Origin of the sequence: Pantoea sp. E2023-21, from assembly GCF_051302795.1 — a bacterium.
In the GTDB taxonomy this organism is placed as follows: Bacteria; Pseudomonadota; Gammaproteobacteria; order Enterobacterales; family Enterobacteriaceae; genus Pantoea; species Pantoea ludwigii_A.
Window position 1 is genome coordinate 1,830,177 of the sequence record NZ_CP195344.1, and the last position, 57,671, is coordinate 1,887,847.

Below are 57,671 nucleotides of genomic sequence, written 5' to 3' on the forward strand. Positions count from 1 at the left end.
GATGGGCGCTGAGGCTGAAAACACCGCAGTGATTGCCAAGATGCTGCGTGTGATGATGCTGGCACCGTTTTTACTGATTCTCGGCAGCTGGCTGAAACGTCAGCGTAGTCACCGCGCGGCACCACAACAATCTGTCAGTTTCCCATGGTTCGCCCTGCTGTTTATTGGGGTGGCACTGTTTAACTCGCTGCATCTACTGCCTGACAATGTGGTCGCCACACTGAATCAGCTGGCGAATTTGCTGCTGGCGATGGCGATGGCCGCGCTGGGTTTGACCACCCGCTTCAGCGCCCTGAGACAAGCCGGCTTTAAACCGTTGCTGCTCGGATTAATGATGTTTGGCTGGTTGATTCTGGGCGGCGGAGCACTCAATGTGCTGGTGCAACATTTCATGGCGTAACGGCATCCGCTATGATGGACAGCTTTGCAGCAGCAATCGCCCAACCAGGAGAGCGGCATGAAATATATCGGCGCACACGTCAGTGCATCAGGCGGCGTAGACCAGGCAGTCATCCGTGCCCACGAACTCGAAGCCACAGCCTTTGCGCTGTTCACCAAAAACCAGCGCCAATGGCGCGCGGCGCCGCTTTCAGCAGAAGTCATTGATGCTTTCAAGACCGCCTGCGACCAGTACAAATTCTCTTCCGCACAGATTCTGCCGCACGATAGTTATCTGATAAATCTCGGCCATCCGGTGATGGAAGCGCTGGAAAAATCGCGTGATGCGTTTCTCGATGAAATGCAGCGTGCCGAACAGCTGGGTTTGACCTTGCTGAATTTCCATCCGGGGAGTCATCTTAAGCAGATTGAAGAAGAAGCCTGTCTCAAGCGCATCGCCGAATCGATCAACATTGCGCTGGATAAAACCAGCAGCGTGGTGGCGGTGATTGAAAACACCGCTGGCCAGGGTAGCAACCTCGGTTTCCGCTTCGAGCATCTCGCCACCATTATTGAACACGTGGAAGATAAGTCACGCGTTGGCGTGTGCATTGATACCTGCCACGCGTTTGCTGGCGGTTACGATCTGCGTAGCGAAGAAGCCTGCGTGGAGACGTTCAGCGAGTTCGAGCGCATTGTTGGCTTCCAGTATCTGCGCGGCATGCACCTCAATGATGCCAAGAGTACGCTGGGCAGCCGCGTCGATCGCCACCACAGTTTGGGTGAAGGCAATATCGGTAAAACGGCGTTTAGCTGGCTGATGAAGGATAAGCGTTTCGACGGCATTCCAATGATTCTGGAAACCATTAATCCGGATATCTGGAAGGATGAAATTGCGTGGCTGAAGTCGGAGCAGCAGGGCTAAACATCACATAACGAAAAGGGAGCCGAGGCTCCCTTTTTTTACGTTTCCGGTCTTAAGCCGCTGCTTTCGCCAACTCTTCTTCCGGACGTTTCAGAATCGCGTAGCCGAGACCCGCAATCGCCGTACCAATCACAATCGCCATCAGGTAACCCAGTACCGGCGTTATTGCGCCTGGAATCAACAGTACGAACAGACCACCGTGTGGTGCCATCAGTTTGGCGCCAATCGCCATGGAAATTGCGCCCGTTACCGCGCCGCCAACGATACAGCACGGCAGTACACGCATTGGGTCACGCGCTGCAAACGGAATCGCACCTTCCGAAATGAAGCACAAACCAAGCACCAACGCGGCTTTACCCCCTTCCTGCTGACCTTTGTTGAACTTACGACGCGCAACCAGCGTCGCCAGGCCCATCGCCAGCGGTGGCACCATACCGGCCGCCATAATCGCCGCCATCGGTGCGTAGGTTTGTGAACTCAGCAGGCCAACACCAAACGCATAGGCCACTTTATTCACCGGCCCCCCCATATCGGTACACATCATGCCACCGAGGATCGCTCCCAGCAGAACGGCGTTAGCTGTACCCATGTTGGCCAGCCAGGTTGTCAGGCCAGTCATGATGCCGGCAACGGGCTTACCCACCACGTAAATCATCAGCAAACCGGTAATCAAGCTCGCCACCAACGGAATGATCAGTATCGGCTTCAACGCTTCCATACTCTGCGGCAGCTTCACTTTGCTGCTGAGCATCTTCGCGGCGTAACCGGCGATGAAACCGGCGATGATGCCTCCCAGAAAACCGGCGTTGATACTGGTTGCGATCATGCCGCCAATCAGGCCAGGCGTCAGGCCCGGACGGTCAGCAATCGAGAAGGCAATGAAGCCCGCCAGCACCGGAACCATCAGGGCGAAGGCGCTGCCACCCCCAATCTGCATTAACGCAGCGGCTAAGGTGCCTGGCTCTTTAAAGGCGGTGATACCAAAGGCGAATGACAGCGCAATGCTCAGACCGCCAGCGACCACCATCGGCAGCATGTATGACACGCCGGTCAGCAGGTGACGATACGCACCGGCTTTCTCTTTGCTGTCGCCCTGCGCGCTGGCGGCCTGATTGCCGCCTGGCTGATAGGTTTTCGCTTCTGCTTGTGCTTTATCCAGTTCCTGGGCGGTTTTCTTTAGTGCCAGACTGGTTGAGGTGCGATACATCGGCTTGCCGGCAAATTTCGCCAGATCCACATCAATGTCCGCCGCAACGATCACCAGATCGGCTGCCGCCACTTCTTCAGGCGTAATCGCGTTGCCTGCGCCTACAGAACCGCGGGTTTCCACTTTCACCCACCAGCCACGTTTGGTGGCTTCGGCCTGAATAGCTTCTGCGGCCATAAAGGTGTGGGCAACGCCCGTTGGACAGGCCGTAACCGCCACAATGCGTTTCTGCCCGCCGCTCTGCGCTGCCGCAGGTGCAGAGACGGTTGCTGCAGCCGGCTGCCAGGTTTTAGCATTCGCCTTGGCTTGATTAATGGCCGCCAGCGGATCACGCAGCGCCTGCTGCACATCGACCAGCGCGACAGATTTACCGGCCAGCTGCGCGTCGTTAGGCACGTTATGGCCGGCAACCAGCACCAATTCAGCCTCGGCGGCATTGTCGGTCAACGTCAGGCCGGCTTGCGCCGCCGTTGCGCGTAGACGTTCCAGCGCCAGATGTCCTGATGCCAGTCCCAGTGAAGAATCTTTTATCAGCAGCGTTTTCATTATCGCTCTCCTGCTGTTAGTTAACGGGTTGTAAGTCGACGCGCGCCATCATCGCGGCCAACTGGGTACGATCTTTAACGCCAACGTTGCTTTGGCTGACGGCCATCGCCGCCACTGCCGTCGCCAGACGCAGCGTGTGCTCGCTGGATTCACGCATCAGCAAACCGTAAATCAGGCCGCCGACCATGGAATCTCCAGCACCCACGGTGCTAACGACTTCACAGGCGGGCGGTTTGGCGATCCATTCGCCGGAAGCATTCACCCACAGCGCACCTTCCGCGCCGAGAGAAATCACCACATGCGCAATACCTTGCTCGCGCAGTTCATGCGCGGCACCAATCACGTCCTGCAGCGCAGGCAGTTTGCGACCGGCCCAAATTTCCAGCTCGCGGCGATTCGGTTTAACCAACCACGGCGCGGCTTTCAAACCGGCGACCAGCGCTTCACGGCTGCTGTCAAAGATGATGCACGGGCATAACGTGCGCAGATCGCTCATCCATTTGGTGAACGCTTCCGGTGCAACTCCGGCTGGCAGGCTGCCGCTGACGCATACCATGTCGAACTGGCCAAGCCAGGTAAGCGAGTCTGCAGTAAAGCGATCCCAATCCTGCGCGGTGACGTCAAAGCCTGAGAAGTTGAGATCGGTTACATCGCCGTCTTTTTCGGTCAGCTTAACGTTGATGCGCGTGCGGCCCTGCACCACCTGAAAGCGGTTAGCAATGCCGAGTTCGCTGAACAACTGCTGGAAGCCGTCCTGATTCTCTTTACCGAGGAAACCACCAACGGTGACATCGATACCCAAATCCTTCAGCACTTTGGCAACGTTAATGCCTTTACCCGCCGCATGCAGGCCGGTGGTTTTCACCAGGTTCACTTCGCCACGCTCGATCTCTGGCGTATATCCCACCAGATCGTAAGCCGGATTTAATGTAATTGTTGCGACACGACGGCTCATGCAACCCCCTCGCCTAAACCAGAATTGATCGCTTCTTCAATCGCGTTCAGCGCTTGCTGTGCATCTTCGCCACTGGCGGTAAAGCGCAGGCGATGGCCCTTTTTCACGCCCAGCGCGACGACTTTCATCAGGCTACGGCCGTTAGCGGGTTTACCGCTGCCGTCGAGATTGGTCACGGTGATATCGCTGTTGAACTGTTTGATCACGGTAACCAGCGCCGTGCCCGGACGTGCATGCAAACCGTGTTCGTTGCGGATGGTGAATTCTGCGGTCAGCAGTTCGGCGGCCTCATCGACTTCGCTGGTCAGCAGCGCCAGAATACCGGCCGCATCGGCCTTCAGCAGGCGTTCAGCTTTATTGGTCAGCAGCAGGTTGCTGAGATAGCCCAGCACTTCCAGCGGACGCTGATCGTTAGCCGCAACAGTCAACAGCAGCGCGACGTTTTCGCCCTGATGCTGGAATGGCGCAGCCGCGCGGCTTACTGCCACAGCGCTGCCGAGATTGCCGTTGACGCTATCGCTCAGCCAGATTCCCTGACCCAGGCTCAGCGGTGCGCGGGAAATTACGTCAGCAATAAAAGAGGCATCCACTGCACCTGCGGCTTGCAGGCGACCGGCGTTCAATGCTTGTAAGGTGATTAAGTCGCTGGCTGCCACATCTACCGCAATCAGCGAGGTATCGAATTTGAATTCTGCCGCCTGATTTTCGCCCATCAGCAGCGCGCGCAGATCCTCCGCCGAGGCGGTTTTCAGCTGTTCAGCAATGCTGTCATCGCTTAATACGTGAGTTAGTTGACGCAGCAATGCGAGGTGTTCATCCGATTTGGCGGCAATACCGATAGCAACATACGCCGTTTGCCCATCGCCCCAATCTACGCCCTGCGGGAACTGATAAACCTGTACGCCGGTTTTCAGCACCAGGTCGCGGGTGTCAGTGGTCCCGTGCGGAATGGCAATACCGTTACCCAGGAAGGTGGTGGTTTGCTGTTCGCGCGCGAGCATGCCGTTAACGTAACCTTCAGCCACATTGCCCGCAGCGGTTAATGCAGCGGCAACCTGGCGAATGGCCTCTTCTTTATTCTGTGCGTTAGCACCAGTATGAATGGCCTGAACTTCGAGCTGGAACATATCTCTCCTCGCTTGCTGTGTTGAATCGTTTCAGCTATAAAACAAAAAATGACGCTATGCAGCGTGGACTGGGCCGGAATAACAACGCTGAAACGTTTCAGGGAATATGGTACAGACCTGTGTAGCAGGCAAGAAAATGCGCGATCTGAATGGCAGATTTTTGATGTTCCGCACACTTCATGCTGGATTTAAGATTTTTACTGGCTGGCAGGCTGATGCTTTTGCTGTAAAGAAAAAAGACATTACGCCAAATTCTTCAGCCTCGCGTCAGCTAACGGTTAAGGCGCGGTATCGGCTTCCAGTTTCAGCAAAAAAGTCATGGCGCTTTCACGGCTGTTACCGCACATTTCCGCACTGGGCTGTAAGCCAGCACACACCGAAGGACGCAGCGGTGAACCAAAGATTTTACAGCGTTGTTGATCGTCTAACTGCACGCAGCGCGTATTAGCGGGCTTGCCGTGCGGCATGCCAGGAATGGGAGAAGAGATTGAGGGGGCTGTGCAACAGGCACCGCACTGGTCACGACAAAACATCATGCGCTCCTGTAGAGAATTCGCGGCGACAATAACAGCCTGACGCCGCGAATGCCATGCATCGGCAACAATTTTACGCGACCTCACTTGCCAGTTTTTCGCCGCGCGAGTAACGTGACGCGCATTAACCTTCTGTCAGTGAGAAAACCAATATGCCTAAGGCAAACGAGATCAAAAAAGGGATGGCAGTCACCTGGAACGGCAAACTGTTGCTGGTGAAAGACATTGATGTGCAGAGTCCAAGTGCGCGCGGTGCCGCGACGCTCTATAAGATGCGTTTTACCGATGTCCGCACCGGCTTAAAAGTGGAAGAGCGCTTCAAAGGCGATGATATCATTGATGCCATTTCACTCAGCCGCCGTGCCGTCACCTTCTCTTATATTGATGGTGATGAGTATGTGTTTATGGATGATGAAGACTACACGCCTTACAACTTCAAGAAAGACCAAATTGAAGAAGAGCTGCTGTTTATTCCTGAAGGTGGCATTCCCGGTATTCAGGTCCTGACGATGGATGGCCAGGTATTGGCGCTGGAACTGCCCCAAACTGTCGATATGGAAATCGTTGATACCTCGCCAGGCATTAAAGGCGCATCCGCCAGCGCCCGTTCTAAACCTGCCGGCATGAGTACCGGATTATCCATTCAGGTGCCAGAATATCTCAGCAATGGCGATCGCATCCGCATCCATATTGCGGAACGTCGCTATATGGGCCGCGCTGACTAATTACATGCTTCCGTCCGGCGGCCGGTGATTGTTATAGTATAACAAGGCCGTGCGCGCCGGATATGCCCCATCCGCGCGCAATTTATTCTCTTTTCCTGGGAGCCCTTTTGTGACGCGCGTAAACCTCATCACCGGATTTCTTGGCAGCGGTAAAACCACCACTCTGCTGCATCTGTTAGCCAATAAACCCGCCGACGAAAACTGGGCGATTCTGGTCAACGAGTTTGGCGAGATTGGCATCGACGGCGCATTGCTTGCCGATCGTGGTGCAACGCTGAAAGAGATTCCCGGCGGTTGCATGTGCTGCGTTAACGGTTTGCCGCTGCAGGTTGGGCTGAATATGCTGCTGAAGCAAGCCAAACCCGATCGCCTGATTATCGAACCCACCGGCCTTGGCCATCCTAAACAACTGCTGAACATGCTGCGCGCTGCCGTCTATCAGCCCTGGATTCAGGTGGATGCAACCTTAACACTGCTCGATCCACGTCAGCTCGCCGATGCGCGCGTAGTAGAGAATGAGAACTTCCGCGATCAACTGGTGGCGGCCGATATCATTGTGGCGAACAAAAGCGATCGCTGGAATGAAGACGATCGTCAGCGTTTACAGGATTGGCAGCAGCAATTTTTGGGCGATCGCCAACTGGTGGAAGCGGCATGGGGAGAGATCGATCCCGCTCTGCTGACCCAAGCCGCCTTGGCGGATCGTGCGGTTCCCGATGCTGCACATCACCACCCTACTTCACGTCCACAAGGCTTAGCTGCACTGAAACTGGATGGCCAGGCGCGCTGGCGTCGGGCGCTAAATGAAGGTCAGGGCTATGCTTCATGCGGCTGGATTTTCGATGAGGAAACCGTGTTTGATACGATCAAAGCGCTAGAGTGGGCAAGGCATGCGCCCGTGGATCGCGTTAAAGGTGTGTTGCGCACTGCCGATGGTTTAGTGAATATCAATCGTCAGGGCGACGATCTCTTTATTGAAACCCGCCCCACCACACCACCGGATAGCCGCATCGAATTGATTCATCATCAGCCTGCTGACTGGAACCTTTTGCAGACGGAGTTGTTGAAGATTCGTTTAAATTAGATGCGTTAGGTTGCCACCGTTATTTTCACTTTGAGTCTATTTTCTATGCGCGCTTCTCGATTAGTCACCATCCTGCTGCTGAATGCGCTGGGCGTGATGCTATTTCTTACATGGTACCTGCCGCCCGATCACGGGTTTTGGTTTGGTATCGATAAAGCCATCTTTTATGGCTTCAATGACCAGATGGTTGACCATCATGGTTTCGCGGTGTTAGTGGCAATCACTAACTTTCGCGGTTTCGATCTGGTTTCGCTGCTGGCAATGGGTTTGCTCTATCTGTGGTTCTGGCGTCGCGAAACACCACAACATCGCCGTCGCATGCTTGCCATTGGTATTACGATGCTGCTGACTGCGGTAGTACTGAATCAACTGGGCCATTTATTACCCGTAAAGCACTCCAGTCCAACGCTGTTCTTTGAGAATGTGCATCGCGTAAGTGAACTGACTGGCATTCCAGCCAAAGATGCTTCTAAAGATAGCTTCCCCGGCGACCACGGCATGATGCTGATTATCTTTACCTGCTTTATGTGGCGTTATTTCGGCTTCCGTGCGTTTCTGGTGGGCCTGGTGATTACCATCGTGTTCGCTATGCCGCGCGTGATGGCCGGTGCGCACTGGTTCACGGATATTGCTGTTGGCTCATTATCGGTCGTGCTGGTTGGCCTGAGCTGGTGTTTATTAACCCCATTAAGCGACATACTGGTGAATTGGCTAAACCGTTCATTGCCCGGCAAATATAAGCCGCGAACGTAATAGTTAAGCGCGAGTGATCTTAGAACAAAAAGTCGATCGCTCGCGCTTATTGAAAACGCCAATAAATTATTAGCAAACTAACAATGTTTTGATAAAAGAAAACATTATGGTGCCGAACCCGCAACAATAGCCTTATTCCTAAGTTGTCCACCCAGAACCCTCTCAAAATCGGCCTTATCGTCAGAACACCCCCCTTATTGCACCGCTATTTGGCTACTAAATCGCTGCCAATTGTTGATAAACTAGCCATTGTGTTACAGATTGATTTCACATCGAAAAAACCTTTGAATATTTATATAAAAGCACTCGCCACGCGGTCTGTAATCGGTTAACCTCAAATCCGATTAGTAAGCAACAGCATAAAATGCGGTGCCTAAAGCGACAAAAATGTGTTCATTAACACAATTTTGTAATTAAGGAATTGTCTTAGACGGTCGTACTTATTAATCTCAACCCGCTTTGTCATCTGGCTGACGACATTCTGTCGTAAAGGAACTCGAAGGAAAACACGTACAATGGTCAAGTCTCAACCAATTCTGAGATACCTCAGGCGGATCATTCCCGCAGTAGCATTAGCAACACTTTTATCAGCATGTAGCAGTAGCCATAACGGTCAGAACGCGAATAACGAGAATCATGAAGTTAACAACCAGAATGGTTTTTTACTTCAAGCGTCTCAGGACGAATTTGAACAAATGGTGCAGAATGTGGACGTTAAGTCCCGCATCATGGAACAGTACAGTGACTGGAAAGGTGTGCGTTACCGCTTAGGCGGCGACACCAAACGCGGCATTGATTGTTCTGCTTTTGTTCAGCGCACCTTTCGCGAGCAGTTCGGTTTAGATTTGCCACGCTCAACGTCTGAACAGCAAGACACCGGCAAAGAGATTTCACGTAATAAATTGCGCGCAGGTGACTTAGTGTTGTTCCGCGCCGGTTCGACTGGCCGACACGTGGGTATTTATCTTGGCAACGATAATTTTGTTCATGCGTCCACCAGTAGCGGCGTTATGATTTCCAATTTAAACGACAGTTATTGGAAAACACGTTACCGCGAAGGACGTCGGGTTTTAGCTAAAAACCCCAGCTAACGTATTTGCTTTGAAGATCCTCTCAGCCAGAGAATCAGAAAACGCTGCCCCGGCAGCGTTTTTTTTCGCCCCTGTTTTTTTAACTCAAATCCAGCCAATAAAAACTAATTGAGAATCAAAAATATAAGGAGACAATCTTCGCGCTCTCGTTATATTCTCGTTGACTTCCTGATACCCCTATATCGCAATGCAGCCAGCGTGGCTGCGGCCTGAAAGTGGGTAGAGACCAAACGATAAACATAATAAAAAATGGCAAGACAAGGGGAATGCACTCCATGCCACTGTCGGGAACATTAAAAGGTCATGCGAGCTATGCGCGCCGCATTGCCTGGAGTAGCGCGATCATCGGCGCGGTATTCTTTCTGCTTTTTGTCACCGTTCTGTTAACACTGACCTGGCAAAAACGCTTACACCAACATGAACAGCTATTGACGCATAGCCGCGACGATTTACAACAGGTGCTCACCAACCTGGTCGATACACTTTATCCATTACAGCAGTACACCCAATTAGCGTGCAGTAGCGTCAGCCGTGAACTCACATCTCGCGCCGCCTTCGCCGGCAACCTTCGTGCCATTCTCCTGGTACGTAACGGTGATGCATACTGCTCTTCTGCCACCGGCGCTTTCCTGATGGCGGCTAACGATATCTCTCCCGAATCTGAACTGGAACGCGATCGTGATATGCGCTTGCTGGAAGGCACACCCTTGCTGCCAACTAAACCGGCACTGGCGTTGTGGGTAAAAAATCCAGGATCCGCAGAAACGGGTATTCTCGCCACCATGAACATCAGCCTGACTCCCTATCAATTGCTGGCCTCTTATCATCCAGAAATCACCGGGATGGCGCTGGTGATTGGCAATAAGGCGCTACTGAGCGGCAGCAATCAGGTCGTTAACGTCAGTGATTTACCTGCGCCGCTGCACGAAATGGCGTTCGAAGATGGCGCCCTGCACTTTATGTTGTTTGGTCGCACCTTAGCGTCGCGGGATTATTCGCTGACGCTGCTGACCGGCTTACTCTTCGCCCTGCTGGTTTCCGCTGTAAGCTGGCTATTGCTCACCCGACAGCAGCGCCCTGGCAAAGAGATTATGCAAGCCATCAAGCGCGGCCATTTCCATGTTGAGTATCAACCCTTGGTTACCGCGCATGATGGTCAACCGTACGGCGTAGAAGCGCTGCTGCGCTGGACACATCCCACAGAAGGCATGATCCCGCCCGATGTGTTTATCGGCTATGCCGAGGCGCAGAATCTGATTATTCCGCTTACCCGCCATCTGTTTACGCTGGTGGCGCGCGATGCACAATTTCTCTGTAAACAACTGCCGCACGGCACACGCCTGAGCCTCAATCTTTCGCCATTGCACCTTGCCTCGGACAGTTTCCGCCATGACGTGCAAGAATGGATTAACGCCATGCCCGCCAACCATTTTAACTATGTGTTTGAAATTACTGAACGCACTATGGTGGGTGAAAAAAATGCGGGAGAAGTGTTTGCCTGGCTACACGCGCACAATTTTAAGATTGCGATTGATGATTTTGGCACCGGCCACAGTGCGCTGATCTACCTGGAAAAATATCCGTTCGACTACCTGAAGATTGATCGTGGTTTTGTGCAAAGTATTGGCACGGAAACCGTGACTTCGCCGGTTTTGGATGCGGTACTGCTGCTGGCAAAGAAGCTCAACCTAAAAACCGTGGCCGAAGGCGTAGAGACCGGCGATCAGGCGGCGTGGCTGGTCAATCGCGGCGTGACGCATTTACAGGGCTATCTGTTCAGTCGGCCGCTGCGACCAGAAAATCTCGTTAGCTATTACCAACGCCAGCGCGCGTTGAGTTAACATCACGCGAACCCCATGAAACTGCTACCATAACGTGCGGAATACCACAGGAGATCGCCCCACTTATGCTGCTGCGCCTTGTCACAGCGTTGTTCGTATGTAGCGCCCTTGCGCCGCTGCATGCCGCAACCATCAACGAAAGCTATGCCTTCGCTAAGTTGGGCGAGCCGAAGTATGCGGTGAATTTTACGCATTACGATTATGCCAATCCCGCCGCGCCTAAAGGCGGCAAAATAACTCTGGCGGTGGTCGGTACCTACGACAACTTTAATCGCTTCGCCTCGCGTGGCAATCCCGGCATTGGCTCCGACACACTGTACGACGGCTTGTTTACCACCTCCGATGATGAGCCCGGCAGTTACTATCCACTGATCGCTGAATCCGCGCGCTATCCAGATGACTATCGCTGGATGGAGGTCTCGATCAATCCCCATGCGCAGTTTCAGGACGGTACAGCCATCACCGCGCAGGATGTGGCTTTCACCTTCCAGAAATTTATGACCGAAGGTGTGCCGCAGTTCCGCGTGGCATTTCGCGATGTGCAAGTCAAAGCGCTTAACCGCCTAACCGTGCGCATCGACATGCCGAAGCCGGATAAAGACCGCGTCCTTAGCTGGCTAACGCTGCCGGTCATCCCTGAAAAATTCTGGCAAAACAAAAAATTTAATGAGCCGATTGGTTATCCGCCGCTCGCCAGCGGGCCTTATCGCGTGACCGCGTATAAATCGGGTCAGTTTATCCAATACAGTCGGGTGAAAGATTATTGGGCTGCCAATCTACCGGTGAATCGCGGACGCTTTAACTTCGACACGATTCGTTATGATTATTACCTCGATGACAACGTGGCGTTCGAAGCCTTCAAAGCAGGTGCTTACGATTTACGTGAAGAGAGCTCGGCGAAGAAATGGGCCACGCAATATCGCGGCCGCAACTTTGATAGCCACGCCATCGTCAAATCGACCATTCCCAATACGGTTTCCACCGACGCGCGCTGGCTGGCGTTCAATAATGAAAAACCGTTATTCGCCGATCGTCGCGTGCGCGAAGCCATTACGCTGGCGTTCGATTTCGAGTGGATGAATAAAGCGCTTTTTTATGGCGCTTACAAACGCACCAACAGCTATTTCCAGAACACCGAATATGCAGCGCAAGGTTATCCCAAAGCCGAGCAGTTGATTCTACTGGCGCCTTACAAAGCGCAGTTGCCGCCTGAAGTATTTAACAACGAGTATGCGCCGCCACGTTCTGACGGCAGCGGTTTCGATCGTGGCAACTTGTTAAAAGCCCGAAATCTGCTGAAAGAAGCAGGCTGGGAGATTAAAAATCAGCAACTGGTGAACGTCAAAACCGGCCAGCCGTTTCGTTTCGAATTGCTGATGCGCAGCGGCACGCAAAATGACTGGGCGCTGCCGTTTCAGCACAGCCTCGAACGGCTGGGTATTCAGGTCTCGCTGCGCCAGATTGACAGCTCGCAATATTTACGCCGTTTACGCGAAGGTGACTACGATATGATCCCGTCGCTCTACTACGCGATGCCTTGGCCTTCTACCAGCTTGCGGACGATCTGGCAGTCTGAATTTATTGATTCATCGTGGAATACGCCGCGCGTGAAAGATCCGATCGTCGACCACTTTGTACAGCAAATCGTTGAGCATCAGGGCGATGAAAAAGCGCTGCTGCCGCTCGGCCAGGCGCTGGATCGCATCCTGCTGTGGAATGCCTACATGATTCCCATGTGGTACAGCGCTGAAGATCGCATGGCTTACTGGGACAAGTTTTCCCATCCCGAGATTAAACCTGCGTTTGCTACCGGGTTGGAAAACTGGTGGTACGATGTGAACAAAGCCGGGCGATTACCGGCCGATCGACGCTGAGGAGCACGGTTTGGCAGCCTATTTTCTACGCAGGTTACTGCTGATCATTCCCACGCTGTGGGCGATCATCACTCTGAACTTCTTTATTGTGCAAATCGCGCCGGGCGGCCCGGTGGATCAGGCGTTAGCGAATGTGCAGTTTGGCCACAGCACCGGCATCCCCGGCTCGGGCGGCAGCGACAGCGGCGCGCGAGGTACGCTGATGCGTGATAATCCCGGCGACAGCCAATATCGCGGCGCACGCGGCCTTGATCCAGAAGTGATCGCCGAGATTAAGCATCGTTACGGCTTCGATAAACCGCTACTGCAGCGTTACGGCGAAATGCTGTGGAATTACATTCGGTTTGATTTCGGCGACAGCCTGTTCCGTAGCGCATCGGTGTTGCAGTTAATCAAAGAGAGCTTACCGGTCTCTATCAGCCTTGGATTGTGGAGTACCTTGATCATTTATCTGGTGTCGATTCCGCTTGGCATCAAAAAAGCGGTGCGTAACGGCAGCGCTTTTGATATCTGGAGCAGCACCTTTATCATCATTGGCTATTCAATCCCGGCTTTTTTGTTCGGCATCATGCTGATCGTACTGTTCGCAGGCGGCAGCTACTTCGACTGGTTCCCGCTGCGCGGCCTGACATCACCGCAGTTTGATTCGCTGCCGTGGTTCAGCAAAATTACCGATTACCTGTGGCACATTACGCTGCCGGTACTGGCCACGGTGATTGGCGGTTTCGCTACCCTAACCATGCTGACTAAAAACTCGTTTCTTGATGAGATCCGTAAACAGTATGTGGTCACCGCGCGTGCCAAAGGGCTGGATGAGAAGCGCGTACTGTACGGCCACGTGTTCCGTAATGCCATGCTGCTGGTGATCGCCGGTTTCCCCGCCACCTTTATCAGCATGTTTTTCACCAGTTCGGTGTTGATAGAGGTGATGTTCTCACTCAATGGTATGGGCCTGCTCGGCTACGATGCCACCATTCAACGCGACTATCCGGTGATGTTCGGCACGCTCTACATCTTCACCCTGATTGGCCTGCTGATGAACATTCTCAGCGATCTGACCTACACGCTGGTCGATCCGCGTATCGATTTTGAGGGACGCTGATGCGCTTATCTCCTGTTAATCAGCAGCGTTGGCAGCGTTTTCGCCATAACCGTCGCGGTTACTGGTCGCTGTGGATTTTCCTGATCATTTTTGTCCTGTCACTGGGTGCCGAGTTGCTGGCCAATGACAAACCGCTGCTGGTGCATTATCAGCAGCGCTGGTACATGCCGCTGCTGTTCAATTACAGCGAAAGTGATTATGGCGGCGATTTCTCTACGCCCGCTGATTATCAGGATCCGTGGCTAAAACAGCGCATCGATCAGCAAGGTTGGGCGATCTGGGCACCCATTCGTTTTAGCGACAGCACCATCAACTTCGCTACTGATGTGCCCTTCCCTTCTCCGCCTTCGGCACAAAACTGGCTCGGCACCGATGCTAACGGTGGCGATGTACTGGCGCGTTTATTGTATGGCACGCGTATCTCATTGCTGTTCGGCATCATGTTGACACTGTTCTCCAGCGTGATTGGCATCGTGGTGGGTGCGCTACAAGGCTATTTTGGTGGACTCATTGATCTCATCGGTCAACGTCTGATTGAGGTGTGGTCCGGCATGCCTTCACTGTTCCTGCTGATTCTGCTCTCCAGCGTGATTCAGCCCGGTTTCTGGTGGTTGCTGCTGGTTACGGTGGTGTTTGGCTGGATGAGTCTGGTGAGCGTGGTGCGCGCTGAATTCCTGCGCGCACGCAATTATGATTATATCCGCGCGGCCCGTGCGCTCGGCGTTAGCGACAGCCGCATTATGATGCGCCATATGCTGCCAAACGCCATGGTCGCCACCTTGACGTTTCTGCCCTTTATTCTTTGCGGTTCCATCACTACGCTGACCTCGCTGGACTTCCTCGGTTTTGGTTTGCCGGTCGGATCACCTTCACTGGGTGAGCTGCTGTTACAAGGCAAAAACAATTTACAGGCGCCGTGGCTGGGACTGGCGGGCTTCTTTGCCCTCGCCTTGCTGCTGTCGCTGCTGATCTTTATCGGCGAAGCGGTACGCGATGCCTTTGACCCGAGCCGAGGACGTTAAATGAGCCTGTTAACGGTGAATCATCTGGCGGTGGCCTTTCAGGATCGCCGCGTGGTGGAGGACATTTCGCTGCAGATCGATGCCGGCGAAACGCTGGCGCTGGTGGGGGAATCTGGCTCCGGTAAGAGCGTGACTGCGCTGTCGATCATGCGCTTATTGCCGCAGCCGCCGGTTAATTATCCGCACGGCGAAATCCTGTTTAACGGCGAGAATATTTTGCAGGCCAGCGAACGCACGATGCGCGGGCTGCGTGGCAATCAGATGGCGATGATTTTTCAGGAGCCGATGGTGTCGCTTAATCCGCTGCATAACGTGGAAAAGCAGCTGTATGAAGTGCTGTCGGTGCATCGCGGTATGCGGCGTGAAGCCGCGCGTGGCGAAATGTTGAGCTGCCTTGATCGCGTCGGCATTCGCAATGCAGCGTCGCGTCTGCAGGATTTCCCGCATCAGCTTTCTGGCGGCGAGCGGCAACGCGTGATGATCGCCATGGCGCTGCTGACGCAGCCGACGCTGCTTATCGCCGATGAACCGACCACCGCGCTGGATGTGACGGTGCAGGCGCAGATTCTACAACTGCTGCGCGAGCTGCAGCGTGAGCTAAACATGGGCATGCTGTTCATCACCCACAACCTGAATATTGTGCGTCAGCTCGCGCATAGCGTTACGGTGATGCGTAATGGTCGCGGTGTGGAACACAATCGTTGCGATTTGCTGTTTAGCCAGCCGCAACAACCTTATACGCGCGAACTGATTGCCGCCGAGCCGGATGGCCAACCGGTGCCGCTGCTGGATGCGAAGCCGCTGTTGCAAGTGAAAAACCTGCAGGTTGGTTTCCCAATCAGGCGTGGATTACTGCGACGTACCGTGGCAGAGAAGATAGCGCTTAAGGATCTCAGCTTTACCCTGCGTCGCGGTGAAAGTCTCGGGTTAGTCGGTGAATCAGGATCGGGCAAAAGCACCACTGGCTTGGCGCTGCTGCGCTTAATCGCTGCGCGCGGTGAGATCTGGTTTGAGGACCAGCCGTTGCATCAGCTTTCGCCAAAACAATTACTGCCGCTGCGCCAACGCATTCAGGTGGTGTTTCAGGATCCTAATTCTTCGCTCAATCCACGGATGACGGTGCAACAGGTGATCGCGGAAGGTTTAGCCGTGCATCGTCCAGAATTAAGCGATGCCGAGCAGGAAGCGAAGGTGATTGCGGTGATGCAGGAAGTAGGGCTCGATGCCGACAGCCGTTCGCGCTATCCGGCGGAGTTTTCAGGTGGCCAGCGCCAGCGCATCGCTATCGCCCGTGCGTTGATACTTGAGCCGCAGCTGATTGTACTGGATGAACCTACCTCGTCGCTGGACCGCTCAGTGCAGAAGCAAATTCTGACCTTACTGCGTCGTTTACAGCAACAGCATCAGCTTGCCTATCTATTTATCAGTCATGATTTGCAGGTGGTGCGCGCGCTCTGTCATCAGCTGATTGTGCTGCGCCAGGGCGAGGTTGTTGAGCAAGGTGATTGTGAGGTGTTGTTCAACGCACCGACAGCCGACTACACGCGTCAGCTATTGGCGTCCGCGCAGGGGAAAGATCTTAGTCAGTGACCATCAAAGGTTTCGGCGATGGCAACACCCTGATTTTTCAGACAGCAGTTAGCTGCGCTTTCGTCATCGCGCTGAATCAGCAGACAGGGTTGCCCTTCACACTGGGCGATTTTGCATTCGACCTGAATGTGCGCCAGCATTTCTTTTAGCTGATGCAAAATTTCCAGCGCCGGATGACCATCGTGACTCAACAGGCGCAGCACGACTAAATCTTCGGCATGAACGCCATTCGCAGTTTCCTGACGCTCAATTTCACCCGCATGTTCAAGCGACCAGCGGTAATGTTGTGGCAAGCGATGCACAACAGAAAGTTGCAGCATAGTTATACGGCCCCCAGAGACGTTAACTTTATTCACAACGACGGCATAACGCGGTGAATCCCAACCTGGTTAGCTCAGAATATGGACGTGGTTTGCCTTCTCGTTTTAAGCAAAAAATAGGTAGCCTCTTTATAAATTGCGAGGCTTCTCACATTTATGCCTATGTTTACCGTGTTCGGCGGCTGTTAACAATCATTTTAGACGCATTATTGTTACTTTTTTATCTCTAAATTTTCACATAATGGAAACATTAAGCATAACGAATGAATCGAGATTCGCGAGCGGCGGGGTGGAATTTGTCATGGGTGAGGTCGCCAGGAATGGCGACCCTGCGGAAAAATGTGGGATTTCATGCATGTAGGGTCGCCATTCATGGCGACCTGGTCCGCTTAAACCGAATGATGGGGTCTTGACGCGTAGGTGAAGAGTACGATAGATATCGTGGCGCACAGCGCAATCGTGGCAACCATGGGCCAGGCGCTGTTAATGCTGACTAATGAGAGCAGCGCGCCCACCAACGCGCCCACCCCAAAGCGCAGCGTTCCGGCCAGCGAGGAAGCCGTGCCAGCCATATGCGGGAACTCATCAAGAATCACCGCCATCGCATTCGACGACACCGTTGAAACGCAGCCAATAAACATCGCCACGCCAAACACCAGCGACAGGAAGCCAAAATCCAGCGCGCTGGAGATCAGCATCCAAACACCCATCGCAAACTGAATCACCAATCCCATGCGGAACATCTTCACCGGACCAAAGCGACGCACTGCGCGGCTGTTGATCAGCGTCATCACAAACAGGAACACCACATTCAGGCCAAAATAGTAACCGAAGTTTTGCGGTGAAACGTGGTTCACTTCAATGTAAACGAACGGACCGGCGTTGAGGAATGTAAACAAGCCAGCGAAGGAGAAGCCGCTCGCCAGCATGTAACTAAACGCGCGCTTGTGGCGTACCAAGGCCACGAAGTTGCCCAGTGTGGTACGCAGATGAAAGCGCTGACGCTGCTCGGGCTTGAGCGTTTCACGGATTTGTGTCATCACCAGCACCGTGGTGATCAGCGCGGCACCCGCCAGCGTCCAAAAGATGGCGTGCCAGTTCCACAGTAGCAGCAACCAGCCACCGATAATCGGTGCCAGCAGCGGCGCAATGGTCGTCACCAGCATCACGAAGGACATCATGCGCGAGAAGTCCTCTTTGGAGTAGGTATCGCGCATTAAGGCGTTGATCACTACGCTGGCAGCGGCGGCAGATAAGCCGTGCAGGAAGCGCATAAAGATCAGTTGATCGATGGTTTGTGACAGTGCACAAGCCGCAGCGGCGCAGGCAAAGATCAGCGTTCCCAGCACAATCACCGGTTTACGTCCGTAACTGTCCGCCAAAGGACCATAGACTAACTGGCCAATGGCAAAACCGAGGATGTAAAGGTTTAACGTCATCTGCACGCTGCCCGCCGAAACCGCAAACTCGTGAGCGATTTGCGGCATAGCCGGCAGATACATATCAATAGAAAGCGGCATCAGCATCGCCAGCAATCCGAGGATGACCACTAAACCGACCGGTGAATTCTTTTCCTTGCGCACCGCGTTCTCCCGCTATTTGCGTTGTTTAAGTTCTTCTGGCAGGCCGATGCTGTCGACCTCTTGCTGGGTCAATTCACGATATTCACCTTCACCGAGATCGTCATCCAGCTCGATGTCACCAATACGTTCACGATGCAGCGCTGAAACATGGTTCCCCATGGCGGCAAACATGCGCTTAACCTGATGATAGCGCCCTTCGCTGATCGTCAGACGTGCCGCCTTCTCATCAAGAATTTCCAGCACCGCCGGTTTGGTGAGCTCTTTTTCGTTGTGCAGCTGTACACCCGCAGCGAACTTCTCAACCAGCGCAGGATCAATCGGCTCCTCCACTTCCACCAGATAGGTTTTTTCCAGATGGTGTTTGGGTGAAGTAATGCGGTGCGACCATTGACCATCGTCAGTGAGTAGCACTAAGCCGGTAGTATCGATATCCAGACGACCTGCCGCATGCAGCTTGAACGCCGCAGGTTCTTCAATAAAGAACAGCACGGTAGGATGATCGGGATCGTCGGTGGAGCAGACGTAGCCCTGCGGCTTGTTCAGCATGAAATAGCGCGGGCCTTGCTGCACCACCAGCGGATTACCGTCGTATTCGACTTCATCGTGTGGCAATACTTTGTAAGCCGCATCGCGCACGACTTCGCCGTTGATGGTGACTTTTTTGGCGCGGATTTCGCGTCCGGCGATAGCACGGCTAACTTCCAGTTGCTGAGATATGAATTTTTCGAGTCGCATGAATTCGCTTTGCCTGTTACTGCGGGGGAAACTGAAACGGTGTTTTTGTCCGTTAAGAAAGTGTGGGCAGTATAGCGGGAACCAATGAACGCTAACAGAGCCGATCCTGCGTTTCAGGCGCTTTCATGCCATAATGCGCCTCCGTTCCAGAAAAAAGTTTGCCCCGATGTCATTCACCCTGCGCCCATATCAACAAGAGGCGGTTGACGCCACCCTCAACCACTTTCGCCGCCATGCTACGCCTGCGGTCATTGTGCTGCCGACCGGTGCAGGTAAGAGTTTGGTGATTGCTGAACTGGCACGGTTAGCACGCGGACGGGTATTAGTGCTGGCCCACGTTAAAGAGTTGGTGGAGCAGAATCACAGCAAATATCAGGCCTACGGCCTTGAGGCAGATATCTTCGCCGCGGGTCTGCAGCGCAAACAGAGCGAAAGCAAAGTGGTGTTTGGCAGCGTGCAGTCGGTCGCGCGCAATCTCGATCGCTTCGACAGCGCGTTTTCACTGGTGATTGTCGATGAGTGTCATCGCATCAGCGATAACGAGGAGAGCCAGTATCAGCTCCTGTTCGCCCACCTGCGGCAACACAATCCACAGTTACGCTTATTGGGTTTGACCGCCACGCCGTTCCGTCTCGGCAAAGGCTGGATTTATCAGTTCCACTATCACGGTATGGTGCGCGGGGATGAGAAAGCGCTGTTCCGCGACTGTATTTATGAGCTGCCGCTGCGCTATATGATCAAACACGGCTTTCTGGTGCCGCCTGAGCGGTTAGATATGCCGGTGGTGCAGTACGATTTTAGCCGCCTGATCCCGCAAAATAATGGGTTGTTTAGCGAAGCCGACCTCAACCGCGAACTGAAACAACAGCATCGCGTGACGCCGCATATTATCCGGCAGATCGTTGAGTTTGCTGAAGATCGACGTGGCGTAATGGTGTTCGCCTCCACCGTGGAACATGCGCGTGAGATCCTCACGCTGCTGCCTGAAAATAGCGCGCTGGTCTCGGCGGAAACGGCGGTGAAAGATCGTGACCGCTTGATTGGTGAATTTAAAGCCCAGCAGTTGAAGTTTTTAGTCAACGTCGCGGTGCTTACCACAGGCTTTGACGCGCCCCATGTTGATTTAATCGCCATTCTGCGCCCTACCGAATCCGTCAGCCTGTATCAGCAGATTGTGGGTCGCGGCTTACGTCTTGCGCCGGGCAAAACCGATTGTCTGGTGCTTGATTACGCAGGGAACCCGCACGATCTTTTCACGCCCGAAGTGGGTGCGCCAAAAGGAGCCAGCGATAATCAGCCGGTGCAGGTTTTCTGTCCTGCCTGCGGATTTGCCAACACGTTCTGGGGCAAAGCAACCGAAGATGGTCACATCATCGAGCATTTTGGTCGCCGCTGTCAGGGCGTGCTGGAAGATGATGAAGGCGAGCGTGAACAGTGTGATTACCGCTTCCGCTTTAAAAGCTGCCCGGATTGCGGTGCCGAGAATGATATTGCCGCGCGGCGCTGCAATGAATGCGACAAAATTCTGGTCGATGCGGATGACATGCTGAAAGCCGCGCTGAAACTGAAAGATGCGCGCGTGTTACGTTGCGCAGGCATGACGCTGGAACAAGGACGCGATGATAAAGGCGAATGGCTGAAAGCCACCTATTTTGATGAAGATGGCACCAGCGTTAGCGAGCGTTTTCGCCTGCAAACGCCGGCGCAACGTAAAGCTTTCGAACAGGTGTTTATGCGTCCGCACCAGCGCGCGCCGGGCGTGGAACTGGGTTGGCAAACCGCTGCGGATGTGATCGCCCTGCAGCCGTTATTGCGCCATCCGGACTTCGTGGTGGCGCGCGCTAAAGGCCATTTTTGGCAGATCCGCGAAAAAATGTTTGATTATCAAGGTCGTTATCGTCGCGCCAATGAGCTGCGTTGAGTGGCGGAATCATTTGCCCCTGCGACCCCATTGGGGCTATAATGCCGCCCGCTTTTGCATCCGTAAAAGCAGTTTGAATAACCGTCCTGTTGCTGGGTCGCCTGTAGCAGGAACTATTGAAGAGATACCAAATGTTCACTATTAACGCTGAAGTACGTAAAGACCAGGGTAAGGGTGCGAGCCGCCGCCTGCGTGTAGCAAACAAATTCCCAGCCATCATCTATGGCGGAAATGAAGCACCCGTTGCTATCGAACTCGATCACGACGCAGTAATGAACGTGCAGGTTAAACCTGAGTTCTACACTGAAGTGCTGACCATCGCTGTTGATGGTAAAGAGATCAAAGTTAAAGCTCAGGCGGTACAGCGTCATCCGTTCAAGCCAAAACTGCACCACATCGACTTCGTTCGCGCATAATCGCTGAATGAGTTGAAAGTAAAAGGGCCGGTTGCGAAACCGGCCCTTTTATTTTGCCTGTTGTTTACTCCCCTCACACTTCTGCTCTCTTTTCCGCTCTTTATCGCCAGTCCAGACTGATTAAATAATTTAAGACCGTTCTGCACCGGCTTCTGCCGTCGTTCCTGAAATCATCGCGGCTTATTTCCTGCTTTGCCCAGGATCTCAGCTAAAAGGAACGTGTGTGAAAATAGCCCCTACCCTCTTCTACGGGACATTTTTTTATTGTCTCGCCTCCCACGCCGGAATTATGCGGCACGATATTGATGTGCAGGATTATCGTGATTTTGCCGAGAATCTGGGTAAATACCGCATTGGTGAAGCGAATATCCCAATTTATAAAAAAAATGGTGATTTTGAGGCATTTCTTAATTTCCCAATGCCGGATATGAGCAGTATTGCTCGCCGCGGTTTTTCTGCCCTTACTGGATCATCTTATATTTTAGGCGCTCGGCATGAGCAAAGCTTGAATCCTGCTTATGGTGGACCGTCTGAGTTTTCAAAGAAGTATGCAATTATCAACCATAATCCGGTTGATAAATCTATCGACCAGGATTTTAAAGCGTCTCGTCTGATAAAAGTCGTGACGGAGGCAGCCCCAGTCGATCGCGTTGAAACGAGTGAACTTAAGGCAGGCCATAAAGAACGTTATGTTGCCTACGTTCGTGCTGGAGCAGGTTATCAACGGCAAATTAGTGATGATCTTACCTCATTGATACCGGTCGGAAGTGCTTATGACTTCTTGACTGGTGGAACTATCAATATCGACGCCATCGAGTTTACCAAAAACTATTTCTATTTTATTCAATATGCACCCGGTCATCGTCTCTCTTCCCCGTTATCAATGTCGACTATGTCAGGTGATAGTGGTAGCCCTTATTACGTCTATGACCAAATAGATGAAAAATGGAAATTAGCAGGCGTGCATTCGGCTGGCTCCCCTTCCCAAATTCCTTATGATAAACAAGCAAGAGGAGCATTAATTCCCGATGGTTTCTACGACAGTATTGTAGCGGCTAATACCTCCCCAGATGTGATTGATGAGATAAACCAAGGGCAAATTGACTGGTTCACTGGAAGCATTCAACAAGGTAGCAAATCCTGGGGCTGGCAGGGACTTGAGGAAAAATATCGTCATCTGGCTCCTTCTGCTGCCACGTTTGATGAACTGGATGCCAGCAAAGATCTCCGCTTTAACGGTGCCGGCGGCGATATTGTCTTGAACGATGCGGTTAATCTTGGTGCAGGCAAACTGCAGTTCTCCAATAACTACACGCTGAAGTCGGCTGAAGGTATCGACGCCACCTGGGTTGGCGGCGGCATCGAGGTAGATAACGGCAAGCGAGTGCTTTGGCAAGTTAATGGCTTAGCAGATGATGACCTGCATAAAATTGGTGCTGGAACGCTGCACGTTAATGCTAAGGGCAACAATGCCGGTGGCCTCAATGTGGGTGACGGTACGGTAATTCTTGATCAGCAAGCTGACGATAGCGGTAATCAGCGTGCTTTTTCAAAACTGTACATTACTAGCGGACGTCCAACCGTGGTGCTTCAGGGCAAAAATCAGATCGATGGCGATCAAGTTTTCTTTGGATATCGTGGTGGGAAGCTCGACCTGCACGGCAATGATATACAAATGAAGCTCATCAACCATACCGATGGTGGTGCTCACATAGTTAATGAAGATGCTGACAAATCCGTTAACCTGACTGTCACTGGATATGTCCCGGATGACATTCCAATACGGGAGTGGTCGGGTGACCGTCTCGGAAAGGTTGGCGATATTTATATTGATTGGAATAGCGTTTCTAAGCGCTACGAATATTTTCAGTTGCTGCGCAATAATTACAGCTGGTTCCCCACCAATCAACAAGATAATAATTACTGGAAATACATCGGTTTTGATGCGGAAGAAGCTAAAGCCTACCGCGCCTCATTTTACAACCAGCTTATTTATCGCGGCTATCTCGGGGCAAGCGATGCCGATAGCATTAACGGCAAGATGGATGTGACGTTTGCGCCCTCGATCGCTAGTTCAACGCTCGCCCTGGTCGGCGGGGCTAATCTGAACGGCAATATTAATGTGAATGGCGGCACGCTGTCGCTGTCCGGCCAGCCTGTTCCCCACGCTGGTGGAGCGATAATTGAGGATGACTGGTACACCTCTTCATTTAACGCCAAAACGATCATTGCGGCGGATAATACCCGTGTGCAGGTTGGCGAATATGCCGAGGTCAAAGCGGACATCCAGGCAGGCGCGAACAGCCTGATATCTTTGGGCTATAACCAGAGCCATGATGATAGGCAAAAAATTTTACGTTGCTTCACCCCCTATGGCAGCAATATCGGTGATTGTGCTGTCGCTCAGCGTGATGCTACGCAGTTAAGTAGACTGCCCGCCAGTATCGTTGAAGGCGATATTCAACTTGGAGATAATGCGCAGCTCCATCTGGGTAAAGTCAATTATACCGGCAGCATCAACGGCAAGCCTTTCGCCAGCGTCAATATGGATAGCACCGCGTTCTGGCACATGACCGCCAGCAGCGCTTTCCCGCGCTTAAGCGCTGCTCACGGTGGCATTATCTCTACCCTGGCGACGCAGGCGCTGACATGGACGGCAAAGCAGCTGATGGTCGAACATCTGGATGCCAGCAATCTGCAAATCGGCCTCGGCATTGCTCCGCAAACCGGGATCAGTGACAGTCTGTACATTGTTAAATCCGCACAGGGTTCAGGTAACACCATCGACCTCGGCTTTATGCTGGGCGAGACGTTCCCGAAGGTCGTGCGTAACGATATCGTCCTGCTGAATGCCCCCGCAGGCACTGCTCATGATTACTTCACTTTGTCTCCGGTGATGCGTGGCTTTTCCATCTATTCACCCCATCATCAGGTTATTGAGGAGCAGGGCCGGGTGAAATGGGTGATTGTGAAAACCCCGGAAGCGACTATCGATCCGGTTCCTGAGCCGAAACCTGAACCGGTGATCGATCCCGTTCCTGAGCCGAAACCTGAGCCGGTGATCGATCCCGTTCCTGAACCGAAACCTGAGCCGGTGATCGATCCGGTGCCGGAACCGGGTAATCCCGAAGATTGGTTCAACGTCAGCGCGAATCAGGCATTAATTAACCATACCCGTGCCCTGCTCGCCTCACGTCACTACATAATTAACGAGACGGCTAACACATTGCACGACCGCGCCGGGATGCTGCGTAACGATCCGCAGATGTCCGGCGTCTGGGGTAACGTCAGTCACAATCGTGGCGGTATCGGCGGCGTGAAAATTAACCAGCAGAACGCTGAACTGGGTGCCGATACACAACAAGGCCTCTGGCGCTTAGGCGTGATGGCCAGCCGCGGACAAGGCAGCGCCAAAGGTGAAGGATCGGTCAGCCATCAGCTGAGCACGCTGGGCAGCTACGCAACCTGGCTGGCAGACAACGGCTGGTTTGCCGATATCGCCGCACGCTATCTCCATCTGCGTCAGGATTTGCATCTCGATCCGGCGCTGGCAATTCAAGGTTCACAGCGTAGCAGCCACATGCTGCTCACCGGTGCGAAGCTGGGACATCGCTTTGCGCTTAGCGATGCTTTAACGCTAGCACCGAATCTGGAAACCAGCGTGGGATACATGCCAGGTTATCAGCTGCAAGGTTACGACGTTGACGTCAAGCTCGCGGCGGCTACGCCGTGGAGCGTGACGCCCGGCATTGAAATTAAGCAGCGCGGGTTAGGTGCGGCGTTACCGGGTATTTCACTGTACGCCAGTATCAGCAAGCAGTTCTCGCCAGGCAGCAGCGCTTCAACGCTGACGCTAGCAGACAGCCACGCCAGCCGTGATTATCAAAGCTGGGGCGATAACCGCTACCGGTTCCGTGTCGGGATTGAGGGTGAACTCAGTGAAAACTGGTCGCTGAGCGTGAACGCTAAACACAGCAGCGGCGGCAACTTCAGCACCGATAGCGCGCTGGACAGCACACTGAGTTATACATTCTAAAATCGTACGCAAGAGGAGAGATGCCGGGTGGTGATTCACCCGGCATTTTTTATTTGCTGCTGGTGCGACGTTGTAGCTGATCGCGCAGATTCGGTGGCGTGCCTTTGATGGTCAGCGTATCGGTAGTTGGATCCCAGAAAATACGTTCGCCGAGCAACATGGCGTCAAAATTCAGGGTGAGTCCGCCGCCGCTGCCGGCAAATTTGGTTAACTGACGCAGCGTGCTGCGATCGGCTGGGAACGTCTCTTCCAGTTCGTAACCTTGTTCCTGAGTAAAAGCCTGGAAGGTTTTCTCCCCCAGCGGCGGTAATTCGCTGGAAAGATCGTGCAGCGCAATCTCTTCACCCGCCTGCAGCTGATCGTTGCAGTAACTGTAAACCTGCTGGCGGTAGTTCTGACGCTCGTTTTTATCGAGGTCAGATTCGGCGCAGTAATCGTCTACCGCTTGCAGCAGCCCACGGTTTTGCGCTTTGGTATCCAGACCAACGCTGGCACCCAAGAAATCCATGAAGAAATCCGCCACTTTGCGCCCCACGCGACCGCGCAAGAAGGTTAAGTAACGGGTGGATTCCGGATTGGTTTCCCACTCGGTAAGATCGATACGCGCCACGATATCCGCATGATTGATATCGAGATAATGCGTGCTGCTGATATCAAGCTGCTCGTTGACACGCATGCTCGACTGGCTGTTCAATACCGCAATGAGCAAATACTCGACGGCCAGATAGCGATAGTGCAGGAACAGCACCACGCCCCCTTCCGCAAATGGATACTTGCTCAACTCATCGCGCAGACGACCGGTAGCAGCACGGCTAAACGCCAGAAAGTCATCTTCCCCTTTGCGGCAATTACGCAACGCATCGGCCAGTTCGCTCTCTTCGTTAAACAGGCCGTAAGCTTTGCTTTTGGCGCTGTAAACCCGATGCAACTCTTCTGCCATCTCTTCAACCGCGCGGGTTGCCGGCAGCAAGGTGTCGCGCAGTACCAGTTCCAGCTGGTTTTCATCACGTTTAACTAACTGATGCAGGGCAATCTGGTTGATATCCAGACTCATGGTAGACTCTCCTTTTAGCTCAGGCGCGTATTCAAACACCGCCCGCAGCCGCTTTCAACTGCCAGCACAAACTGATCGCTCTGCTTGCGATAAAATTGCGGAAAAAAGTACGTTGTTACGGTAATATACCGCCTTTTCACCCTTGATTAGACGACGATATGCCACAATCATCCCGTTACAGTGACGAACGCGTGGAAAAGCTCCTCGCAGAGATGGCGCAGATTCTTGAAAAAGACAAAGCGCCAACCGACCTTTCCCTGATGGTATTGGGTAACATGGTAACTAACTTGATCAATACCAGCGTTTCACCGGCTCAACGCCGTACTTTGGCACGATCTTTCGCGGATGCGCTGCAGTCATCCGTACGCGACGATAACGCTCATTAATATGCAGATTTGACCTCATAATATGGTAACCAACCGGCAGCGCTACCGCGAAAAAGTCTCCCAGATGATCGGCTGGGGGCATTGGTTTGCCCTGTTTAATATTATCTTCGCGTTAATTTTAGGCAGCCGCTACCTGTTGGTCGCCGACTGGCCCGCGTCACTCGCGGGACGTATCTATGCATATACCAGCTGGATCGGTCATTTCAGTTTCATCGTCTTTGCCGGTTATCTGCTGATCATTTTCCCGCTCACCTTTGTGGTAATGTCGCAGCGATTGCTTAGGGTGTTGTCGGCGATCATTGCCACCGCCGGGCTGACGCTGATCATGGTTGATAGCGCAGTATTCAGCCGTTTCCATTTGCACCTCAATCCGGTGGTGTGGGAGTTGGTCATCAACCCCGATCAAAGCGAGATGGCGCGCGACTGGCAACTGATGTTTATCAGCGTGCCGCTGATTTTCCTCGTCGAGATGCTGTTCGCGACCTGGAGCTGGCAAAAGCTGCGCAGTCTCAATCGGCGCTCGTTCGGTAAACCGCTGGCCGCCCTGTTTATCAGTGCCTTCTTCGCCAGTCATCTGCTCTATATCTGGGCCGATGCCAATTTCTATCGCCCAATTACCATGCAGCGCGCCAATCTGCCGCTCTCCTATCCAATGACCGCACGTCGCTTCCTTGAGCGTCATGGCTTGCTGGATGCGCAAGAGTATCAGCGCCGTTTGGTGCAACAGGGCGATCCGGAAGCGTTGTCATTGCAGTATCCGCTGAGTGATATAACGTTCCGTGATGGCGGTACACGCCACAATCTGCTGGTGCTGACGGTTGATGGCCTGAACAACGCCACGGTGGAAAAGGCGCTGCCGTCACTCAATCAGTTCGCCAGCGAAAATGTACGCTTCACCCAGCATTACAGTGCTGGTCTGCAGCCAGAAAAAGGCTTATTTGGCTTATTCTACGGCATCTCTTCCAGCTATATAGATGGCGTCTTAGCCTCACGCACACCTTCCGCCCTGCTCAATGCGTTAAACGCGCAAGGCTATCAATTTGGCTTGTTCTCATCAGATGGCTTTAGCCAACCGTTGTATCGTCAGGCATTGTTAGCCGATTACTCGTTACCGCAGGCCGATACCCAGCCGAATAGCACCACCGTGACTCAGTGGCAAAACTGGATTAATGGTCAGAAAGCGAATAGCGCACCGTGGTTCTCCTGGATTGCCCTGAATGGTGTTGCGGTGAATGGCGACAATCTGAAGGCGCGCCAGCGTAGTTACGCACGTCAGGCAAGCGGTGTTGATGAGCAAATCAGTTCTGTGCTGCAAACGCTGCAACAACGCGACTTATTAAAAAATACTGTGGTGGTGATTACCGCTCAGCGTGCGGTCAATCTGGATAGCAACGATGATAATCCCGGTAATCGTGCGACGTTGCAGGTACCGCTGGTGGTGCACTGGCCGAATACGCCGGCACAAACTATCGATCGCCTCACCGATCAGCAGGACGTGATGACCACGCTGATGCAGCGTCTGCTGCATGTACGCACTAACCCCGCAAATTACTCGCAGGGTGAGGATCTGTTTGCCGCGCAACGCAGCCATGATTGGGTGGCGAGTAGCGAGGATGGCAAGTTGGTGGTCACTACGCCAACCGTGACGCTGGTGCTGAATAACAATGGCAGCTACAGCGCCTATGATGCGCAGGGTAACAAGCTAAAAGATCATAAACCGCAGCTGGCGCTGTTGCTGCAGGTACTGACGGAAGAGAAACGCTTTGTCGCAAACTGATTAATTATGAGGCAGTTAAATTCTGCTGATATTGCAATCTTGCGCGGAAACAGTAATATTCTTCCTCGTTCGGCACGTAGCGCAGCCTGGTAGCGCACGGTCATGGGGTGTCCGGGGTCGGAGGTTCAAATCCTCTCGTGCCGACCAAAATCCCCAAAAAAGCAGCCTTTAGGGCTGCTTTTTTATTGTCAGCTAGCTGGTTGGATGCACTCTCTTTCCTTTATCATCTATCACCCTTTCGCCGTCTTCTTTTGTGAACGCGCCCTGCTGCGCGTCTGGCAGAATATCGAGGACGAGCTCTGAAGGTCGGCACAAGCGAGTGCCTAGCGGCGATACGACAATGGGACGATTCATTAAGATGGGCGTGTTCACCATCGCCTCAATTAATTGCTCATCGCTGAAACGCTCCTCCGCCAAACCCAACTGAGCGTAGGGTTCAACATTCTTACGCAATAACGCACGGGTACTGATACCCATCGCGCTAATCAAGGCCTTGAGCGTTTTACTGTCGGGCGGCGTCTCAAGATACAGAATCACGGAGGGTTCAACTCCGCTATTACGGATTAACGCAAGCGTATTGCGTGAGGTTCCACACGCTGGGTTGTGGTAAATAGTGATGTCCGTCATGGTGTTTCTCGGCTTAGTGAGACAACGTGAGGCGAAGTGCCAGTGCAGCGAGCGTGACAAGCAGTACAGGTAGTGTCATCACCACGCCAACGCGAAAATAGTAACCCCAGCTAATTTTGATGTTCTTTTGATCAAGAACATGTAGCCAAAGCAATGTGGCAAGACTGCCAATGGGTGTAATTTTCGGCCCAAGATCGCAACCGATAACATTGGCATAAATCATCGCTTCTTTTACTACGCCTTGCGCCGCGCTAGCGTCAATCGACAGCGCACCCACCAGCACCGTCGGCATATTATTCATCACGGATGAAAGCAGCGCGGTAACCAGACCGGTACCAAAGGTGGCAAACCATAAGCCGCGATGAGCAAAGTCATTCAATAAATCGGTGAGATAGGATGTCAGCCCGGCATTTTTGAGGCCATACACCACTAAATACATGCCAAGCGAGAAAATAACAATCTGCCAGGGAGCGCCGCGTAACACCTTCCCGGTGTTAATAGCATGACCTCTTTTGGCAACGATAAAGAGAATCAACGCACCAAGCGACGCGATTGCGCTGACTGGAATGCCCATCGGCTCTAGCAGGAAAAAACCCAACAAGAGCAGCAACAACACCAGCCAACCGGCTGTAAAGGTGGCGGGATCTTTTATGGCTTCAGTGGGTCGTTTAAGTCGTGAAAGTTCATAGCGGGCAGGAATATCTTTTCGGAAGAAAAGGTGCAGCACCGCCAGCGTCGCGATGATAGCGGCAATATCAACCGGCACCATTACCGCTGCGTAATCGTTGAATCCCAATTTGAAGAAGTCAGCAGAAACGATATTGACCAGATTAGACACGATCAATGGCAAGCTCGCCGTATCGGCGATAAAACCTGCTGCCATGACAAAAGCCAATGTTGCGCCTTTACCGAAGCCTAACGCCAGCAGCATCGCGATAACTATCGGTGTCAGTATCAGAGCAGCACCATCATTGGCAAAAAGCGCAGCCACACACGCGCCGAGTAACACGATGTACGTGAACAGCAGCCGACCTCGCCCATTGCCCCATCGCGCTACATGTAAAGCACACCATTCAAAAAAACCGGATTCATCCAGCAACAGGCTGATGATAATGATGGCAATAAAGGCCGCCGTGGCATTCCAGACAATGTGCCAGACAGCGGGAATATCGTTTATCTGGATGACACCGGCCACCCACGCCAGTAAAGCCCCGATCGTTGCCGTCCAGCCAATACTCAGGCCACGCGGTTGCCAGATGACAAATACGATGGTTAAAACAAAAATTGCAGTTGCCAGAAACATTTCGCTCCCCCTCACGCCTTTAATATTCGCAAATTCGTATTTATCAGGTGATTATTCACAACCCGTGGTGGCGGCGTTTTTCAGCAACTTGCGCACTTCATCACGTTGGCTATTCCAGGCGGTATCGATAATCGATGCAGCCCAGGCCGGCATATGCGGAGAGAGACGATAGTGAATCCACTTACCTTCACGTCGATCCACAATCAGCTCAGCATCACGCAGTAAGGCGATATGGCGTGAAATCTTCGGCTGCGATTGCAGGGTGACTGAGCAGAGGTCGCAGACGCAAAGCTCTCCTGCTTCTCGTAATAACAAAATAATCGTCGTGCGCGTTTCGTCGGCAAGCAATTTGAAAAGTTGAACAGGAAGCATCAGCGTAGGTTCCAATGAAAATACAACACATATGTTATTTCATATATGTTCAAAGTAAAGGACTACGTTAAGTCTGGCGATGTTCACCTGAATTCATTTCCGCAAAGGCACTATCAGATTATCGCCAGGGAATGAATGATTATTAGCGCTTAATCAGTCATTTACCGAAAGCAACCTTATCCGAGCCAGATCACATTTTGGGATAAAGATGACCGCGCTTCATCAAAATGAAACAAAACTGTCACAGAACTCTCTTACTCTTAGCACTCCTGTTTTTTCGATGGAAACCACTATGGTCATCAAAGCAAAAAACCTGCAGGATGCGGAAGAGCTCCTGCACTCGGGTATCAATAAGGTTGAACTGGCTTATGATATCGGCAGCGACGATTTCTTCCGTTTGGCCAGCCGCTGGTGCGATCGCGGTGCGCGCATCACCAAAGGCCATCAGCACTTCGTGGTGCAGATTAAAGGTATGGCTATTCCGCCAAACAACTAAAAGTGGGCGAGCCCCTTTGGCTTGCTCTCACTCCGGCTGACTGGTAAAACTACGTTTTCCGTCAGCCGTGATTTTTTATGTTCACCTCTCAAACACCGCTTGCCCTGCCCTCTTCCGCTTTTATCCGTGCTGCTGGCATCTCGCCAGATGCATTGCCGATCGCCTGGTGTGAATTCGATCTACAACATTGGCACGCTGATTTGCATCAGGCATGGCAACTGCCGCTGTCCGCACCGCTTCAGGGCGCGGTTAACAAACGCAAAGCCGAGCATCTGGCGAGCCGTTGGTTGGTGCAGCAAAGAATCGCACAACTCGGTATACCGCACTTTATCTTGCGCAATGCACCGGATCGTTCACCGTTGTGGCCGGCTGGGATTCAAGCCTCACTGTCGCACACGCACAATGTTGCGGTAGTGGCCGCCACGCGGGAGCCATTATGTGTTGGTGTGGATATTGAGCAGATAATGGCGGAGGAAACTGCCGATGAAACCGCCGAGATGTTGATGAGCGCGGCGGAAAAGCAGCGCCTGCTGGCGCAACCCTTGCCTTTTGCGCAGGCTGCTACGCTGTTGTTTTCACTGAAAGAGAGCCTGTATAAAGCCCTGTGGCCGCAGTTGCATCAGCCAATGGATTTTCATCAGGCGGAAGTGGTGGAACTGGATATAAAGCAAGGCCGCGCAGCGCTGCGGTTGTGTCAGGATTTTGATGGGCGTTACACCACGAAAGTGTTGCTACAGGCGCGTTTCTGGCTGACTGGCACGCGCGTCATCACGCTGCTGACCCATCCGCTGCCGACAAAATAAAAAACCGGCTCAGAAATAACGCTGAGCCGGTGACAACACAAGACGACAGAAAAGTGTTCCAGGGACGCAGAAACGAGGATTTCTGCTGGAGGTGACTTTACTCACTCCGCAACGTCTTGCCCAATAAGGGTTTTCGCTAAGCTTTCCCGATTGGCGCTAATGGCCAGTATCAGTACGTTGCACCGCATCCAGTGTTGCCATCTCGCGTTCGTTGCCGGTCAACTCACTCAGTTGACCTTCGCGCATCTCCAGTAATCGGTCGGCATGGATAAAGTAGTGATCGTCGTGACTGATCGCGAATACCGTTTTGCCCGATTGCTGTAACCACGGCAGCAGCTCACGATAGAAAATGCGACGGAAATGAGGGTCTTGATCCGCCGCCCATTCGTCGAGCAGCAGGATGTCGCGCTCTTCAGCCGCCGCCAACAGCAGCGCCAGGCGTTTGCTCTGCCCTTTTGACAGTTGCAAATTGAGCACTTTGTTGCCTACTAGCTTGAGCTTATCCTGCATTTTCAAACGCTCGAGCCACTGCTGTACCAGCGCTGGATTGGCCGGTTGGCCTTGATGTCCAATTAAGCGGTCAAACAGATGCACGTCGGTAAACACTGCCGAGAAATGTTGGCGATAGGCATCAAGGTTTTGCCAGTCAATTACCTTGCCATCCAGCAGTATGCTGCCCGATTGCGGTTGATACAGGCCGGTGAGCAGCATCGCTAGCGTCGACTTTCCACTGCCGTTGCCGCCAATCAGGAACACCAGTTCGCCACGACGCAGCGTCAAATTGATCGGCCCAACCTGGAAACCGTGCTCGCCGTAATGGAAGCAGACGTCGCGCAGCTCCAGCGTTTGCCAGTTGCTGACGTTCGGCAGAGATTTAAACGTTTCTTCATACGGCGCCAGCGCAAAGGTGTTGAGTTTGCGGAACGCCACCTGGGCGCTGAGCAGCGTCGGCAACGCGCCTACGGCCGCCAGCAGCGGCGTACGCAGGAACAACAGCGTCAGCGAATAGGTCGCCGCCACCGCCGTGTTGGCCCAGCCCAGCCCGTTAGCCATAAAGAACACGATGCCAATCGCACCCAGCATCATAATATTCGACCAGTTCACCGCGCTGAGATGGAAGGTGTCGGCGCGCACGATGTGGTGGCGATAGCTTTTAGCATTCTCCTGATACACGCTGTCGTAAATCAGCTGGGCGCGTTCGCGGTTAAGCTGCAGCTCTTTACGCCCTTCAATAATGGTCTGGAAATCGCGATACAGGTCATCTTCGATCTCACGCAGCTTAGCCATATGCTGATAAACCCGCGAAACCAGCAGCCAGCCTCCCACCAGCGTCACCACCAGCCAAAGACAAGTGATCAACAGCATCTTCGGAGAAAGCCAGGCGAGATAAAGTGCCGAACCGAGGGTGATAATGATGCCCTGAATCAGCTCAGGTAAGCGTACAAAAGCGATAGTGATGGCGCGCACATCGCTGGTGAGACCCGCTAACAGTTGCGCATTGCCGATCTGTTCGATGCGCTCCACACGCGTATCGAGAATGCGTTTGATGAATTCGCCGCGCAGACGCCAGACAAAATGGTGGCCGAGCATGGTCAGCGCCAGCTGGGAGCCGAGCGTCACGGCCATCAGCAGGAACAGTTGACCGAGGAAACTCGGCAGCACTGAAATCGAGGTATTCACCGCGACGATCAGCTCATTATTGATATAAGCAATCAGGCCAATACCGAGCACGGCGCTCAACAGCGTGAGAAGAATGACGCCAATAAAAGGCCAGCGGTACTGGCGAAAAACGACTTGCAGCAATGCCATCAAAGGGTTCCAGCGGTCAATAAAGCAGCCTGCAGTTTAATGTCGCCTTGGCTGATAGCAAGAATAATTCTCATCCAATATTTACCTCAGCAAAACGCTTTTCATCGCACCTTTGCTAGCGCCGCGATTTATCGCGCAATAAATTGCGCCACTACAAAAATGTACGCTTTGACAAAAATAAAAGTTTAAAACGCACGGCGGAAAGTCAGGTTATAGCGGAAAGCGCCCGCCTGCGGATGAATGCCCGGCTTAAGCGGCAGAATGCCGTGATAGCGCAGGCGTGAGGGGCCGCCCCACACCACAATATCGCCATGTTCCAGCAACACGCGCTGCGTGGCATCACCGCGTTCAAATCCGCCGAACTGGAACACGGCGGGCAACCCTAGCGAAACGGACACAATGGGCTGGCGCAGATCCTTCTCATCCTTATCCTGATGCAATGTTAGTTTCGCACCAGGTTCATAGCGGTTAATCAGGCACGCATCAGGATTGAAACCGGTAAATCCCGCTTCACGCGACGTCTGCTGCGCCAGTTCGCGGAACAGCGTAGGCATCGGCGGCCAATGGTGTCCGTTACTGACATCCTGTTCGGTATATTGGTAACCGCGCGAATCGGTAGACCAGCCAAAATCGCCGCAGTTGGTCATCGCCACCGACATGCGATGGCCGCCGGGTGTGATGCGATGGGCAAAAGGATTTTTAGCGGCGATGTCGTGAATCGCCACCAGTAGCGCATCGGCCTGATCGCGGGCGCGACGCCGCAAAATCACCGCACCCTCCGCCAGCGGTTCCTGCCACGGCGCTTCGTCACTAAATAAATCCAGCATGACGCCTCCTTTATTGAGATGCCTGATCGATGAGGAAGGATGTAAACTGCGGCGACATCCAGTGAGTGAAGCCGTCGCCCTGTTTGCTGATCAAATAGACCGCCAGATGCTCTCTTAACGCCAAGGCTTTGGCGCGTTCGCTGCCGAGCACCATTAAACCGGTATCCCAGCCATCCGCTTCCAGCGCGGTAGTGGCAATCACTGTCGCCGACACCAGCTGGTGCTCAATCGGTCTTCCTGTGGTGGGGTCGATGACGTGCGAAATGCGTTTGCCATCCAGTTCATAATAGTTGCGATAGCTGCCCGAGGTGCTGATACCGTGCCCTTGCAGATCGACGCGTGCTTCTACCGCATTTTCGCGATCGGTGGGTTTCTGGATCGCCACGCGCCACGGCTGCTGATTGGCATTGACGCCACGGCTCAATACCGCACCGCCAACTGAAACCAGATAATCGGTGATGCCTTGCTGCTCCATCAGGCGCGCCAGATGATCGGTGGCATAACCTTCGCCCATGGTTGAGAGATCGACATACAAGCCGGGCAGATCTTTCTGCAGCCACTGACCATTAACGCCCTGAATCACGCGCAGATGTTGCAAACCCGTCACAGCTTTAGCGGCGACGATTTCCGCTTCGCTGGGCGTATGCGTCGGTTGCTTTGTCGGGCCAAAGCCCCACAGATTCACCAGCGGGCCGACGGTGATATCCATCGCACCTGAGGTTTTATGACCGATACGCAGCGCCTCAGTCACGATATCGGCCATGTCAGCGCTTACCGGCTGCGGGGCGCTGCCTTGATATTGATTAAAGTGGGACAGTACCGAATCGCTTTTCCACGTCGATAATTCGCTGTCATCACGATCCAGCTGTTGCTGAATCAGCTGCTGCAACGCCGCTTTGCGCTGCGAATCAACCCCGGCGACGCTGACGCGCCACACGGTGCCCATGGTTTTACCTTCCAGCACCAACGCGGGCTGCGTGTCATTTTTTTCGCAAGCGCTGAGGCCAAATGCCAGCAGGCAAGTTAGCAGAATATTCTGAAAACGCATCAATTCCTCATCTGTAACGCATTACTACAGTCAATTACAAAGCATAAATCACTTGTAAAGCAGTCTAAAGCTGCTTGAAGTCGGTTTAACGCTGACACAGGATAACCGGTTCCTGCAACGTTATGCCTACAGGAGCATCAGATGATTTATATGATTATTGCCGTAACCGCCGGGCTGTTTATTTATGGCAGTTTCAAATGCTGGCAGACTTACCGCCATCGCCTGATTCAGCACTATCCTGCACGCCGACGTTAAATTATTGCACCAGAAAATCACCACCCTGCACCGCTTCAGCGCTGGCGCAGTGTAGCAAAGTCGCTGCAAGGCGCGTGGCGCTGAGAGCGGTGCGCTGGCATGAATTCTGCATTGTTGAAGGTGAGTTGAACTTCAGCGAGGTGCAGAATGGAAAAGACTAAAACACAAATCAGTAAATGGCAGCACTGGCTGAGCTTCTCCGCCTTTACGCTCGCGGGCGTGGCGATGGAAGGTAGCCTGAACGCCATCACCAACCCGCCGCCGCAACTGGCACCAAAAGCCAAAAAGTGGCGCGGCGAGCGATAGCCGCTACAGCCCCAACTCACTCAGGCCCGGATGATCGTCCGGGCGTGTTCCGGCGGGCCAATGGAACAGGCGATCCTCTGCCTTGATCGGCAGATCATTGATGCAGGCGAAACGCTGAATCATCAAACCATCGGCAGCAAAATGCCAGTTCTCATTGCCATAGCTGCGGAACCAGTTACCGCTGTCATCATGCCATTCATAAGCAAAGCGCACCGCTAGCTTATCCTCGTGCCACGCCCATAACTCTTTGATCAGTCGATAATCCAGCTCTTTTACCCACTTGCGCTGCAGGAAGGTCACAACTTCTGCGCGTCCATTAACGAATTCACTGCGGTTGCGCCAGCGCGTATCTTCGCTGTACACCAGCGAAACACGCTGCGCATCGCAACTGTTCCAGGCATCTTCCGCCATGCGGACTTTCTGTAACGCGGTTTGTTGATTGAACGGTGGCACCAGCATGTTATTCCTCCTGATTATGTAGACAGGTCTGTCTACTTGATTCATCCTGCCGTATGTAGACAATTCTGTCTACATGCAAACACAGGAATTTTTATGCTTGAGCCACTCATCTTTGATGCCTCCGCATCCGCGCGCGATCGTATCTTGCTTTGCGCCCAGCAGCTGTTTTACCAGCAAGGGATTCGCGCTACCGGCGTGGATAAGGTAATTGCAGAAGCGGGCGTCACCAAAGTGACTTTCTATCGCCACTTTCCAGCGAAGAATGCGTTGGTGCTGGCATTTTTACAGCAGCGTCATCAGCGTTGGATGCTCGCCTTTCGCGCTGCGCTGCATCAGCACGCAGCAGTGATCGATGCCCTACCCGCTGCGTTACTCAGCTGGTTCAGCGATGACGATTATCGTGGCTGCGCGTTTATTAATACTGCAGCGGAGTTGGGCAATACGTTACCGGAAGCCAGCGAACTGATTCGTCAGCATAAGCGTGAAATGGCACAGGCGATCGGCGACAAGCTGATACCCGAACAACAGTTGAAAACGGCGCAGGTTGTATTGCTGGTTGAGGGCGCAATTGTGCAGGTACAGATTGGTGAGGATGCGGAACACGTGGTCGAGGTGCTGCGTGCTGCGTTGGATGCGCTGCTGAAAACGGGAGCGTGACCGTCGAGTCACGCTCCATCACCCTTAGAACTGGTAAACCAAGCCCAGTGCTACGACGTCATCGGTATTGATACCGGCTGCGTCGGTGAAGTTGTTGTCGTCCAGCAGGTTGATCTGGTAATCAACGTAGGTCGACATGTTTTTGTTGAAGTAGTAAGTTGCGCCTACATCAATGTATTTCTTCAGGTTCTGGCTACCGTAACCTTCGATGTCAGAGCCACGTGAAGAGACAAACGCCAGAGATGGGCGCAGGCCGAAGTCGAACTGGTACTGTGCCACCAATTCCCAGTTATCCGCTTTATTAGCGTAACCGTAAGCGCTTGCGTCGCTTGAACCGAAGCGTGTGGCGTTGTACGAACGGCTGTACATTGCCGCTAGATAGACGTTGTTAGCGTCATACTTCAGCGCGCCGCTGTAAGCTTCGGCTTTATCGCCACGGCCGAGAATGCCGGATGTGTTGCTGTTCTGGTTGTTGGTACGGTCAGACTGGAACATTGCCGCACCAATACCAAAACCTGAACCCAGATCGTAGGTGGTGCTCAGACCGTAGCCGTCGCCGTTCTCGCCCAGTACATCACGGCCAGAAGAGGATTCGGTTGGGTTATCGTTTTTGCCTTGATACTGAACCGCAAAGTTCCAGCCATCGACTAAGCCGAAGAAGTTGGTATTACGATAGGTTGCGAGGCCGTTGCTACGCTGGAACAGGAAGTTGTCCGCGCCGTAGGTGTCGCCACCGAATTCTGGCAGCACGTCTGTCCATGCGCCGAGATCGTACATCACGCCGTAGTTACGGCCGTAATCGAATGAACCTGCATCACCAAATTTCAGACCGGCAAAGCCAACACGCGTGTAGCTGTTAGCGGTGCCTTCGCTTTCAGCGGTGTTCAGTGCCGCCTGATATTCCCACTGGCCATAACCGGTCAGCTGATCGGTCACCTGAGTTTCACCTTTAAAGCCAAAACGAAGGTAAGACTGGTCACCGTCCGAGCCAGCGTCATCGGAGAAATAGTGCAGTCCGTCAACTTTGCCGTAAAGGTCTAATTTGTTGCCATCTTTGTTGTAAATTTCAGCTGCGCTTGCTGATCCTGCAACCAGCAATGCAGGAATCATCAGGGAGAGAACGCGACGTTTCATTTTATTACCCTCTTTAATGTGCCTTTATTTTTTGCCACTGCTAACTGAACGATTAAAAATTCAGCCGGCACGCCATTGTTATTTTATGTTGGGCAATAATCTATCACGAAAATGCTACTAAATTTCCAAAACTGTTTCAGTTTATTTAAAAGTTATTTCTAAGTGTAAATATCGGGGAACTAATAACCAGCACGGATAGGTAAAAAATATCGCACTTTTTGCCAATATATATTTTAATCGTTTAAAAACATAAAATTACATGATTTACATTTCCGCACTGAATGACAAAACTGTTTGGCATCCAGAGCATACAATTATCCCTGCTATCATCATTTATTTCATTATTACCTTCATTCACCCCGAATGATTTGATTTACCCTAATTTCCCGCCGGACTAGATGGTCCGGCATTTTTTTGTCCGTAATTCCTCTTCAACATCTATATCGCGTAAAGTTAATTGAATGGGTTAAATTAACCTCAATTTCTGACGCGCATTATTTGCCGTTTTCAGCACATTTTGTACAATCGTTAGCCTTAAATCAGTAATGTTAATTTCCGCGCACAACTAAGATTATTGGAAAAGTAGTCGGTGCTTATTTTCAACGCTCGCGCAGTGATTCTTTGGCTTTATTCAGTGGCTTAAGCAAATAATCCATTACGGTTTTCTGACCGGTTTTAATCTCAACATTTGCCACCATGCCCGGCATGATAGCGAACTTGCGTCCGCTTTTATTGGTCAGTTCAGCGTTTTGCGTGCGCACATAGACGCGATAGTAAAATTCGTCATGCCTAACCTCATCCTGTAGCGTATCGGGTGAGACGGTTTCGACTTCACCGCGCAGCTCACCATAAATAGAAGCGTCGTAAGCGGTGATTTTCACCACGGCAGGCAAACCCGGGCGGATATAGCCGATATCACGCGGATTGATGCGGGTTTCAATTAGCAACTGATCCTCCAGCGGAACGATCTCCATCAGCTTGCCGCCCGGCTCCAGCACACCGCCTACGGTCGTCACACGCACATCCTTCACAATGCCGCGCACCGGCGAAATCAGCGTGGTGCGGGTAAGGAGGTCTTGTTTTCCGGCCGCGACCTGCAGCTGCGCGTCCAGTTCACCGTTGTTTTTCACCTGCTCTTCATGGGCGCGCACGTAGTAATCGTTGCGCGCTTCGTCGATTTTGCCACGCAGATCGCTAACCTGACGGCGCAGGCGAATGACATCAACCTTTCCCGCTGCACCGCGTAGCATCAGCGGTTCTGTTACGTTGAGTTCGGCCTGCACCAGCGTCAGTGATTGCTGCAAATTACCGATGGTCTCAACAAAGTTCTGCCGCCGCGCCTGATAGAGCTGAGTTTCACGCGCCACCAGCTCGGGATGCTGCAGGATATCAGCACTGAACGTCAGCGGCGTGTCGCTGAGCTCGGCCTGCAAACGCTCAGAGGAGGCACGCAACGTGCGTACCCGCGCTATCGCCTCGCCAAAATTGGTTTGAAAGCGCGTGGGATCGAGCGTCGCCAGCACCTCACCGCGCTGCACGATGTTGCCTTCGTGCACATTGAGCTGTTTGACGATGCCCCCATCGAGGCTATCAATCATTTGTGCGCGGCTGGATGGTGTGACTTTGCCGATGCCGACCGTCACTTCATCCAGCACGGCAAAGTGCGCCCACAGCAGAAAAACCAGCAGCGCCAGCACGCACAACCAGATGATGGCCGAGGTGCGACGTTCGCGCCGTGCCAGATCTTTATCCAGTAGCACCACGCTCATGCCGCATCTCCTTTGTGCGATGCGGCATGCCGCAGAATCTCGTCGCGCGCCCCGTCCGCCACAATGCGACCGTTATCCATCACCACGATGCGATCGACCATACGCAGTAACGCTGGTCGATGCGTGACCAGCACCAGCGTGCGGCCCGTTACCCACTGCGCCAATTGACGAATCACCTGCGCTTCCAGCTGTTCGTCCATTGCCGCCGTCGGTTCATCCAGCAGCACCACCTGTGGCTGGCGCAGAATCAAACGGCTCAGCAGCACCATTTGCCGCTGGCCGCCCGACAAGCCGCGTCCACCTTCATGGATAATGCGATCCAGGCTGGCGGCATCCTGCTGCACCAGCGCTAACGCGCCGCTGATGCGGAGCGCCTGCAGCATCTCCTGCTCGCTGGCGTGCGGGTTACCGAGCAACAGGTTTTGGCGCAGCGTGCCGAAGAACAGCCGCGCATCCTGTGACAGCCAGCCAAGCTGACGTCGCAGATCGATCGGATCGATGCAGGTGAGATCCACGCCATCCACCAGCACCTTGCCCTGGCTGGCACGCGCCTGACCGGCCAGCATCTTCAGCAGCGTCGATTTGCCCGCGCCGACTTTACCGAGGATTGCCACGCGCTCGCCGGGCGTGATTTGCAACTGTGGAATGTTGAGCACGCTATTCCCACTCTCCTCTTCATAGCGGTAATGCACATTTTGCAGTTGATAACTGCCGGTGAGCACCGGACAGTGCGCCAGCGTGGCATGATCGGGTTGATCGAGCGGCTTTTTTAGTAGCTCATCCAGCCCTTTCATCGCTGATTTAGCATGCTGCCAGCGCGAGAACACCATGGTGAGCTGCATGAGCGGTGCGAGAGTGCGTGACGAAAGCAAGCTGCACGCCACCAGTGTGCCGGTGGTGATCTGATTGTCGAGCACCAGATAGACGCCGAACACCAACATGCCGGCATAGGTGAGCTGCTGCACGCTGGCGCACCAGCCGGTAAGGCGCGCGCCCCACAATCGTTGCTGATTGCTGATGGCGGCGCTGACTTCATGAGTTTGCTCCCATTGGCGCTGAAAATAGGGTTCCGCTTGCAGCGCTTTGATGTCTTCTACGCCTTCAAGCGTTTCTACCAGCACCGCCTGGCGCAGCGCGCTTTCGCGCAGACCTTCCTGTGCCAGCCGCGCCATGGGGATCTGCACCAGTAAGCCTGGAATGACGATTAATGGAATCGCCAATAACGGAATCAGCACCAGCCAGCCGCCAATCGATGCCATGATCAGCAGGAACAGCAGCACAAAAGGTAAGTCGGCTGCGGCATTCACCGTGGTTGAGGTCAGCAGTTCGCGTACCTGATCAATTTCACGCAGTTGGGCAATAAAAGACCCCGTGGATCGTGGACGCGCTTCGTTGCGGATATTCATCGCCCGCGCAAACAGCATGGCGGATATTTTTAGGTCGATGCGTTTACCCATCAGATCGGAGACCTGGGTGCGCATCAGGCGAATCAAATACTCTATTACGGCCGCCAGCACCACGCCAGCAAACAGCACCCACAACGTCGGCTGCGACTGCGCCGGAATCACCCGATCGTACACTTGCATTGAAAACAGAATGCCCGCCAGCGCCAGCACATTTCCCACCAGCGAAGCCAGGCTGATCTCCGCGATGCGCCGCTTCATGCCACGAAAATTATGCCAAAACCAGTGCGGTTGATACGGCTGCACAAACTCGTCGATTCGCGCATCACGCGCGCGCGCCGCCACACCAATCACCCCAACCTGCATGTCTGCCTGCCTTAACAAATCATGCAGTTGACCAGCGCGGATCACCTCACCACTTTCACTCAGCCAGTAACGCACGCCACCGTCGCTATCGACCTCTTCAATCAACGCCACGCTGCCATTTTCCAGCAGCAGTAATACCGGCACCATCTCCTGACGCCAGCGCAATTTGTTATGTGGAACCAGTATGAAATGCAGGCCCAGCAGCCCGGCTAAACGTTCTAATTGTTGCGTAGGTGCCAGATGTTGAAACCAGCGCATCTGTTGGCGCAGCGTGCTGCCGTCAGCCGGTTTACCGAAGCGTGCCGCCACGCGCAGCATCGCCCCGATGCCGTTGTCGCTGTTGAAGGGTTGTGCAGTCATCCCTGGAGTCCCATAAGAAATGAAAGTGAGCTGGCAACCGCTAGCCAAAGTGGCTAGTGGTTGATGTGCGGATTATGCCAGGGTCTGAACCGTGTGCTGCTGCAGATGATCGCCGAGGGTGTAACTGCTATCACTGACGCTGTAATGGCTTTCCACCGCGCGACTGTCGGCGGCAGCGTTGTGCTGATTGGCCGCGCTGTCGCTCACGTTTACCCGCAACGTCTCCAACGGCTCGCTGCTAACGTTCACGGCGGGCTCATGACTCTCGATAGTTACGGGCTGCGTTGCCGTCGCCACATTGCCCGCTTTATCCTGCGCGCTGACCTTCATTTGATAACTGCCATCATCAAGCGGTGCAAGCTGGCCGGCCAAAATGGTCAGCGCCCAGTTGCCGTCGGCTTTTACCGTCGCGCTGTAACTCTGATCGCCCAGCGTCAAGGTTACCAGGCTGCCCTGATCGAGATGGCTGCTGCTGCCCTGAATCAGATGCCAGTTATTCACCTCCACCGCATCCAGCACGCCGTCGCCAAACGGTTGATTCAGCGTAATGGTCGGTACTTGATGAGTGGCGACATTGAACAAGTTCTCGATGATTTGCGTGTCATGATTGCCATACTCATCCCAGCGCGTGGCAAGCGGCGATACTTCGCCATCCGGCAACGCCTGCAGATCTTCGGCGCTGATGGTCACCATGCCATTGACCGGCGTATAGTTTTTGCCATTGAGCGTCAGCTCTTTCACGCCTTCCAGATAGAAACTAAGATCCTGCTGCGCTTCCTGCTGATTCAGCGTGGTATCGCCACCAATGTTAATTTCGTAATAGATGTCTGGCAGCTTGGTCACCACATTCAGTTCCAGCATCGCGTCGGTGCTGTTTCCTGCGCCATCCAGCGCGTAAACGCGCACTTCACCCAGTGAAACGAAGCTCGCCACTTCACTGGCTGGAATCGTGACCTGCCAATGACCATCGCTGCCTATCTGCGCGTGATACACCGCATCGCAGCTGCACAACAGCAGCTGCTGTCCCGGCACCACGACGGAGAGATCGCCGCTAAACGTGAGATCGTTTTGGCTCTCTTCTTTGTTAATAACATTATCTGCGGTAACGCTGTCGAAACTGATGTGCGGCAAGCTACTAACGTGGGTAATCAGCGTGACATCTTGCTGAAACGACGTCGTTTTGCCATTGGGATCGGTAGCGCTGACCTTCAGGCTATAGACGCCATCCTGTAACGCCTGCAAATCCTGCGCATCAATGTGAGCGGTCCATTCGCCTTTGTCGGTAACCCCACCGATATATTTTTTACCGGCTAAGATCACTGTGATATGGCTGTTCGCCGGCATATGCGTGGCACTGCCATGGACCTCCACGCCATAAATCCCTTCTGCCACGCTGACCGCGTTATCGCCGCTGATGGGTTCCACTGTCAGTGTTGGCTTAATGGTTTTATCCACGTAAACCCCGAAGCCCACCTGAGTATCAGTGCTATTGCCGGCTTTATCGGTGATGGTCAGCGTCAGCGAGTATGCGCCGTCGGCCAATCCGTTGAGCACGGAAGGCGGCATCGTGGCATTCCAGTAACCCCATTTATTCACCGTGCTGTGCCAGCTTTCTCCGTTGAAAGTCAGCGTCACGGTGGCACCCGGCTCGAACTCGGCGCGGCCGCGCAGGTGAATGTTTTTGCCCGATTCCCACGCGGCGATCACCCCATCCTGCGCAATGGGCTCATACGGACGGAGCGCCGCGGGCGGTGTGGTATCCACGCTGCGCATTTGCAGGCTGGAAGAGTGGTCTGCCACTGGATAAAGGCTGACCGCCGATTGCAAAATCGCGGCTAATTGTTGTTCTGATTGACGTGAAGACATGGATAACCTCGTTACAGGGAATGTATTGCAACGGTCATTAATCTTATTAATGATTTAAGCGGACCGGTGCGCCATACAGGCCGTTAATAAACGGCCCGCTTCGCCTGATGAAAACGGGTTACCTGCAGGTAACAAGAAGTAAATTAAGACACAGCAAAGTTCTCCCAAAGGGGAGAAATAATATCGATCTCGCTTTATTCCGCACCGGGAGCCGATGGGATGACTAACATATCGGTTTTACGTGGTAATTGCCTATTGGCGAAAATCCGGAAATGTATGCTTTGCGACAGCGCCAAAAGAATCGCGTGTAAGCCGCGTGTGGCGCGGAATCTTTCATCAGTATACTGCATCATTGGTGAGAAAAAATTTTACTTAAGTCACTCCAGTTATGGTTGGCACATACCAGGAAAGTTCCGGAAAAGCATAGCGTTGGGTAAAAAAACGGTAATATGCCTGTTTCTAGCGTTTAATCGCTACCAGGCGATATTGTCTGATGCGCGGTGTGACGCCCGCTTTAATGCTAAACTTCGTCGCTTCACCCGCTACTGAAAAATAATCTTTATGACAGCACTGGACGCCGCGCCGCACAATAAATTGCATCATCGTGTCAATCTTGGGACACGCATCGTTTTCCTCATCGCCGGATTAGGCATGTCCGCCTGGGCACCGCTGGTGCCGTTTGCCAGCCAGCGTCTGGCGCTGAGCGGCGCGTCGCTGGGTGGTTTGCTGCTGTGTCTGGGTATTGGCTCGCTGGCGGCGATGCCGATTACCGGCGGTTTAATCGCGCGTTTCGGTGGTCGTCGGGTGATGTTGTGTTCCACGCTGGTGGTGCTGGCGGTCTTGCCGTTGCTGGCGACGCTCGACGTGATGTGGCTGATGGCTGCGACGTTAATGGTATTTGGTGCCGGGCTCGGCATGCTGGATGTCGCCATGAACGTGCAGGCGGTCGAAGTGGAAAAAGCCGCACGCAAACCGATGATGTCCGGCTTCCACGGTTTCTTTAGTCTGGGAGGCATTATCGGCGCAGGCTCCGTTAGCTTGTTGCTCGGCAGCGGCCTGACGCCGTTACAAGCAGTTGGCGTGGTGATGGTGTTGATTGTGTTGCTGCTGGTATGGAGCTTGCCGACACTGATGACCGAGCGTCTGCATCAGCCCGATCAGCCGTGGCTGGTGATCCCACGCGGCTGGGTAGCTTTCCTTGGCTTACTCTGCTTTATCCTGTTTCTTGCCGAAGGTGCGGTATTAGATTGGGGCGCGCTGCTGCTGCTGCAAAGCCCTGATATGAGCCCTGCGCACGCCGGTTTAGGCTATGCGGTGTTCTCAGTGGCGATGACCATTGGTCGTCTGACCGGTGACAAAGTGATTCAACGTTTTGGCCGTTATCCGGTGATGTTGACCGGTGCGTTAGCCGCGGCAGCCGGCATGACGCTAGCCGTTTTATTGCCGTGGCCACAGATTGCGCTGCTGGCTTTCCTGCTGGTGGGTTTTGGCCTCGCCAATACGGTGCCGATGTTGTTTAATGCTGCCGGGAATCAACACGATATGCCGTCGAATCTGGCGATTTCTGCCATGACAACGTTAGGCTATGCGGGTATTCTTTCAGGTCCGGCTTTAATCGGATTAATTTCCCAGTGGATCAGCCTGAGTGGTGCGTTTTTGCTTATCGCTCTGCTGCTGCTGGCCGTCGCTGCCAGTGCCCGACGGGTTGCGCGCTAATTCTATGTACCTGAGACACTATGCTGCCTTATAAATTTCCTCTGACATCCGGCAATGTAACGCGCTTTTTCGTGGTGTTTAACCTGGTGCTTTTTCTGGCGCTGGGCGCGATGGTGCATAACAGCGTCAATGCCTGGATGACAGAGAAACGCTATGCGATGACCGATTTGGCGCGCGCCATGCAGAAACGCATCGATGCGTCGCGCTTTGCTACGTGGCAAATCTATGAAAACCTTGCCACCAGCGCCGCCGGATCCTCGCCGAACAGCAATCTTCAGGAAACTCGCCTGCGCCCGGATGTCTATTATCTGGAAAAAACCCGCCGTAAAACCGAAGCGCTGATTTTTGGTTCGCACGATAGCAGCACGCTGGATATGACCATGCGCATGTCCAACTATCTCGATACGCTGTGGGGCGCGGAAAATCCAACCTGGTCGATGTACTTCCTCAATGGCCAGGATAACAGCCTGATCATGATCTCGACACTGCCGCTGAAAGACATGGCGACGCGTTATAAAGAGAGTGCGATTAACACGCTGGTCGATAGTCGCCGCGCCGAAATGTTGCAACAAGCCAATGCGCTGGATGAGCGCGAAAGCTTCTCGCCGCTGCGTCATTTCGCCTGGCAAAACGATCACTACTTTACGCTGCGCACCACGTTCAACCAGCCGGGCCATTTAGCCACGGTGGTGGCGTTCGATTTGCCGGTTAACGATTTGATTCCGCGCAACATGCCGCTGGAAAACTTCCAACTGCGTCAGGACGCTACGCAAACCTCGACCACTACCACCAGCGACGACACCAGCAGCGAAAGCACGCATGTGGCGCTGGTGAATCCGAATCTGGAAATCGCCGCATCGCTGCCCAGCACCTCACTGCAGTTGGTGTATCGCGTGCCGCTCATCAGCCTGGCAATGGATACGCTGCATAACCTGATGTGGCCGCTGCTAATTAATCTTGTGCTGTTTTTACTCTCCATCGCGGGCATTACGCTGTTGCGTCAACAGTCGCTGCGTCCGAACGAGAATCAGAGCGCCGAACTGGATTCGCTGCGCATGCTGAACGAAGAGATTGTTGCCAGTTTGCCGGTTGGCTTGCTGGTGTACGACTTCGCTACGAACCGTACCCTGCTCAGCAATAAAATCGCTGAACATCTGTTGCCTCACCTGAATCTGCAGAAAATCATCAATATGTCGGATCAGCATCAGGGGGTACTGCAGGCGACCATCAACAACGAAGTGTATGAGATCCGCCACGCACGCAGCGTGCTGTCACCGCATACGCAGCTGTTTATGATGCGCGATCAGGACCGCGAATTATTGGTGAATAAGAAGCTGCAGAAGGCGCAACAGGTGCTGGATCGCAATCATCAGATGCGCCAGCAGTTGATGCATAATCTTGGCCATGCGCTGAACCGTCCGCTGCAAAGTATGGTTAAGCAGTTGGTCCAACTCAGCCAGCGTGACGATGATGAAAGCGTGCTCGACCTGCTTGATGAGAGCCAGGGTTTGGCGCGACTGGTGGATGACATCGTATTGCTTAATCGCCTTGAAGCGCATGATTGGTCGCCGGATGCTAGCGTGTTCAACCTGCAGGATATGCTGGACGAAATCGCGCTGGAAAGCCTGCCGCTGCTGCGTCGTAAAGGTTTGACGCTGGTCGTAAATAACCATTTAGCCAATGACGAAATGCGCTTTGGCGATCGTCGCGCACTGCGTAAAGTGCTGACCACGCTGATGCACTATGCGCTGACGACCACGCGCTGGGGTAAAATTTCGCTGGAGATTAAATCCAGCGAAGACAAGCCCAATCAGGTGCTGCTACAGCTGGTGGATACCGGCTCTGGATTGAGCGTCGATGAACTGGCGAATGTCGATTTCCCCTATCTTGGCGAAACCACTCAAGACCGCTTTGGCCAGGCGTCTGGGATGGCATTTTTCCTCTGTAAGCAACTGTGCAAACAGATGGGCGGCCAGCTGGAGATCATTGCCAAACCGGATATCGGCACACGCTACAATATTCAACTGCCACTGGCATTAGAACAACAAGGCGAGCAGGAAGAGAAACTGCTGGAAGGCGTGACCGCGCTGGTGGATATCGCGGTAGAAGACGTACACAAGATTGTTTGCCGCCACCTCGAAAACTGGGGAGCGAAATGCCTGACGTCAGATGAACGGTTAACCGGTCATGACCATGATGTGCTGGTGACGGATGATCCTGCCCGCCTGAACGGCTGGGCTCTGCTGCTGGCCGGTGACGAAATGGGTCATCACGCATTGAACGATCAGCAATTCCGGGTCAATTTCAATCTCAGTAATGCACTGCTTGATGCGCTGCTGGCCCTGATTGAAAAGCAACTTTCTCATGATTTGTTAGAGGAGAGTAGCGAAGATGAAGCAGCCACGCCGCTGATGAGCGGAGGCTATTTCCAGCTGTTTACCGAGACAGTACCGCCAGATGTGAAGAGACTGTATACTGAAGCGGCGGAAAAGGATTATCCCTCGCTTGCTCAGACAGCTCATCGCCTGAAAGGCGTGTTTGCCATGCTCAATCTGGGGTCAGGTAAACAGCTTTGTGAAGCGTTAGAACAACACATAAAAGTATGTGACGATTTAACCATTAAAAATACCACCAGCGAAATTGACGCTTACGTCAGCCAACTGCTGCAGCAAGGTAACCAATAAGATGAATAACTTGAATGTAATTATTGCCGATGACCATCCGATCGTTCTGTTCGGTATCCGTAAGTCACTGGAACAGATTGAATGGGTTAACGTTGTAGGTGAGTTTGAAGACTCAACAGCACTGGTTAACAGCTTGCCCAAACTGGACGCTAATGTCCTGATTACCGACCTCTCCATGCCAGGCGAGAAGTATGGTGATGGTATTACCCTGATCAAATACATCAAACGTCACTATCCGGATCTCTCGATTATCGTTCTTACTATGAACAATAACCCAGCGATCCTGAGTGCGGTGTTGGATCTTGATATCGAAGGGATCGTACTGAAGCAAGGCGCACCAACCGATTTGCCAAAAGCGTTGGCAGCTTTGCAGAAAGGCAAAAAATATACGCCGGAAAGCGTGGCAAAACTGCTGGAGCGTATTAGCGCCGGTGGTTACGGTGACAAGCGTCTGTCGCCGAAAGAGAGTGAAGTGCTGCGTCTGTTCGCAGAAGGTTTCCTGGTGACTGAGATCGCTAAGAAACTGAACCGCAGTATCAAAACCATTAGTAGCCAGAAGAAATCAGCCATGATGAAACTGGGCGTGGAAAACGATATTGCGCTGCTGAACTACCTCTCTTCTGTTAGCGCCACTCAGGTCGACAAAGAGTAATACAGAACGGGCGGTGTCTTCTGGCACCGCCCTTTTTTTGCACTCTATTACGCCCCTTCCCTGCCCTTCCTGACGCGTTCCGCATAGACCGCCAGCGTACTTTTCAGCACATCCAGTGTCACCGGCTTCGACAAACAGTTATCCATGCCCGCATCCATACAGCGCTGCTTCTCTTCCGCTAACGCATTTGCCGTCACGCCGATCACCGGGAAGGTATGTCCTAGCTGACGCAGACGTTGTGTCAGGCGATAACCATCCATATTTGGCATGTTCACGTCGCTCAGCACGATATCGATATGGTTACGACTCAGCACATTCAGCGCATCGACACCATCCTGCGCGGTTTTGGTCTGATAACCGACAGTGCCCAGCTGTTCCGACAGCAGCATACGGTTGATCGGATGGTCATCAACGATCAGCACGATAATATCTTCGAAGGTTGCGGCTTCTTTAGGTACCGCCAATGGCAGCGGCGTGGCGGTTTCGCTATTGATGTTGATGCGGTAGATTCGGCCTAACAGTTGCGGTAAATCATGCAGCATCGCGCTGCTCTGAACCCATTGACCTGGCGCGGTTTCGTGCGGCATATCAATGTGCTCGCCACAAATGCGAATGTACGCGCGTCCGCTTTGTGCAGCAGGCTCATCGTGATCGCTAATGATCACATCATCAGCCGCCGCCTGTCCGTGGTAATACGCCGCCTGAATACCCTGTTGTTGCAGCAGACGCAGCAGGAAGCTGGCGAGGTACTCATTGCGCATATCCAGCCAAATGGCTTTTTCCTGCAATCCGTCCAGCAGTGGTGGCGCAGCCAGCTGACCGGAATAGATCGGAATACGCACGATAAACTGGCTGCCCATACCCGGCTCAGAATCGACTTCGATATCGCCGTCCATCATGTTGATGAGCTTTTCACAAATCGCCAGCCCTAAGCCGGTGCCCTGGAAGTTACGCTGCACGCCCGACCCCACCTGGAAGAACGGGTCGAACAGGCGCGTCACCTCTTTGGCTGGAATACCAACGCCGGTATCACGCACGCGGAACGCCAGGTAGCCCTCTTTGACGTAGGCATGCAGAATAATGCAGCCGGTATGGGTGAACTTGATGGCGTTGTTCAGCAGGTTGGAGATCACCTGCTGCAGCCGCATAGCATCACCATCCATGCTGAGTGGCACATCGTTTTCGATAAACACATACAGCGTCAGACGCTTGCGCACCACCAACGAGAGATAGTTACTGGCTATGTGATTGACCACTTCACGTGGCGAGAACGGATGCGGTTCAATCTTCAGCTGTTCAGATTCAATCTTCGAGAAGTCGAGGATATCGCTGATGATCTTCAGCAGCAGGCTCGACGAGTTGTTCATCGCCGTCACCAGTGAGTCCACGCCTTTCGGCAGCACTTTGGTTTGCAGCAGATCGAGGTTGCCGATAATGCCATACAGCGGCGTGCGCAATTCATGGCTGACGGTGGCGAGGAACATCGATTTCGACTGGCTGGCCTGCTCGGCCGAATGGGCCATCTCCTGCAGCGACTGCTCCATGCGCACGCGCGCCGAAACATCAACCAGCACGCAGATCGCCACGTTTTCATTGCGATAGCGCGAATGCACAAAACTGATTTGCAGGTTAGTGTTGCTGCCGGTGAGCACATCGACAAAATTGACCTGCTGACCGCCGATAATTTCATTCAGCCGCTGGCGATCTTCCTGCGTCAGCAGCGTCAGATAGTTATGCGCCAGCTCATTGCTCAGAATGTTGGTGCCATCGCTGGTGCGCAGAATACAGATGCCAACCGGCGCAGAAGCGACAATTTTACGGTTGAACTGTTCGTGTTCCTCAAGCCGATGCGCGTTCTCTTCAGCCGGCAGAAACATGCGGCGCTCAAAAATCCACGCCAGCGTGAACAAAATCACCGCAGTGAAGATGTTGAGCAGCAGCGCGTTAATCAGCATCAGCTTGAGCTGATCCATTAACACGTCGGTGGAAAGCGACCACACCACATTAAGATTCGACGGCGGCAGCGGCTTTTTCAGCACCAGCTGGCGATAGCTGTCGAGATAGCCGAACCAGGTACTGCTGTCCGGCAGATCGTCAAGCGAGTAACCCGGCCCGCCGCGACGCGAGCTGATCAGCGGACGGTAGTTTTCATCGGTGATGGTGGCCACCAGCGGCAAACCGCCCGGCTGAATGAACTCATCAAGGCGGATATTCTGTTCCACGCCCAGCAGCGCCTGCAGCTTGTTCGCCACATAGACTGGCATCACCATATAGAAGTTGCCGACGCCCGGTTGCGCGCTGCTGGTAATCCAGTACATCGGCTGACGGCGCTCTTCTTCATTACCGTTACGATAATGCAGCACGCGCTCGCGCAGCGCTTTAAGGCTACGTTCACGATCGACCGAATTGTTATTGCCGATAGTGAAATCGGCCAGACACTGATTTTCGCCACCGATGAAGAACACGCGGTTCAATTCAAATGCCGAGGCAAAATTGCTTTTCCAGTAATTGATGTAATAGCTAAGCGAATCCAGCGAGTTGCGCCAGGTGTTGCTCATTGAGGTGCAGTCGCCATCGGAAAACAGCGGGGTGAATTGTGGCAGCGCGCCTTTACCCGGCGGTAAACCGTTTAGCACATCCAGACCGTTAGCGCTGCTGCTCAAGCGATTTTCGGTGATGTATTTCAGCTCGCGCATCACATCCGCCGAATGGCGTACGTACCATTCCGCCTGACCGTAATTGGTGGCAAACTCCTGACGCACCGCGTTCTCTTTCTCATGCAGCACGTTGATGATGTAGAAAGTGGTCAGCAGCGCACCTAGCGCCCAGAGCAGCAACGCCAGCGCACGAAACAGATAGCGCGAAATTCGGAGCGTAGTGCGAAAGGAGACGAGATATTTCAAAAGAGGCTCACTGGCGGTAAGGGGTTATCAGGATGTTGAAAAGCTTTCATACACTAGCTTTATCGGCCCTAAAAAGCCAGCTAGCCTGCGCCTTTAGGGGAAAACTCAGATAAAAAAATGGCAGGTCAGTTGCCTGACCTGCCATCCATAAACAGCGTTATGGATTACTCTTCGTCGTCCGCTTCTGGCGCTTCGTCGTCGCTCTCCACTTCCGGCGCGATATCCTCCTCGCCTTCCGCTACGCTACCGTCGATGGCGTCGAGTTCTTCCTCTTCCACCGGCTCAGCAACACGTTGCAGACCCACAACGTTTTCATCTTCCGCGGTACGGATCAGAATCACGCCTTGAGTATTACGGCCAACCACGCTGACTTCCGATACGCGAGTACGAACCAGCGTACCCGCATCGGTGATCATCATGATCTGATCGCCATCAACCACTTGTACCGCACCAATTACCGGCCCGTTACGTTCGGTGACTTTAATTGAGATCACACCCTGCGTCGCACGCGACTTGGTTGGATACTCGCTGTTGGCGGTACGTTTACCGTAACCGTTCTGCGTCACGGTGAGGATCGCGCCCTCTTCACGTGGCACAATCAGCGACACCACTTTGTCGTTAGCGGTCAGCTTGATACCGCGTACGCCTGAGGCCGAACGACCCATCGCACGGACTGCAGTTTCCGCAAAGCGCACCACTTTACCGGCGGCAGAGAACAGCATCGCTTCGTCACTACCGTTGGTCAGCGCCACACCAATCAGCTCATCATCCTCACGCAGATTGATGGCGATGATGCCCGCGCTACGCGGACGGCTGAACTCCTGCAGCGCCGTTTTCTTCACGGTACCGCTGGCGGTTGCCATGAAGATGTTAAAGCCTTCAGTGTATTCGCGCACCGGCAGAATGGCGGTGATACGTTCGTTGGCTTCCAGCGGCAACAGGTTGACGATTGGACGACCGCGCGCACCACGGCTGGCTTCCGGCAGTTGATAGACCTTCATCCAGTAGAGACGACCACGGCTGGAGAAGCACAGAATGGTGTCGTGGGTGTTGGCCACCAGCAGACGATCGATAAAGTCTTCTTCTTTAATACGTGCTGCGGATTTGCCTTTACCACCGCGGCGCTGGGCTTCATAGTCTCTCAGCGGTTGGTATTTGACATAACCCTGATGCGACAGCGTCACCACAACGTCTTCCTGATTGATCAGGTCTTCGATGTTGATGTCAGCGCTGTTGGCCGTGATTTCAGTACGACGTGCGTCGCCAAACTGGTCGCGCATCAGCTCTAGCTCTTCACGAATCACTTCCATCAGGCGCTCAGCGCTCTGCAGGATATGCAGCAGCTCAGCGATCTGATCCAGCAGCTCTTTGTACTCGTCGAGCAGTTTTTCGTGCTCAAGGCCGGTCAGTTTCTGCAGACGCAGATCCAGAATTGCCTGTGCTTGCTGTTCGGTCAGATAATATTGACCCTCGCGAATACCGAACTCAGCTTCCAGCCACTCCGGACGTGCAGCATCGTTACCGGCACGTTCCAGCATGGCAGCAACGTTACCCAGATCCCACGACTGCGCCAAAAGGCCCAGTTTCGCTTCCGCTGGCGTTGGCGCACGACGAATCAGCTCAATGATCGGATCGATGTTCGCCAGTGCAATCGCCAGGCCTTCAAGGATGTGGGCGCGATCGCGGGCTTTACGCAGTTCGAAAATGGTACGACGCGTAACAACTTCACGACGGTGACGCACAAAGGCTTCGATGATGCCTTTCAGCGTCATGATCTTCGGCTGGCCCTGATGCAGCGCCACCATATTGATGCCGAAAGAGACCTGCAGCTGTGTCAGCGAGTAGAGGTTGTTGAGAACCACTTCACCCACCGCATCGCGTTTGATCTCAATCACAACGCGCATGCCGTCTTTGTCGGACTCATCACGCAGTGCGCTGATGCCTTCAACGCGCTTCTCTTTCACCAACTCAGCAATCTTCTCGATCAGGCGCGCTTTGTTCACCTGATACGGCAGTTCGTGAACGATGATGGTTTCACGGCCGGTCTTGGCGTCGGTTTCCACTTCGCCACGTGCGCGGATGTAAATTTTGCCGCGCCCGGTGCGATACGCTTCTTCGATTCCACGACGGCCATTGATGAACGCAGCCGTCGGGAAATCGGGCCCGGTGATGTGCTCCATCAAGCCTTCAACGGTGATGTCTTCATCTTCGATGAAAGCCAGACAGCCGTTAATCACTTCCGTAAGGTTGTGCGGTGGAATGTTCGTTGCCATACCGACTGCGATACCGGAGGAACCGTTTACCAGCAGGTTAGGAATTTTGGTTGGCAGGACTTCAGGGATCTGCTCAGTGCCGTCATAGTTCGGCACGAAATCGACGGTTTCCTTTTCCAGGTCAGCCAGCAGCTCCGAGGAGATCTTTGCCATACGCACTTCGGTATAACGCATCGCTGCAGCGGAGTCGCCGTCGACCGAACCAAAGTTACCCTGACCGTCAACCAGCATGTAGCGCAGGGAGAACGGCTGGGCCATACGTACAATACTTTCATATACCGCGGAATCGCCGTGCGGGTGATATTTACCGATGACGTCACCGACCACACGGGCGGATTTTTTATAGGCTTTATTCCAGTCGTTGCCCAGTTCGCTCATGGCAAAAAGCACACGGCGGTGTACCGGCTTCAGACCATCACGCACATCGGGTAAGGCTCGGCCAACAATGACCGACATGGCGTAATCGAGGTAGGAGTTTTTTAACTCTTCTTCGATATTGACCGGTGTAATTTCTCTCGCAAGGTCGCTCATGGAGCCGCTATCCCTCTACATAATCCCGGATTTAAAGGTGCGAAAGTATATCACATCGCTTCCCTTCGGTGAACGCTAACCAGGCCTTAATCCCGCTTTTCCTTTAGCGTGAGAGATGCGCTCACCTGGCTTAAGCGTTTATACTGAGGGAATATTTTGTCTGGAGTGATGATTCAATGAGTGAACAACTGCAGGAAAGCCGCCAGAACGTTGACCACGCCGAGATTGCCAAATTTGAGGCCGTGGCATCCCGCTGGTGGGATTTAGAGGGTGAATTTAAGCCGTTGCACCGTATCAATCCCCTGCGGCTTGGTTGGATAGCGCAGCACTGCCATGGCCTGTTCGGCAAGAAAGTGCTTGATGTCGGCTGCGGCGGCGGCATTCTGGCGGAGAGCATGGCGCGCGAAGGGGCTGAGGTTACTGGCCTGGATATGGGCGCTGAGCCGCTTGAAGTGGCGCGTCTGCACGCGCTGGAGAGCGGCGTGAGCCTCAACTACGTGCAGCAAACCGTGGAAGATCACGCGGCCAGTCACGCCGGGCAATATGACGTGGTGACCTGCATGGAGATGCTGGAGCATGTGCCGGACCCGCGCTCCGTGGTGTTAGCCTGCGCGCAGCTGGTGAAACCCGGCGGCGAGGTGTTCTTCTCCACCATCAACCGCAATCCAAAAGCCTGGCTGCTGGCGGTGTTTGGTGCGGAATATGTGCTGCGCATGGTGCCGCGCGGTACCCACGATGTGAAAAAGTTTATCCGCCCCGCTGAGTTGCTCAACTGGGTCGATGAAACTCCGCTGCGTGAAAGAAACATGATTGGCCTGCACTACAATCCGCTGACCAACCAGTTCCGCCTGGGTCGCGGTGTCGATGTGAACTATATGATTCATACGCACCGTCAGGATTAGCCAACCCGGTGCGCATAAATGCGCACCCTACAATATCCTGCCCGTAGGGTCGCCATTCATGGCGACCACCTATCCAGATCAATTTCCTTTTAGACGCGTGCCAGCCTTTTTTATAGGCTGGACAAGTCACAAAAAATTCATAAGTAATTTTAGATAAGTTCGCTGCTGGCGGCCTTGTCGGGGCTTTTTTCACCTAAGAAAATTCCTGAAGCGCGTTAGTTGAGCAAGAAACACGCGCCCGATCATAAAGTGAAAAAAAAGTGCTTAGCGGTTGACACTAAGTGCAGGCCTTGCGGCATGCGGATCCAGGATTTTAGCCAGCCGGTAAGGACGATTTTTCAGTGAAAATCAACTCTTGTTAAGAAGAGATTGCTGACTAGAATACTCACCATATTGTTGTTCAAACTTCCCGCACCCCCTATATATAGTGTTTATCCACAGGCTTACTCACAACGAGCGGCTTGTGCATAGACCTTGTGCATAGATGGGGGATAAATACGTCATTCATGCATGGACAGGTAAAAACGCGACATGAACCAAAGTCTGCTCGTTACTAAACGCGATGGCCGCCAGGAGCGCATTGATCTCGACAAAATTCACCGTGTACTGGATTGGGCAGCCGAAGGGCTGAACAACGTTTCAGTTTCACAGGTTGAACTGCGCTCACACATTCAGTTTTACGATGGCATCAGAACCTCTGATATTCATGAGACCATCATCAAGGCTGCCGCAGACCTGATCTCTCGTGATGCGCCGGATTATCAATACCTGGCCGCGCGTCTGGCTATTTTCCACCTGCGTAAAAAAGCGTATGGCCAGTTTGAGCCGCCGAAGCTGTACGATCAGGTTGTGAAAATGGTTGAGATGGGCAAATACGACCGTCACCTGCTGGAAGATTACAGCACTGAAGAGTTCGAGCAGATGGACGAGTTCATCGACCATTGGCGCGACATGAATTTCTCTTACGCCGCCGTGAAGCAGCTGGAAGGGAAATATCTGGTGCAGAACCGCGTGAGCGGTGAGATCTACGAAAGCGCCCAGTTCCTCTATATTCTGGTGGCGGCTTGCCTGTTCTCTGGCTACCCGCGCGAAACCCGTATGGACTACGTGAAGCGCTTCTACGATGCGATCTCAACCTTCAAGATCTCACTGCCAACGCCAATCATGTC

General features: G+C 53.4%; 46 protein-coding genes and 1 tRNA gene (2 of these 47 cut by a window edge). 26 read left to right on the top strand and 21 right to left on the bottom strand.

The window, feature by feature from the left end; genetic code table 11:
• Together ACRQ84_RS08660 and nfo are read left to right on the top strand one after the other, a co-directional pair.
• Positions 1–400, top strand: the 3' portion of a protein-coding gene (locus ACRQ84_RS08660) for a YeiH family putative sulfate export transporter (protein WP_483817762.1). 647 nt of this gene lie to the left of the window's left edge; the window shows 400 of its 1,047 coding nt (coding positions 648–1,047); the start codon falls outside the window, past its left edge; it ends in the stop codon at positions 398–400.
• 57 nt (positions 401–457) lie between these two features.
• Positions 458–1,303, top strand: a complete 846-nt coding sequence (gene nfo / locus ACRQ84_RS08665; RefSeq protein ID WP_483817763.1) for a deoxyribonuclease IV — start codon at positions 458–460, stop codon at positions 1,301–1,303.
• Positions 1,304–1,355: 52 nt separating this feature from the next.
• On the opposite strand, the gene fruA is transcribed toward nfo, so the two are convergent.
• The 4 genes from fruA to ACRQ84_RS08685 form a co-directional block, all read right to left on the bottom strand.
• On the bottom strand, positions 1,356–3,056 hold the full coding sequence (gene fruA, locus ACRQ84_RS08670; protein ID WP_483817764.1) for a PTS fructose transporter subunit IIBC: 1,701 nt from the start codon (positions 3,054–3,056) through the stop codon (positions 1,356–1,358).
• Positions 3,057–3,072: 16 nt separating this feature from the next.
• Positions 3,073–4,011 (bottom strand): 1-phosphofructokinase, encoded by a 939-nt coding sequence (gene fruK, locus ACRQ84_RS08675; protein ID WP_061717799.1) that lies wholly within the window; start codon positions 4,009–4,011, stop codon positions 3,073–3,075.
• On the bottom strand, positions 4,008–5,138 hold the full coding sequence (gene fruB / locus ACRQ84_RS08680) for a fused PTS fructose transporter subunit IIA/HPr protein (RefSeq protein ID WP_064739283.1): 1,131 nt from the start codon (positions 5,136–5,138) through the stop codon (positions 4,008–4,010). Before fruB ends, fruK begins: the two co-directional genes overlap by 4 nt.
• A gap of 278 nt (positions 5,139–5,416) precedes the next feature.
• Positions 5,417–5,671: a YkgJ family cysteine cluster protein gene (locus ACRQ84_RS08685; protein ID WP_064739284.1), complete on the bottom strand. Its 255-nt coding sequence runs from the start codon at positions 5,669–5,671 to the stop codon at positions 5,417–5,419.
• A 152-nt stretch (positions 5,672–5,823) separates the two neighbouring features.
• Here ACRQ84_RS08685 and yeiP point away from each other — a divergent pair, with 152 nt between their 5' ends.
• From yeiP to yejF, 9 genes are all read left to right on the top strand, one after another.
• A complete protein-coding gene (gene yeiP, locus ACRQ84_RS08690; protein ID WP_007889466.1) occupies positions 5,824–6,396 on the top strand; it encodes an elongation factor P-like protein YeiP in 573 nt (190 codons plus the stop codon).
• Positions 6,397–6,505: 109 nt separating this feature from the next.
• A complete protein-coding gene (locus ACRQ84_RS08695) occupies positions 6,506–7,480 on the top strand; it encodes a CobW family GTP-binding protein (RefSeq protein WP_064739285.1) in 975 nt (324 codons plus the stop codon).
• Between the two features lie 45 nt (positions 7,481–7,525).
• The gene (locus ACRQ84_RS08700; protein ID WP_483817765.1) at positions 7,526–8,233 is read left to right on the top strand and encodes a phosphatase PAP2 family protein; all 708 of its coding nucleotides are present in this window, start codon (positions 7,526–7,528) and stop codon (positions 8,231–8,233) included.
• A 515-nt stretch (positions 8,234–8,748) separates the two neighbouring features.
• Positions 8,749–9,324 carry a bifunctional murein DD-endopeptidase/murein LD-carboxypeptidase gene (gene mepS, locus ACRQ84_RS08705; protein WP_064739287.1) on the top strand — a complete coding sequence of 192 codons (576 nt, stop codon included), beginning with the start codon at positions 8,749–8,751 and terminating at the stop codon, positions 9,322–9,324.
• A 275-nt stretch (positions 9,325–9,599) separates the two neighbouring features.
• Positions 9,600–11,165, top strand: a complete 1,566-nt coding sequence (locus ACRQ84_RS08710; protein WP_483817766.1) for a cyclic di-GMP phosphodiesterase — start codon at positions 9,600–9,602, stop codon at positions 11,163–11,165.
• Between the two features lie 65 nt (positions 11,166–11,230).
• The gene (locus ACRQ84_RS08715) at positions 11,231–13,039 is read left to right on the top strand and encodes an extracellular solute-binding protein (protein WP_483817767.1); all 1,809 of its coding nucleotides are present in this window, start codon (positions 11,231–11,233) and stop codon (positions 13,037–13,039) included.
• A gap of 10 nt (positions 13,040–13,049) precedes the next feature.
• On the top strand, positions 13,050–14,141 hold the full coding sequence (locus ACRQ84_RS08720) for a microcin C ABC transporter permease YejB (RefSeq protein WP_064739290.1): 1,092 nt from the start codon (positions 13,050–13,052) through the stop codon (positions 14,139–14,141).
• On the top strand, positions 14,141–15,163 hold the full coding sequence (locus ACRQ84_RS08725; protein WP_483817768.1) for an ABC transporter permease: 1,023 nt from the start codon (positions 14,141–14,143) through the stop codon (positions 15,161–15,163). The genes ACRQ84_RS08720 and ACRQ84_RS08725 overlap by 1 nt, the downstream gene beginning before the upstream one ends.
• Complete coding sequence (gene yejF / locus ACRQ84_RS08730; RefSeq protein ID WP_483817769.1) at positions 15,164–16,753, top strand: microcin C ABC transporter ATP-binding protein YejF; 1,590 nt, start codon at positions 15,164–15,166, stop codon at positions 16,751–16,753. It begins immediately after the preceding gene.
• On the opposite strand, the gene ACRQ84_RS08735 is transcribed toward yejF, so the two are convergent.
• From ACRQ84_RS08735 to rsuA, 3 genes are all read right to left on the bottom strand, one after another.
• Positions 16,747–17,073 carry a YejG family protein gene (locus ACRQ84_RS08735; RefSeq protein ID WP_064739293.1) on the bottom strand — a complete coding sequence of 109 codons (327 nt, stop codon included), beginning with the start codon at positions 17,071–17,073 and terminating at the stop codon, positions 16,747–16,749. The two genes, yejF and ACRQ84_RS08735, sit on opposite strands and share 7 nt — an antisense overlap.
• A gap of 389 nt (positions 17,074–17,462) precedes the next feature.
• Entirely contained in the window at positions 17,463–18,656 is a 1,194-nt protein-coding gene (locus ACRQ84_RS08740; RefSeq protein WP_064739294.1) for a Bcr/CflA family multidrug efflux MFS transporter, read from the bottom strand.
• Between the two features lie 12 nt (positions 18,657–18,668).
• Entirely contained in the window at positions 18,669–19,391 is a 723-nt protein-coding gene (rsuA, locus tag ACRQ84_RS08745) for a 16S rRNA pseudouridine(516) synthase RsuA (RefSeq protein WP_483817770.1), read from the bottom strand.
• A gap of 166 nt (positions 19,392–19,557) precedes the next feature.
• Here rsuA and ACRQ84_RS08750 point away from each other — a divergent pair, with 166 nt between their 5' ends.
• The 3 genes from ACRQ84_RS08750 to ACRQ84_RS08760 all read left to right on the top strand — a co-directional run bounded on the left by ACRQ84_RS08750 (position 19,558) and on the right by ACRQ84_RS08760 (position 25,764).
• Positions 19,558–21,312, top strand: a complete 1,755-nt coding sequence (locus tag ACRQ84_RS08750; RefSeq protein ID WP_483817771.1) for a DNA repair helicase RadD — start codon at positions 19,558–19,560, stop codon at positions 21,310–21,312.
• A 131-nt stretch (positions 21,313–21,443) separates the two neighbouring features.
• Positions 21,444–21,728, top strand: a complete 285-nt coding sequence (rplY, locus tag ACRQ84_RS08755; RefSeq protein ID WP_455844757.1) for a 50S ribosomal protein L25 — start codon at positions 21,444–21,446, stop codon at positions 21,726–21,728.
• Between the two features lie 289 nt (positions 21,729–22,017).
• Positions 22,018–25,764, top strand: a complete 3,747-nt coding sequence (locus ACRQ84_RS08760) for a S6 family peptidase (RefSeq protein WP_483817772.1) — start codon at positions 22,018–22,020, stop codon at positions 25,762–25,764.
• Between the two features lie 49 nt (positions 25,765–25,813).
• Here ACRQ84_RS08760 and yejK read toward each other — a convergent pair whose 3' ends face one another.
• Entirely contained in the window at positions 25,814–26,818 is a 1,005-nt protein-coding gene (yejK, locus tag ACRQ84_RS08765; RefSeq protein WP_064739299.1) for a nucleoid-associated protein YejK, read from the bottom strand.
• Between the two features lie 158 nt (positions 26,819–26,976).
• Here yejK and ACRQ84_RS08770 point away from each other — a divergent pair, with 158 nt between their 5' ends.
• The 3 genes from ACRQ84_RS08770 (at position 26,977) to ACRQ84_RS08780 (ending at position 29,128) form a co-directional block, all read left to right on the top strand.
• Entirely contained in the window at positions 26,977–27,204 is a 228-nt protein-coding gene (locus tag ACRQ84_RS08770; RefSeq protein WP_036648480.1) for a YejL family protein, read from the top strand.
• A gap of 22 nt (positions 27,205–27,226) precedes the next feature.
• Complete coding sequence (yejM, locus tag ACRQ84_RS08775) at positions 27,227–28,981, top strand: LPS biosynthesis-modulating metalloenzyme YejM (RefSeq protein ID WP_483817773.1); 1,755 nt, start codon at positions 27,227–27,229, stop codon at positions 28,979–28,981.
• A 70-nt stretch (positions 28,982–29,051) separates the two neighbouring features.
• Positions 29,052–29,128 (top strand) — tRNA-Pro (locus ACRQ84_RS08780).
• Positions 29,129–29,173: 45 nt separating this feature from the next.
• Here ACRQ84_RS08780 and arsC read toward each other — a convergent pair.
• The 3 genes from arsC to ACRQ84_RS08795 are packed head-to-tail and all read right to left on the bottom strand — an operon-like array spanning position 29,174 to position 31,286.
• Entirely contained in the window at positions 29,174–29,608 is a 435-nt protein-coding gene (gene arsC, locus ACRQ84_RS08785) for a glutaredoxin-dependent arsenate reductase (protein WP_483817774.1), read from the bottom strand.
• 13 nt (positions 29,609–29,621) lie between these two features.
• On the bottom strand, positions 29,622–30,911 hold the full coding sequence (locus tag ACRQ84_RS08790; RefSeq protein WP_483817775.1) for an arsenic transporter: 1,290 nt from the start codon (positions 30,909–30,911) through the stop codon (positions 29,622–29,624).
• Between the two features lie 51 nt (positions 30,912–30,962).
• Positions 30,963–31,286 (bottom strand): metalloregulator ArsR/SmtB family transcription factor, encoded by a 324-nt coding sequence (locus ACRQ84_RS08795; RefSeq protein WP_483817906.1) that lies wholly within the window; start codon positions 31,284–31,286, stop codon positions 30,963–30,965.
• 289 nt (positions 31,287–31,575) lie between these two features.
• On the opposite strand from ACRQ84_RS08795, the gene ACRQ84_RS08800 reads away from it, so the two are divergent.
• Positions 31,576–31,779 (top strand): hypothetical protein, encoded by a 204-nt coding sequence (locus ACRQ84_RS08800; RefSeq protein WP_008105079.1) that lies wholly within the window; start codon positions 31,576–31,578, stop codon positions 31,777–31,779.
• Positions 31,780–31,856: 77 nt separating this feature from the next.
• Positions 31,857–32,582, top strand: coding sequence for a 4'-phosphopantetheinyl transferase family protein (locus ACRQ84_RS08805; RefSeq protein WP_483817776.1), 726 nt, complete (start codon positions 31,857–31,859; stop codon positions 32,580–32,582).
• A 156-nt stretch (positions 32,583–32,738) separates the two neighbouring features.
• On the opposite strand, the gene ACRQ84_RS08810 is transcribed toward ACRQ84_RS08805, so the two are convergent.
• The 3 genes from ACRQ84_RS08810 to apbE all read right to left on the bottom strand — a co-directional run bounded on the left by ACRQ84_RS08810 (position 32,739) and on the right by apbE (position 36,266).
• Positions 32,739–34,391 (bottom strand): multidrug ABC transporter permease/ATP-binding protein, encoded by a 1,653-nt coding sequence (locus ACRQ84_RS08810; protein WP_483817777.1) that lies wholly within the window; start codon positions 34,389–34,391, stop codon positions 32,739–32,741.
• A 185-nt stretch (positions 34,392–34,576) separates the two neighbouring features.
• The gene (gene alkB, locus ACRQ84_RS08815) at positions 34,577–35,218 is read right to left on the bottom strand and encodes a DNA oxidative demethylase AlkB (RefSeq protein WP_483817778.1); all 642 of its coding nucleotides are present in this window, start codon (positions 35,216–35,218) and stop codon (positions 34,577–34,579) included.
• Positions 35,219–35,228: 10 nt separating this feature from the next.
• The gene (gene apbE / locus ACRQ84_RS08820) at positions 35,229–36,266 is read right to left on the bottom strand and encodes an FAD:protein FMN transferase ApbE (RefSeq protein WP_483817779.1); all 1,038 of its coding nucleotides are present in this window, start codon (positions 36,264–36,266) and stop codon (positions 35,229–35,231) included.
• Positions 36,267–36,668: 402 nt separating this feature from the next.
• Here apbE and ACRQ84_RS08825 point away from each other — a divergent pair, with 402 nt between their 5' ends.
• The gene (locus ACRQ84_RS08825; protein ID WP_196762337.1) at positions 36,669–36,827 is read left to right on the top strand and encodes a hypothetical protein; all 159 of its coding nucleotides are present in this window, start codon (positions 36,669–36,671) and stop codon (positions 36,825–36,827) included.
• Positions 36,828–36,830: 3 nt separating this feature from the next.
• Here ACRQ84_RS08825 and ACRQ84_RS08830 read toward each other — a convergent pair whose 3' ends face one another.
• Positions 36,831–37,286, bottom strand: a complete 456-nt coding sequence (locus ACRQ84_RS08830; RefSeq protein ID WP_483817780.1) for a nuclear transport factor 2 family protein — start codon at positions 37,284–37,286, stop codon at positions 36,831–36,833.
• Between the two features lie 93 nt (positions 37,287–37,379).
• On the opposite strand from ACRQ84_RS08830, the gene ACRQ84_RS08835 reads away from it, so the two are divergent.
• Positions 37,380–37,943, top strand: a complete 564-nt coding sequence (locus ACRQ84_RS08835) for a TetR/AcrR family transcriptional regulator (protein WP_483817781.1) — start codon at positions 37,380–37,382, stop codon at positions 37,941–37,943.
• Positions 37,944–37,967: 24 nt separating this feature from the next.
• Here the strand turns inward: ACRQ84_RS08835 and ompC are convergent, their stop codons facing one another.
• The 4 genes from ompC to ACRQ84_RS08855 all read right to left on the bottom strand — a co-directional run bounded on the left by ompC (position 37,968) and on the right by ACRQ84_RS08855 (position 44,841).
• Complete coding sequence (gene ompC / locus ACRQ84_RS08840) at positions 37,968–39,077, bottom strand: porin OmpC (protein WP_064739309.1); 1,110 nt, start codon at positions 39,075–39,077, stop codon at positions 37,968–37,970.
• 599 nt (positions 39,078–39,676) lie between these two features.
• A complete protein-coding gene (locus ACRQ84_RS08845) occupies positions 39,677–40,846 on the bottom strand; it encodes a beta-barrel domain-containing protein (RefSeq protein ID WP_483817782.1) in 1,170 nt (389 codons plus the stop codon).
• Positions 40,843–42,975 carry a type I secretion system permease/ATPase gene (locus tag ACRQ84_RS08850; protein WP_483817783.1) on the bottom strand — a complete coding sequence of 711 codons (2,133 nt, stop codon included), beginning with the start codon at positions 42,973–42,975 and terminating at the stop codon, positions 40,843–40,845. Before ACRQ84_RS08850 ends, ACRQ84_RS08845 begins: the two co-directional genes overlap by 4 nt.
• 72 nt (positions 42,976–43,047) lie before the next feature.
• Positions 43,048–44,841 carry an Ig-like domain-containing protein gene (locus ACRQ84_RS08855; protein WP_483817784.1) on the bottom strand — a complete coding sequence of 598 codons (1,794 nt, stop codon included), beginning with the start codon at positions 44,839–44,841 and terminating at the stop codon, positions 43,048–43,050.
• A gap of 561 nt (positions 44,842–45,402) precedes the next feature.
• Here ACRQ84_RS08855 and ACRQ84_RS08860 point away from each other — a divergent pair.
• Genes ACRQ84_RS08860 through rcsB form a run of 3 tightly spaced genes read left to right on the top strand, consistent with a single transcriptional unit; the run spans position 45,403 to position 49,893 of the window.
• Positions 45,403–46,557: an MFS transporter gene (locus tag ACRQ84_RS08860; protein WP_064739313.1), complete on the top strand. Its 1,155-nt coding sequence runs from the start codon at positions 45,403–45,405 to the stop codon at positions 46,555–46,557.
• Between the two features lie 23 nt (positions 46,558–46,580).
• On the top strand, positions 46,581–49,241 hold the full coding sequence (gene rcsD / locus ACRQ84_RS08865; RefSeq protein ID WP_483817907.1) for a phosphotransferase RcsD: 2,661 nt from the start codon (positions 46,581–46,583) through the stop codon (positions 49,239–49,241).
• A gap of 1 nt (position 49,242) precedes the next feature.
• A complete protein-coding gene (rcsB, locus tag ACRQ84_RS08870) occupies positions 49,243–49,893 on the top strand; it encodes a response regulator transcription factor RcsB (protein WP_007889370.1) in 651 nt (216 codons plus the stop codon).
• Between the two features lie 47 nt (positions 49,894–49,940).
• On the opposite strand, the gene rcsC is transcribed toward rcsB, so the two are convergent.
• Both rcsC and gyrA read right to left on the bottom strand, forming a co-directional pair.
• Positions 49,941–52,796 carry a two-component system sensor histidine kinase RcsC gene (gene rcsC, locus ACRQ84_RS08875; RefSeq protein WP_483817785.1) on the bottom strand — a complete coding sequence of 952 codons (2,856 nt, stop codon included), beginning with the start codon at positions 52,794–52,796 and terminating at the stop codon, positions 49,941–49,943.
• Between the two features lie 164 nt (positions 52,797–52,960).
• Entirely contained in the window at positions 52,961–55,600 is a 2,640-nt protein-coding gene (gyrA, locus tag ACRQ84_RS08880; RefSeq protein ID WP_483817786.1) for a DNA topoisomerase (ATP-hydrolyzing) subunit A, read from the bottom strand.
• Between the two features lie 176 nt (positions 55,601–55,776).
• On the opposite strand from gyrA, the gene ubiG reads away from it, so the two are divergent.
• Positions 55,777–56,502, top strand: coding sequence for a bifunctional 2-polyprenyl-6-hydroxyphenol methylase/3-demethylubiquinol 3-O-methyltransferase UbiG (gene ubiG, locus ACRQ84_RS08885; protein ID WP_483817787.1), 726 nt, complete (start codon positions 55,777–55,779; stop codon positions 56,500–56,502).
• 531 nt (positions 56,503–57,033) lie between these two features.
• Positions 57,034–57,671, top strand: partial view of a class 1a ribonucleoside-diphosphate reductase subunit alpha gene (gene nrdA, locus ACRQ84_RS08890; RefSeq protein WP_064739317.1) — the start only. It continues 1,648 nt past the right edge of the window; 638 of the gene's 2,286 nt are visible here — the first part of the coding sequence; the start codon lies at positions 57,034–57,036; its stop codon lies beyond the right edge, outside the window.

Coding starts and splice junctions, on each gene's coding strand:
- nfo (WP_483817763.1), top strand. CDS start 458: ATGAAATATATCGGCGCACACGTCAGTGCATCAGGCGGCGTAGACCAG.
- fruA (WP_483817764.1), bottom strand. CDS start 3,056: ATGAAAACGCTGCTGATAAAAGATTCTTCACTGGGACTGGCATCAGGA.
- fruK (WP_061717799.1), bottom strand. CDS start 4,011: ATGAGCCGTCGTGTCGCAACAATTACATTAAATCCGGCTTACGATCTG.
- fruB (WP_064739283.1), bottom strand. CDS start 5,138: ATGTTCCAGCTCGAAGTTCAGGCCATTCATACTGGTGCTAACGCACAG.
- ACRQ84_RS08685 (WP_064739284.1), bottom strand. CDS start 5,671: ATGTTTTGTCGTGACCAGTGCGGTGCCTGTTGCACAGCCCCCTCAATC.
- yeiP (WP_007889466.1), top strand. CDS start 5,824: ATGCCTAAGGCAAACGAGATCAAAAAAGGGATGGCAGTCACCTGGAAC.
- ACRQ84_RS08700 (WP_483817765.1), top strand. CDS start 7,526: ATGCGCGCTTCTCGATTAGTCACCATCCTGCTGCTGAATGCGCTGGGC.
- mepS (WP_064739287.1), top strand. CDS start 8,749: ATGGTCAAGTCTCAACCAATTCTGAGATACCTCAGGCGGATCATTCCC.
- ACRQ84_RS08710 (WP_483817766.1), top strand. CDS start 9,600: ATGCCACTGTCGGGAACATTAAAAGGTCATGCGAGCTATGCGCGCCGC.
- ACRQ84_RS08715 (WP_483817767.1), top strand. CDS start 11,231: ATGCTGCTGCGCCTTGTCACAGCGTTGTTCGTATGTAGCGCCCTTGCG.
- ACRQ84_RS08725 (WP_483817768.1), top strand. CDS start 14,141: ATGCGCTTATCTCCTGTTAATCAGCAGCGTTGGCAGCGTTTTCGCCAT.
- yejF (WP_483817769.1), top strand. CDS start 15,164: ATGAGCCTGTTAACGGTGAATCATCTGGCGGTGGCCTTTCAGGATCGC.
- ACRQ84_RS08735 (WP_064739293.1), bottom strand. CDS start 17,073: ATGCTGCAACTTTCTGTTGTGCATCGCTTGCCACAACATTACCGCTGG.
- rsuA (WP_483817770.1), bottom strand. CDS start 19,391: ATGCGACTCGAAAAATTCATATCTCAGCAACTGGAAGTTAGCCGTGCT.
- ACRQ84_RS08750 (WP_483817771.1), top strand. CDS start 19,558: ATGTCATTCACCCTGCGCCCATATCAACAAGAGGCGGTTGACGCCACC.
- rplY (WP_455844757.1), top strand. CDS start 21,444: ATGTTCACTATTAACGCTGAAGTACGTAAAGACCAGGGTAAGGGTGCG.
- ACRQ84_RS08760 (WP_483817772.1), top strand. CDS start 22,018: ATGCGGCACGATATTGATGTGCAGGATTATCGTGATTTTGCCGAGAAT.
- yejK (WP_064739299.1), bottom strand. CDS start 26,818: ATGAGTCTGGATATCAACCAGATTGCCCTGCATCAGTTAGTTAAACGT.
- ACRQ84_RS08770 (WP_036648480.1), top strand. CDS start 26,977: ATGCCACAATCATCCCGTTACAGTGACGAACGCGTGGAAAAGCTCCTC.
- yejM (WP_483817773.1), top strand. CDS start 27,227: ATGGTAACCAACCGGCAGCGCTACCGCGAAAAAGTCTCCCAGATGATC.
- arsC (WP_483817774.1), bottom strand. CDS start 29,608: ATGACGGACATCACTATTTACCACAACCCAGCGTGTGGAACCTCACGC.
- ACRQ84_RS08790 (WP_483817775.1), bottom strand. CDS start 30,911: ATGTTTCTGGCAACTGCAATTTTTGTTTTAACCATCGTATTTGTCATC.
- ACRQ84_RS08800 (WP_008105079.1), top strand. CDS start 31,576: ATGGTCATCAAAGCAAAAAACCTGCAGGATGCGGAAGAGCTCCTGCAC.
- ACRQ84_RS08805 (WP_483817776.1), top strand. CDS start 31,857: ATGTTCACCTCTCAAACACCGCTTGCCCTGCCCTCTTCCGCTTTTATC.
- ACRQ84_RS08810 (WP_483817777.1), bottom strand. CDS start 34,391: ATGGCATTGCTGCAAGTCGTTTTTCGCCAGTACCGCTGGCCTTTTATT.
- alkB (WP_483817778.1), bottom strand. CDS start 35,218: ATGCTGGATTTATTTAGTGACGAAGCGCCGTGGCAGGAACCGCTGGCG.
- apbE (WP_483817779.1), bottom strand. CDS start 36,266: ATGCGTTTTCAGAATATTCTGCTAACTTGCCTGCTGGCATTTGGCCTC.
- ACRQ84_RS08825 (WP_196762337.1), top strand. CDS start 36,669: ATGGAAAAGACTAAAACACAAATCAGTAAATGGCAGCACTGGCTGAGC.
- ACRQ84_RS08830 (WP_483817780.1), bottom strand. CDS start 37,286: ATGCTGGTGCCACCGTTCAATCAACAAACCGCGTTACAGAAAGTCCGC.
- ACRQ84_RS08835 (WP_483817781.1), top strand. CDS start 37,380: ATGCTTGAGCCACTCATCTTTGATGCCTCCGCATCCGCGCGCGATCGT.
- ompC (WP_064739309.1), bottom strand. CDS start 39,077: ATGAAACGTCGCGTTCTCTCCCTGATGATTCCTGCATTGCTGGTTGCA.
- ACRQ84_RS08845 (WP_483817782.1), bottom strand. CDS start 40,846: ATGAGCGTGGTGCTACTGGATAAAGATCTGGCACGGCGCGAACGTCGC.
- ACRQ84_RS08850 (WP_483817783.1), bottom strand. CDS start 42,975: ATGACTGCACAACCCTTCAACAGCGACAACGGCATCGGGGCGATGCTG.
- ACRQ84_RS08855 (WP_483817784.1), bottom strand. CDS start 44,841: ATGTCTTCACGTCAATCAGAACAACAATTAGCCGCGATTTTGCAATCG.
- ACRQ84_RS08860 (WP_064739313.1), top strand. CDS start 45,403: ATGACAGCACTGGACGCCGCGCCGCACAATAAATTGCATCATCGTGTC.
- rcsB (WP_007889370.1), top strand. CDS start 49,243: ATGAATAACTTGAATGTAATTATTGCCGATGACCATCCGATCGTTCTG.
- gyrA (WP_483817786.1), bottom strand. CDS start 55,600: ATGAGCGACCTTGCGAGAGAAATTACACCGGTCAATATCGAAGAAGAG.
- ubiG (WP_483817787.1), top strand. CDS start 55,777: ATGAGTGAACAACTGCAGGAAAGCCGCCAGAACGTTGACCACGCCGAG.